Here is a 48,211-nt window from a genome sequence, read left to right as displayed (position 1 = left end):
GTGTTATTATTCATATATAACTCATGGTACTCCTTTGCTAATGTTTTTCTTTGGTTATTAAACATTTTACAATGGATTACCATGAGTTTTCTATATATTACGGCATTTTATTTTACAACTTCCCTTAATATAATTTATTTATTTTTAACAACTTTTCAGCAAGCTAATCCTCCAAAGTCTTCAAAGTCTCCAGATCCACATCCAGCTCCAGATCAAGATCCTCATCACTTGCCGCAGCATCTTTAATAATCTTAATATCATTTAATTTAAATGTAGCCAGATCTGCTTCATTGCCTTTATCTAATTTAACTTTCACTATCTCTTTCAAGATATTAGCCTCTATAACTACTCCCTGGCCTTCGGGGGTTTCAACTATTGCACCAATTTTAGGTGTTCTGGCTAATAATTCTTCATAGACTTCATGTTCATATTTAAGGCAGCACATTAATCTGCTGCATGCGCCGGATATTTTACAAGGGTTCAAAGACAAGCCCTGTTCTTTTGCCATTTTAATGGAAACAGGTTCAAATTCTCCAAGGAAAGATCTGCAGCAAAGAACACGGCCGCAAATTCCTATACCGCCCATCATTTTTGACTCATCTCTTACACCTATCTGCCTTAATTCAATCCTGGTCTTAAACACCGCCGCAAGATCCTTTACAAGTTCTCTGAAGTCAACTCTGCCATCAGCAGTGAAATAGAATAATATTTTATTATTATCAAAAGTATATTCAACTCCAATAAGCTTCATATCAAGATTATGATTCTTGATTTTTTCAAGGCATATATTAAAAGCTTCTTTCTCTTTCTGCTTATTTTCTTCATAGTGTTTTTTATCTTCCTCAGTAGCAATTCTTATAACTTTTTTCAAAGGAGCCACTATATCTTCATCCGGTACTTCCCTATTTGGGATAACCACCTTTCCAAATTCTATACCTCTTGCAGTTTCTACAATCACATTTTCATTTAAATCTATCTGAAGGTTGTCAGGATCAAAATAATATATTTTTCCTGCCTCTTTAAATCTAACTCCTACAACTGTCACCATAATTAGAATTCCTCCTGAAGCCTCATCAGCATAATTTCAATTGATAATTGAAAATTCACATTCTGCATAATTGAACTGCGGGCTTCCTCAATTATATCAATATTTTTCAACAACTTTTTGTTGGAACAATTCAGGGCATTTTTTAATATAATATCTTTTTTATCAGAATTAATCAATAATTTGTCATGTTCCATATTTTTCAATATTATCATATCTCTATAAAAAAAAGTCATAATATCAAGAATAATACCAATTCTATCTTTATTTTCTTCAAAAAATGGATACATTTCAAATACTTCAATTAACTTAGGCTTTGACAGCTTCTGGATTATATTAAAAACATTTTCTCTAAGAGACATTAATTCTCCTGACTGAGCCAGATCTTTTGCTGTACCTATAATTCCATTTGAATAGGATGCAATAAAATTTATTCCCTCAAGATCTTCAGTAAAATTATTTTTTAGGTATTCATAAACTTCATTTGCTGTATTTTTTATAAAGTCATATCTTGACACCCTGGATCGAACAGTATCAATCAGCGCATCAGCATTTGAAGTGGTCAATATTAGGACAGAATAATCCGGAGGCTCCTCCAAAGTCTTAAGAAGGGAATTCTGAGCCTGAATTGTCATTCTGTCTGCATCCGGAATAAGATATACTTTCTTATCAGAGTATACAGGCCTTATCACAATGCTGTTCAGCATATTTCTTATGTCTTCTACATAAATGCTTGTACCTTCTATTTCCAGTTCAATATAATCAGGATTTGATTTAGAAAAAAATAGTCTGCAGGATTTGCAATCCATGCAGCTTCCAACAACATGGGAATTCTCACATAATATCATCCCGGCAAAATCTCTGGCTACAGTTTTCTTTCCTATACCCTTAGGTCCAACAAAAAGGTAAGCATGCCCGACTCTATCATTTTTCAAAGAATTAACCAAAGTATTTATAACCTGCTTTTGTCCTATTATTCCATCAAAATTCATTTCCAGCACCTACATAATTATGTCAAGTATGAGTCCTCTTATATCATCAAGTCTTTTCAATACTCTAATGTTGTTCTTTTCTTTGCCGAGAACATCCTCGGCCAGCAGTTCAAGCTCTCTGTTGATTTTCTTAATTATAGCATAAACCCTATGCCGTCCCCTTCTGTCAAGAAAGCTCTGCTTTGAAAATTTGCAGGTACCATTAATAACTTCATATAAGAACTCTGAAACCAGCTTTTTATAATACTTCAATTCTTTAATATCAACCTTGTCTCCGACTTTTTTTCCCTGCTCAAATATCTTTTCTGCAAGCTCCTTAATTTTATCATCGCCACTTAAAGTTTGAGCATGCTTAAGGCTTACCTGGAAGCTCTTTTCATGAGTATCTGAAGTTCTTAATCCTTCCGGGACAATCTTTTTCTTTATATTTGCAGTATTTCCAATGGTACTTTCAACCTTCAAATGGTTAACACCTACACCTTCTCAAATCTTTCAATGTCTATAACGAATATAGTTGCTCCACCTACTACTACCTCCACAGGATATGGAATAAACATACCTCCCATTCCGCTGGGAGTCATGGAGGAATTTATAACCTGTTTTCTGCTTTTACATTTTTTCTTGATGATATTAATAACCTCATCAATCTTGTCATCCTCAACACCTGCCAAAAGCGTAGTATTGCCTGCCCTTAAGAATCCTCCTGTCGAACTGAGTTTGGTAACACTAAAACCTCCCTTGTTGAGTTCCTCCATAACCTTTGGGCCGTCTTCATCGTTAACAATTGCTAGAATCATCTTCATAACAGTTTTCCTCCTTTCATAATTTTAATAATTTTATAAGGATCCATTTATGATAATTTTATTAGTGCCCTTGCCTTTTTCGGTCTCCTTGCCTCTGTTATTTGCCTTCTTGGAACCTCTGTTTATTTATGGACAAACTTTATTTAGCCAGAATCTCACTTCCTCAGAAATTTCCTCTATACTCCTGTTAGCATTTATAATCTTTATTCTATGTGGAAATAATGCTGCCCTGTCTTTATACCCTTTATAAACCCGTTCGTGAAATTCTAATTTTTCTTTCTCTATTCTATCAGCTCCGGTAGCTGAAATCCGTCTTGCAAGAGCAAGTTTAGGCTCAATATCAAAGAAAAAAGTGATATCTGGCATAACATTGTCCAGAGCAGGTTCATTTACGTTTTCAATAAATTTTAGATCTATTCCTCTTCCATATCCCTGATAGGCATAGCTGGAATCAATGAATCTATCGCAAATAACCACCTTTCCCTGGTTCAGGGCAGGCTTTATAACTTCAAATACCAGCTGGGCTCTGGCTGATGCATAAAGCAGCATTTCGGTAACAGGAGACATTCCTGTATTTGATTCATCCAGAATGATATTTCTTATTTTTTCACTTATTTTTGTACCCCCAGGTTCTCTGGTCAAAACAGGTTCATAACCTTTCTGTTGAAAATATTCTTTAATTTTCTCAATCTGTGTGGTTTTACCAGAACCGTCCATTCCCTCTATAGTAATAAATAAGCCTTTTGCCATATATGTCTCCCTTGTCCAGTATATGTATTTTAATTATATTATATCACTGTTTATCATCTACAACCAATATATCTAGCTTTTCACTCACACCATTAACACGGCAGCCTTTTGAAATTAATTCATGTATATACTCAATAATCTCTCTCGTTATTAATTCTCCGGGACATAGCAAGGGAATACCGGGAGGATAGGGAGTTATAATCTCTTTTGATATCCTGCCCTCTGCCTTGTCAAGAATTTCTCTTGTACCTGCAGCATGAAGAATATTTTTCAGTTTCATAACCTGTGCAGGCATTTCTGGTCTCTTAATTAAAATTCCGGATAATTCTTTATTTTCTGCAACATCTTTTGCCTGATATTCAAGAAGCCCCAGCAGTCCTTCCCTGAGCCTGTCAAAACTTTCTTTTTTATCAGCAATGGTAGCAATAAAAACAACATTATTCAAATCGGACATTTCAGCAAAAATATTGTATTTTTCTCTTAAAATTCTATCAGCCTCATAGCCTGTTAAGCCAAGTTTTGCTACATTTATTACAATCCTTGTAGCATCTTTTTCTCCCCCGGATATATCCTTATTGGTAAGCCACCTGAAATTTTCATTTTCTGTTTGTTTCTGGATTGTTTCAATATACTCAAACAATTCTGATAAAAGAATTTTTCCATAGCAATCCAAAATATCCCTGGCTACATCAAGCATTGCCATAATAAGATATGATGGGCTTGAAGTTTGCAGCATACGCAGTATCATTTTTAGCTTATCAAGATCTATTCTTTTGTTTTTTACATGTAAATAGGATCCTTGTGTTAGTGCCGGAAGAGTTTTGTGAGCACTTTGAACACATATATCCGCTCCTGAATCCATAGCACAAAAGGGTAACCCGTCTCCAAATCTTAAATGAGCACCATGTGCTTCATCAACGGCCAATATCTTTCCATGGCGATGTACAATTTCAGCTATTTTTTTAATATCAGAGCATACACCATAGTAGTTAGGCCTTGTTATCAGTACTGCTGCAGCTTTTGGGTATTTTTCCAGCATTTTTTCTACTTCTTTAGGAGTAATTACTGTAGTTATACCAAACTCCTCATTAAACTCTGGTTTCAGATACACAGGTTCCGCACCTGCAAGCATCATACCTGAGATAACAGATTTATGACAGTCACGGGATACTATTAGTTGATCACCCGGTTTGCATATTGCCATAATCATGGCATGTATACCTGAAGTAGACCCGTTTACAAGGAAAAATGTATTGTCTGAGCCAAAAGCTTCTGAGGCTAGAACCTGGGCTTCCTTTATAATTCCAGTAGGATAGTGGAGATTATCTGTTCCAGGAATCTCTGTTATATCAATAAACGGCAAATCCCTGAGAATTTCCGCAGGAATACCTTTTCCCAGCTTATGTCCTGGTGTATGAAAAGGCAGCGGATTTAAGCTTATATATTTTTTTATAGTATTATATATAGGAGTATTCAAATTATACATTATCTAGACCTTTATTTCTTTCATATATAATTCTGAGACCTTCTAGTGTTAGAAACTCATTTACTATATCTATAGTTTCAGACTCTTCAGCAATCAGACCTGCCAACCCGCCAGTTGCAATTACCTTGATTTTATTTTCCCGATTTTCTTTCATCTCATCTTTAATACGTTTTACTATATAATCAACCATTCCGGTATAACCATATACAATACCTGATTGCATACTTGAAATGGTGTTCTTTCCTATAACTCCCTCCGGTTTTACCAGGTCAATTCTCGGTAGTTTTGCTGCTTTACTAAAAAGTGCTTCAGCTGAAATGTTGATACCCGGACAAATTACATTACCAAGATATTCTCCCTTTGACGATATGGCACAAAAAGTTATGGCTGTACTAAAGTCAACAATAATGGCAGGCCCTCCGTAAATCTCATAAACAGCAACCGCATTTACAATTCTATCGGAGCCCACTTCCTTGGGATTTTCTGTCTTAATGTTAATTCCTGTCTTTATGCCAGGTCCTACTATTATAGGTTCCACCTTCAAAAATTCTTTTATGGCATATTCCAAAGAATATGTAAAAGACGGAACAACCGAAGATATAATGGCACCATGAATATTTTTTACATCTATATTTTTATATTGAAAAATATTAATTAGAAATAATCCCAATTCATCAGATGATTTTTCTCTGTTTGTGGTTATGGTTAAATGTGCGTAAAGCTTTTTACCTTCATACACACCAAGCCCCGTGTTGGTATTACCCACATCTAAAACGAGAATCATTGCTTTTCACACCTACTTTCATAACCCCAGTCTCAAACTTTTTATTTCCTTCATCTCAAGTTCTATCTCTTTTTCTATTCTGTTGATATCTTCTATTATATCTTCTATGGTTTCTTCTACTTTCACTTTGCTGCCGTACCTTGTCTGGTTACCCTTATTAACATTGCCTTGCCTTCCATAGTCATCCTTTCGGGAAGTTTTATTAAATGTACTCTCTTTGGAACTTCCCTGTTCACGGTTATCCTGCTGGACCACTTTCTGACCTTGAATTTTCTTTTGTTCCTGTAAGCCTTTTGAGAGCGATTGATTCTTACTCTCTTTCTGAAGTCCCCTTAAAGAATTAGTTTTTCTCTGATATCCCTTCCTTGAAGTAGTCTTGTTAACTTCTGTGTCCACTCTTTCGCCTCCTTCACTTTTTAAATCTTAATTAATAGCTTTTCAGAGAAATCTCACCTGATAAAATTAATTGAGTAACACCATCAAAAGATCTGATCACAAGTTTACCCTCCTCTGTTAAATCTTCGGCAATACCTGTGAAATCTCCATCTCTGCTTGAAACAACGACTTCTTTTCCCAGAACAACTGAATATTTTTTCCAATTTTGTATTATTTCTTCTGTTCTTCCCTTTAAAATAAAATTATAATATTTCTCAATCTTAGTTAAAAGTTTCCCAACTATCATACTTCGCGTAAATTCAATATTTATATTATTCTGATAGATGTAGCTTTTAAGCGAAATAGCCTTATTTCTTAAATTCTCTGAAAAATCACGGTTATCCTGGCCAATATTTATTCCTATTCCAATTACAACAAAGTTAATTCTGTCCATTTCAGAACTCATCTCAACCAATATTCCGCACAGTTTTTTCCCATCAAGCAGTATATCATTAGGCCATTTTATTCCTGTAGCTATACCTGTGGTATCTTTTATTGCTTCAACAACTGCAACTGATGAGGCAAGAGTAATTAATTGAATAGCTTCAGGAGATATATCAGGCCTTAGTATAACAGACATCCAGATTCCATTTCCCTTATCTGACTCCCAGGTGCGTCCAAGCCTTCCTCGTCCTGAAGTTTGCCTTTCAGCAATTACAACGGTTCCATCTTTACACCCTTCGTAAGCAATCTTTTTTGCATAATTGTTTGTAGAATCTATCTCCTTAAAATAAAGTATTTCATGACCTAAAAATTCTGTATTCATGTTTTCGGATATATCAGAAGGCACAAGAACATCCGGCACAGATATTAATCTATAACCAACTTTAGGAAAGGATTCAATTACATATCCTTCACTTCTTAAATCTTTGATATGCTTCCATATTGCTGTCCTTGAAACATTCAATTCCTGGCTTAATGTCTCTCCTGAAACAAAATGAAACAAGTTTTGTTTTAATTTCTTTAAGATTAAATCCTTCACCAGCATCTCCTCAATAGTATGATAAATCAGGAACTTTGAATATGAAAGGTTTTCCTGAGAAATTATCAATAAATATGGTTGTTCTGTTATTTACATCTTCAAATTTCCTAAATTTTCCGCATTCCACCAGTTTCATGTGATAGTAATAAAGTGCGGTGTTACAAAAATCTTCTTCTGTTTCCTTATAATATTCTAAAATATTATTTATGTAAAGCTCTTCAGAATTATTAAAAAGTACAGGTGAGTCAATGTTTTTGTTAAGGATACTGATATTTCCACCAATAACAGTAGTTGTAACAAGACACTCAGGAAGTCTGTAGGAACCAAAAATATAATCCTTTACAGGAATTATCGACTCTCTGTATAAAATCATTATCTCAGGATCTCGAAGTCCGGTATTAAAGAGATATTTATCACCTACAAAACAATGTTCAGGCTCAACCTCCAGTTTAACACATACTAAATGTTCTGAATTATATTTTTCAATATCGTCCTTCGGATTTAGCAGGGCAGTAATGCATTTTTTGTATTGACCTTCAATAAGTTCTTCCCTGTCGAACCACTTTGATAATTTCAATCCACAGTCAACAACATATTCCACATCATTAATCGGTATATAATAGTACAGGTCTATCATTACAAAATATTCACCTCCGATTAGAAGCCCTGTCCTACAGACAATGTTGAACTGAATTCAAATGGTATTTTACACTATTATTATAAATTTATAAGGTTCATAAGTAAACTCAAATTTCAAAGAAAAAGGGGACACTCCTGCACTATCAGCATATTTTGGGGTAAGAGAGCCACTCAATAGTCAAGGCCTTATCAACACAAAAATTTTTTTGATAAAAAAACAGGAGTGTCCCCTTCCCTCGGAGTGTCCCCTTTCCTCAGATCATCGCAGCATATTCTTTGTTTGTCCCTGATTCCTTAGTTTCTTTATGAATTAAAGGTTTTTTGACTTTACTTTGTTTAAGTTTTTGTATTATTTCTACCGCAGGCTCAAATTTCTCATAAAACATAACAATTAAATCTCCAGGTTCAGCATTCATGATAGCTTTTTCCAGGGCTTCTGTTTCGGAATAAATTATTTCAATTCTGTTTTTATCAACACCCTTTATTATTAATGAATCATATAAAATATCCGCTACTTCTCCCGGGCATCTTCCTCTAAGGCATCTGTCCTCCTTAATGTAAAATTTGTGAAATGCCTTGCTGCATAATTCTCCCACTTCTCTGATATGCCTGTCCATTCTATCCCCTGGCATTCCCAGTATGCCAACATATCTATTGGCTTTTATCCTTTGTAAATACTGTATTACCGCTTTATAGCCCGCTGGATTATGCCCATAGTCAAGCATAATTTTAAATCCATCCATGTCAAACATATTTATCCTGCCAGGATTATTTTCAATATCAGACTTAAAGGACATTAAGCCCTCTCTTATTATTGAAATGGGAATATTTAACGCATATAGAGAAGATACCGCTGCAAGTGAATTCTCAACATTAAATTCTGCAATACCTCCCATGGTTATAGGAATTTCGCTAACAGCTACCACAGGTGTAATTTTTGTGTTGTCATATATGCTCATAAGACCATCTTTAACGGTCACTGCAACTCCTCCGGATCTTATATGCCTTACAATAAGAGGATTATTTTTATTTTTGCTGAAAAGAATAAGTTTACTTTTTACTCTTTTTAGAAAATAATGGCACATATCATTATCAGCATTTATTACTGCATAACCATCGGGTTTTACAGCTTCTACCACCAATGATTTTACAAAAGCCAGATCTTCCAAAGTGTTTATGTTATCCAGACCTAAATGATCCTCACTTATATTCACAATTACTCCGACATCGGCCAAATTATAACCAAGGCCTTTATTAATAATACCCCCCCGGGCGGTTTCAAGAACAGCTGCTTCAACCTCCTTGTTAGCCAGTACCAAACCCGCACTGATAGCTCCTGTGCAATCACCTCTAACTATACATTCATTGCCTATAAACACCCCGCTTGAGGAAGTCATCCCAACCTTAAGTCCCGACAAAGCAAGAGTATGGCTTACAAGCCTTGTGGTGGTGGTTTTTCCATTAGTACCTGTTATTGATACAATAGGTATGGAACAAGGGCTTCCTTCAGGAAACAACATATTTACTATATCTTCCGCAACATTTTTGGAATTTCCTTCGGAAGGATAGAGGTGCATTCTTAAGCCAGGTGCGGCATTTACCTCAAGGATGGCTCCATTATTCTCGTTGATTGGAACAGATATGTCAGGGGTTTTAATATCTATTCCTGCAATATCCAATCCCACTGCTTTTGCAGCCTTAATAGCCATTTCTTTGTTATCCGGATGTATTTCCTCTGTGCATTCCCTGGCTGTTCCTCCGGTGCTGAGATTTCCATTGCCCCGAAGAACTACATTCTCACCTGCAGCTGGAATATAATTTTCATCTATTCCCTGTACTGATAGTGTCTGAAGAACTACAGAATCAATCTTAATTCTTGTAAGGGGTTTTTCATGCCCTTCTCCCCTTGCCGGATTCCTATTTTCTATTTCAATAAGCTCTTTTATAGTATGCTTTCCATCCCCTGTTATGATAGGAGGCTTTCTTTCAGATACAGCTGCTATTTTATTTCCTATCACAAGCACTCTGTAGTCTGTCCCTTCCACAAATTTTTCAACTATAACTGCTCTGCAGTATTTTATTGCTTCTTTATATGCAATTCTAACCTGTTCTTCGTTAAATATATTCAAGGTTACACCTTTGCCCTGATTAACATCGCAAGGTTTTATTACGACCGGATAACCTATCTCTTTTGCTATTCTTATTGCAGCATCTTCTGAATAAGCTATATGGCCATAAGGTACAGGTATACCGTAACTGCTTAATATTTGTTTTGTAAGATGTTTATTTCCCACTATATCCACAGAAATGCAGCTGGGAACATCTGTAAGAGATGCAGAAACCAATCGGGAATATTTACCGTATCCCAGTCTCAGCATACTGTCATCACCAATTCTTGTTACAGGAATGCCTCTTTTTTCGGCTTCATCAAAAATAGATCTGGTACTGGGTCCAAGTTCAAACTCAACAGCCAGTATACTTAGGTCTGTTAATATTTTTTCCATATCGACTGCTTCATTCCTGAAAAGCTTATCTATAATTTCAACAGCTGCTTTTCCACTTTCAAGCCCTAACTTTTCATTCTTATATTCAAATACGATATTATATATTGAAGGTTCTTCCAGTACCCTTGTTCTCCCGAAAAATACATCATATCCATTCATGTTCTGAAGTTCCAGAGCAATATGTTCAATAACATGTCCTGCGTAGGTCCCTTCAGATAGTCTTTCTATAAATCCTCCTTCATATCCTGGAGAACAATAATGTTTCTTTAATCCTGGGAAAAAATCAATTAATTTTTCTTTTAATCCTTTTATATCTTTTGTTGTCACATTGTGAAATTCTTCTATATCTACTGTCATTTTTATTACAGGCCTGTGACAATAAATATTTCTGCCTGTAAGACTTTGTATATTGTTTATTTTCACTTTTTGCCCTCCGCTTTCTGGATTTCCCTTACTTCCCTGCTTCTTAAATCATATCCATAACCTTCGGGAAGCATATGAAGTGTTATATTGCTTATAGCCAGGATTTCATCTGGCTGAAGTTCAGATACATTTGAAGTTTTTATAGATTTGCCGTCTACCACTGTGACAGAATTTGATCCAATCACAATGAAATAACCATCAGGATATACTCTAATAGCAGTGTCTTCATCTATGCCAACTCCAAGCATATATGGATTCTCTGCTACTGAGCACAAGAGCCTCCCTATTCTTCCCCTTTGATGAAAATGCTGGTCAATAATTACTTCCTCCAGCAAACCAAGTCCCGGAGCCATTTTTAATGTGCATTTCCTGGCAGGGTCATTACTGTCACCTTCAATTATCATGGTGCTGCTCATGACTGAAGCTCCCGCGCTTGTTCCTGCTATAGTTACTCCTCTCTGATATGAATTATAAAGAGCATCATGTACTTTTGTACCACCCAAAATACTTGTTATTCTTAGTTGATCTCCTCCTGTAAAAAAAATACCTGTGGCATTATTAATTATTTCCACATAGTCATAATAGTTTGCATCATCTCTATGATGAATATTTAGTATCTGAATATCTTCCACATTCATATTCTTAAATATTTCAAAATACTCTTTTCCTGCAGTATCAGGGTTTTCATTTGCAGTGGTAAGTATTGCAAGACGTGCTTTTTCTTTTCCTGAGATTTCAACAAAATACTTAAGAATCCTGCATTCTCCTTCTCTATCCTCAGCTCCGCCGATAACTAACAGATTTCCCTTTACTTTTTCTTTCATCTAAAGCCTCCGCAAAACAGCCAGCACTATTTATATCCCTAAAAAATGCCTAGTATAGTTTAAAATTACACCGCTGTAAATAAGCCCTATAGCCATAAATATTATACTGGTTACTATTAAAGCAAGTCCCGTTCTGCTGCCACTTTTAGTTGACAGTATCCCGCATATAACACCTACCAGTCCGAAAATAAAAGGATATATAAAAAGAGACAGGATTGCGGAAATCCACCCTACAACAATAAGTAAAATAACTGAACCTTTTGATACTATTCTATTTTCATATGAATCACTTGTATTTGCCATATTTTATATCACCCCGTAATATTATTGTCATGTTTTATACTACATATTCAATGTACTTCCACATCTATCAATGTACTTATATATTTTCCTGTCAAATTGAAAATTATTAGGAAACCTTTATTATTGTGTTAAATTTTTACACTTATCTTAAATCAATTGAAAAACTGTATTAACTTTGATACACTATAATCTATCTAGTAATTATGTTAATTAAAAAACCGCAAAATTGGCTTAAATACTGGATTTGATCCATCTATTTATTGAAAGGAAGGATTTTATGTCTTTTAACTTTGACAGTCTAACATCAAAACAAAAAAAAGTTTACATGATTATTGAGTCTTATATCCGATCCAATGGTATTCCTCCTACTGTAAGAGAAATTGGCGAACTGATGGGAGAAAAAACTCCAGGAGCTGTTCAGGGAATTTTGAACAGGCTGGAATTAAAAGGAGCATTAAAGAGGCAGGTAGGTATTGCCCGCTCAATACAGCTGGTCCCCCGGGATGCATCTTTGTATAGTGAACCAGTATTTATCCCTGAAATAAAAAAAATTACAAAACGCAATATAGACAATCTATTTGATATTTATAATATACACCAGTATCTGCCTTTGCCTTCGGAAATTGTTGAGAATGATAACAATCATTTTATTATCAGATGTCCCAACGATGATCTGTTAAAAAGCAATATCTGTCCGGGAGATATTCTCATAATTAAAATGGAATATAAATTAAACGAAGGGGATATAGCTCTAATTTTTTACAATGACCGCATCATATTAAGAAAATATTATACAGTAAATGGCCAAGAAAAAAAAATAATACTAAAAGCAGATAATAGTATTATACGAAAAGAATCATTTTATTTAAGTGAAATTATTATTATTGGAAAAGTTGTAGGAAAAATATCAAAAATATAGACATAATTCTTGACTTAACTCCTGATAAAATTTTTGGTTTTAACTTTTGATATAATTTTCTGTATAAACTTTTTGTACTGTTTCTGTTATTAATACAGTTTACGATATAAACCTTTGATGTAACTTGCAATAACTTTTGATATAACTATTGATAGTAATACTTTATACTTTAACATTTTTTTAGTATTGTTCTAAGTTTACAATATATTCTTTATTTTCTATATCAATTTTCTTTTCGGTTAACTGCATTTTATTTTTGCACGTCTAAAAAATACATCTATATCAACCCTGGCATAAATTAAGGGAGTAACAATATTTTACCGATTTATTTTGATATTTAAGAATCTATTGGTTGATATAGCTTATGTAGATACAAAAGTATGCCAAAAACAAAGGGTATAAGAAGGCATCAATATTAGAAATTCTGCCAATTCAGAAACAGAAAATAGCCTTCGGATTCAAATATTTTATAAATTGCACTGTAGAAGAATAATGTTGAAGCAAACTTAAAAAATAAAGGTCGGGAAAATTTAAGAAAAATTTTAAAAAGGATTTGAAAATATATGGAGCTGACAAAAAACTATGCCAGCTCCTATTTTATTATAGCTCCGCAATAGAATTAGTATAGGGAAGATGTTAAATATTATTTCGATATTATTACGAAATTTCGATATTATTACGAAGCTATTTTTTACTATGTTATGCTCTCTAATTCTTCTACTATAAGATCTCCCATACTGTCTGTTCCCACTACTGTTTTCCCATCTGATGAAATGTCCCTGGTTCTATATCCTTTTTCAAGGACATTAAGGACTGCTTTTTCAATTGCTCTTCCTTCGGCATCAAGATTGAATGAATATTTCATCATCATAGCTACTGAAAGAATTGAAGCTATGGGATTTGCTACATTCTGTCCTGCAATATCCGGAGCAGAACCGTGAATCGGCTCGTATAAACCGAAGGTACCGCTACCCAGGCTGGCTGAAGGAAGCATTCCTATTGACCCGGTTATCATGGAAGCTTCATCAGACAATATGTCTCCAAACATATTTGAGGTTACTATAACATCAAACTGGTCAGGCCTTCTCACAAGCTGCATAGCCGCATTGTCTACATACATGTGGTTCAAGGTTACTTCAGGATACTCCTTTGAAACATTTTCCACAACCTCTCTCCACAGCCTGGAACTTTCAAGAACATTTGCCTTATCGACTGATGTCAGGAGTTTGCGGCGTTTCATTGCTGCCTCAAAAGCAACCCTCGCTATTCTCTCAATTTCAAAAACACTGTACTTCTCTGTATCGTATGCGCATTCGCCTTTATCTTCAGAAACATATCTTCCTCTTTCTCCGAAGTATATGCCTCCTGTCAGTTCACGGACAATCAGAATATCTATACCATCCTTTATAATGTCCGTTTTCAGAGGTGAAGCATCCCTCAACGGGGCATATATTAAAGCAGGTCTCAGATTAGAAAACAACCCAAGAGCTGACCTAATTCCCAAAAGTCCCGCTTCAGGACGAATATTTCCCGGAAGGTTATCCCACTTAGGCCCTCCTACGGCGCCAAGCAGAACCGCATGACTTGCTATGCAGCGTTCAAGCGTCTTTGCCGGTAGAGGCTCTCCATAAGCATCTATGGCGCATCCTCCCATTAATTCTTCATATATAACAAATTTATGACCATATTTCCTTCCTATTGCATTAATTACCTTTATTGCCTCCCGGATAATTTCAGGACCAATACCATCTCCCGGTAATACAGTAATTTCAAATTCTGCCACGCTTTAGGCCTCCTTTATCCATTATTTCCTTTCAATTCTTCCTTAATATAGCCGATTAATCCGTCAGCCTTTATAATTTTTTGCATAAAATCCGGAAAAGGAGTTCCAATGTATACCTTACCCTTTGTAATATTGGTTATTTCTCCTGTATCAAATTTAATGCTAATTTGGTCACCTTCTGAAATATCTTTTGCTGCTTCGGGGCACTCAATAATAGGAAGGCCGATATTTACAGAATTCCTGAAAAATATTCTTGCAAAAGTTTCAGCAATGACACAAGATATACCAGATGCTTTCAATGCTATGGGAGCATGCTCCCTGGAGGAACCGCACCCAAAATTTTTCCCTGCAACCAAAACGTCCCCTTTTTGAACTTTATTCACAAACTCCTTATCCAAATCTTCCATACAATGCATGGCAAGTTCTGATGGTTCTGAAGTATTTAAATATCTTGCAGGTATTATTACGTCTGTATCCACATTATCTCCGTATTTTAGTGCCTTTCCATTTGCTATCACTGTTCTCCCCCCTTGCCTGTACTGTTCAAAACTTCCTCAGGTGAAGCGATTTTACCCATAACTGCTGATGCAGCTGCTACTGCAGGGCTTGCAAGGTATACTTCACTCTCTGGATGACCCATTCTTCCTACAAAATTTCTGTTGGTTGTGGCTACTGCCCTTTCTCCTTTAGCCAGTATGCCCATATGGCCTCCAAGACATGGTCCACAGGTAGGAGTACTTACCACGGCACCAGCATCTACAAATATATCAAATAAACCTTCATTCATAGCCTGCTTCCAAATTTTCTGAGTGGCAGGAATTATAATACATCTGACTTCAGGATGAACCTTTTTACCTTTTAATATTTCCGCTGTGGTTCTTAAATCTTCAATCCTTCCGTTTGTGCAAGATCCAATTACCACCTGGTCAATCTTGATATCTCCCACCTCATCAATTGTTCTGGTATTTTCAGGCAGATGTGGGAAAGCAACTGTAGGTTTAATTTGTGACAGTTCAATCTCATAGATTTCACTATATACTGCATCCTCATCAGCTTTAAAAATTCTATATGGTTTAGTTGAATGCTCTTTCACATATTCAAGGGTTTTCTCATCAACTTCAAAAATTCCATTTTTAGCACCAGCTTCTATAGCCATGTTTGCCATTGCAAATCTATCATCCATTGACAGGTACTTTAAACCTTCCCCAACAAATTCCATGGACTTATAAAGTGCTCCATCCACACCTATTTTACCGATTATATGCAAAATAATATCCTTACCGCTCACCCATTTCCCGGGTTTGCCCTTTAAAATAAATTTTATTGCTTCCGGTACCTTAAACCAGGCTTCTCCTGTAGCCATTCCGGCTGCCATATCCGTGCTTCCTACACCGGTAGAAAAAGCTCCAAGCGCCCCATAGGTACAGGTATGGGAATCCGCTCCTATTACAACATCTCCGCACACAACAAGCCCCTTTTCAGGAAGCAGGGCATGCTCCACTCCCATCTGTCCAATTTCAAAGAAATTTACAATGCCCATTTCCCGGGCAAACTCTCTGATAAATTTAACCTGCTCAGCTGATTTTATATCTTTATTTGGTGTAAAGTGGTCAGGTACTATGGCTATCTTTTCAACATCAAAAACTTTATTTATTCCAATTTTTCTAAACTCCTTAATTGCTACAGGTGTTGTAATATCATTACCTAATACCATGTCAACTTTTGATTTTATTAACTGTCCTGGCAAGACTCTGTCAAGACCAGCATGGTCTGCAAGAATCTTCTGTGTCATCGTCATTCCCATAACAGTAACAGCACCTCCTTTGAATATCATCTAAATAATACTAAATTATGTTCCTTTTATATCCTAAATAGTTTAATTATTCCATATACAAATTTCATTATGCCCCTCTCGTAATTATTATGCAATATTAATTAGCGAATATAGCGAATACATTGCATATATGGCATATATAAAACAAATACAAATAAAACAAAAATAAAAAATATTAAATGATTAATTAATACATATTAATTTTCTGTAAGTGAAATTATAGAATATGAGTGGTTCAAGTTCTTCCCGATATTTACCGTGATATTATAACAAAATTAACGTTTATATGTTTTTCTATATTTAAGGGGAGTCATGCCGGTATGTTTTTTAAATAATTCGTTGAACCTCTGCTGATTAGAAAAACCTACACTAAGAGCAATTTCACCAACTTTCTCATCACTCTCTACCAGCAATTCCTTTGATCTTTCTATTCTTACCTTTAATAAGTAATTTATTGGGCTTGTTCCCATCTCTTCTTTAAATGCCCTCGTAAAATAACTGGGACTTAAAAACACATATTTTGCAATATCCCCAAGAGAAATATCCCTTTCAAAATTATTATTTATAAAGTTTACTGCAGCATGTATCAGCTCTTTTAATTTAGGACTTTTATTTTTTATGCTGTTTTCCCATTCCATCTTAAGGGCCCTGGAAATAAGGACAAAAAGCTCCAGAACCAGTAAATGGTTTAAGAATTCACTGCCGATATCATTACTCTGTCTTTCTACAAGTATTCTGTTTAGAATTGTAATAATCTCATTCTTCTGGCTTACTTTCATAGTAATATAAGCACCTGTTTCCCGGCTGCTTACAAAGTTAAGAAAATCTTCCAGGGAGATCTCAGAAACTCCTTCGTTTTGTTGATTCTCAAATGTGAAATTTAATACTATAAATTCACAGGCCATTTTGGACTTTACAATAAATTTATGATACTGCCTGGGCTTTATAATGATTATATCATTAGGTCCTAAAGGAACAGGTTCTCCGGCAATTTCAAAAACAGTACTGCCCTTTTTTATATACACCATTTCAAAGTTATCATGAATATTGGGCTCCATTGACCAGGTAGCATCATGTATCCTTTCTATGGTTTTAACAATTACAGGAAGATAGCTTGTAGATTTTAACAGACTCTCCCATGCTTTTGGCAGTATATTCTTATTCATAACAAAACTCCCAATCTAATATCTTTTAGATGGACTTATAAGATAAATTCAGATCTTTATCGCTTAACTCTGTTCCTTTGATATATGTCGTATATTTATATATATAAATTATCATGTGATATTTGAAATTTCAATAGTAGTCACTTCAGGATAAAAAAATAATGTCATGTTAAGCTTTGTATCTACAAGATGATATATTCTTCTACTAATGACATACCTGTTTTAAAACCTGTACATCGTTCGGTGGGGGATTACAAGTCCCCCACTGAACCCCCGAGCGAAGGGAGTTTGCCTTTCCTTTAAAAGAGGAGGATTTCTGCAAGATTCCTAAGTCAGCCTAACTTTCCAATTCCTCAGGATCGAATTTGTCCAGTATTTTTTTAAGTTCAATTGTCTCCTCTTTGTCTAAGGTAATTCCTTTTCCCATTTTTGTGTGGCTTTCATCCCAATCTCTAATATCAACTTTAGGATTGCGGTCATTCCATTTCACTATATTAATTTCCTTCTTCCATCCCTTAGTACCTTCACTAATTACTCCTATATTTTTTATAATCTCAAACTTTATATCTGCCATAATAAAGCCTCCTGATAGTATTTTTTGCAATTTATAAATTCCTCTGGCATAGTATTTTATTCAGGTATTACTGAAATTTCAAGTCTCCCGTTTCCCTTTGCATAAGCCAGAAAATCACACTGATCATCGCTTAATTCAAAGGATATATATCTTGGAAGAGCTGTCCCTTCAGTATCCTTTACCAGTCTTCCTTTTTCATCAATAATCGCAGCTACTCGTACATTTTTAAGCTTCTCTACGGATTTTTGCATACCCTTCGCTTCTGTGTTTCCTTTTTCATTAGGTACAAATATTATATCTACATATTGTCCTGCCTTCAACCACCAACCGTTAGCCTGATCTCCCTTAAATTCAACTGAAAAGAGCCTGTTGCTTCTGTCCATAATAACAATTTGATCCATTTCTTCTAAATCCGCTAGTTTCCCGTTAAGGAGCATTTCACCTTCTTCAATGTCTACTTTCGCTTTTTTGTATGCAGTTTCCTCAATATTTCTTACTGACTGCTTATGGGCATAACTAATACTAATTTTCTTTTTTATGAGCATATCAGGCGTAATAGGAGTACCTTCAGGAATCTTAACTCCTGCAAATACCACCTCTATCTCAGGTTCATATTCTGCAGCACTTCTTACAATTATTATCTCTACTATAAGTAGAACTATTACTAGTATGATGGTAAGCAAAATCACATTTATTTTTTTCATTGAACTAACCACTCCATCTAGTTATTAACCGGAACTTCCGAATCCACGTGGATTCTTAATTCAATGGAATTTTTGCCCATAAGGTTCAGAATGATTTGGCTGTATAGTGAAGGTTTCACCGGAACAGTAATAAGGCTGTGCACTCCAGGACGCCTGATATCAGTACCTAAGGGGCATTTTTCAGGGTTATCCCCGGTATAAATGATAATAGATTCTACTTTAACTTTCTCCTCTGCTACTGAATTATCTTCCGGGGAAAGATCTTCTTTTAAATTAAGGTTGCTTGATAATAGCTTGCTATAAATTTCCCATACTTCTGATTGATCATGGATTACCAAGTTCCTTCCCAAATATTCCGGGTCAATGGAAACATAGGTAGATATATTTGTAATATCAACTGCGTCTTTTATAATTTGTAATTTGATATTTATCAGATATCTTTCAATTACTGCTGAAATCATCGGAAAAAGTATGAAAACTATTATAGCCGCTACAATTATTACTTCCCCCACTGCCCCTCCCCTGTTGTTTGTTTTGAGTGGTAAACTTTTTATACCTAAGACATTAACTCTTTTAAACATAATTTTCCCTTAAATTGTCTTGTAGTATTAATGATTTTTTTGCTAATAAACTTTTTATTGAGTTTTCTCATTAATTAACTACCTTTCTTGACAGGCTTGTTCCTTTATATCTCATTCTCTGTACAACTTCGGTTCTCGTAAAAAGCGCTTCTATTCTGCTGTAGGTGTAGCCGGCTTCTACCGTTAAACTAATTTCATTGCCATAAGCTGCATTCTCAGTACCCTGTATCACAATATCCTTAAAGCCTGTTGCCGCAAGCTTCTGATAGAGCTCATCCTTAATGGCCGGGGACATTCCTCCATTTACCTCCATCTGTAAAAGGCACTTTCTGCAAAGCATATTCATATCCGCCCTGGCTGCCAGAGGTAAAAACAGTTCAACAGTGCTTATAGTAAAGGTTATGATTATAATTAACAATATTGAAAATATAATTGCTTTAGCCGACATTTATTACCACGCAGTAGTATTTTCCTGAAAAATTCTGGAAGCTATTTTGTCCCACCAGGTTTTAAGCCCGGTCATTACATCTTCACTAAATCCTCTCAGCCCCGGTATCACAACCAGCGCAGCAACTATCAATGCAGCCGCAATACCTAAAAATTCATTTAACCCAAAGCCTCCATTGCCTTTTATAAAATTCATGAATTTTAAACTATAATATCTTTTGATTTCTTTAAACCTTGACATAATGACCACCTTTCTTAAATTCCTTTTTATTTATTTTTGCTTTTTTTGATCCTCTCCACCTTATAGAAGTGAAGATTTTAGATAAATATCCTTCTTACAGCATCAGTAACATCCATTATCATAGGAATTAATATCATTATTACTATAACTGAGCAGAATAGCCCTACAGCCGCAGCACTTTTAAACCTGCAATTATCTGTTTCAGCCTGTATATAATAAAAATATTTGTTGAACATTATATCTTCCTGCCTTGCAAGAAGCTCCCTGTTATCTCCTGTAAGCACTCCCTGCTTCAATGCCACACACAAGGTCTCTGATTCTGGTGTGTCGTAGTTTGATTTAAATTCACCAAGAGCTTTATCAATATCAAGAGTAAGCTCATAGGTTGCAGCCAGCCTTATGAGAATATTTCTAAGTTTTTTATCCTCTATAACTTCATACACGGTCTTTACCGCATCTGTCACCCTTACACCGGAAGAGATCTGGTTATGAAGATATTTGTATATCTTGTATATATTTTTTTGAAGCTTTAAATTATGCGCTTTCTTCCTGGCCAATATAACCAGTTCCATAATAATAAATATTACGGTTGTGGCTGCTGCAGCTTTTATAATATCCGGATAATTAATAATAAAAAATGCAATGAATAGCAGGGGAAGAAGAACGAATTTTAGTGCAAAGTATATCATCGGTGCTTTTTCGTAACTATATCCTGATTTTTTCATTTTATTTACTATTTTTTTATAGAAACCATAATTTTTGCTCCTCCTTTCATACCTGCTTAATATATCCCTGAAAACCGATATATATATTACATGCAAGGCTTTCTTTTCATCCCTCCCTCCTAAAGCTTCATAAATATACCTGTTAAAATGAACTTGCATTTTCTTCATTATTAAACTTGATAACATGAAATTAAAAAATAGAATAATGATGACAAAATATCTGTGCATATTTGCAAACTGAAGCAGTACTTCCAACAGAATCACCTCTAATGTTTGAATTTGGCAATCCTGAAAGCCAGAAAAAATCCGCTTGCGAATAAAAGGCTAAAAAGTATCAGTAAATTTCTTCCCTCCGGTGTACCGAAATAAAACTCCTTTACCTTCGGATTAATATTAAGAAAATAATATCCGGTAATTAAAACACCAAACATGGTACAGTACACTAATATCCTGTCTTTATAAGTTGATATCTTTCTTCGGCTGTATTCTTCCTCAATCTTATAAAACTGGTTCTCCATATTGGTAAGAAGCACCCTTATATCTCCCCTATACCTGACATTTTGTTTGATGTTGATAATAAAATCCCTGAACTGGGCATTATCAACCTTCATACTTAATATTTCCAATGCAGTTAAAGGCTCTACTCCTCCGTTTATTTGAATAATCATATCCCTTATAAACGATTTCAACGGTTCCTGAAGTCCTGACCCGAGAGATCTCTCAAAAGCATAGAAAATGTCTTCCTTTACTGCACACCACCTGTTTAGTATAGAGATAAACTCAGCAAGTTTCCTGCGTACTTTCTCAGAATTATACCTGCCTAAAATGTCCAATACAAAAACCGGGATTAAGGAAAAAATTATACATATTATGCCTGCGGCAATTACAGATAATAAAGCCTTATACACTAACCGGAAAGTAATTATAAATATAATTAAGCAGCAAAATAGTAAAACATAGGAATTTACAAAAGGTATATACTTTCGTATATTGGACTTCTCTATTAAATAGAGTTCTATTTTTTCCATAAAACTTATTCTAACTTTCAAAGTCCCTACATAATTTTTTATTGTTCTTCTGATTCTTCTTTCATGATAATCTGAGCTGAGTTTTTCAATACCCATATGAACCAATCTGTTAATATCTATTGTCTGGATTATTAGAATAGAAAGAATTACGGTGGTTCCTGCAAGTGAAAGTGAATTAACCACAAGTGCCAGTACATTCATTTCCTTTACCTCTTGGAGTGAGTTTTCTTTTTAATCTTTCTCCCGGGTCATTACATTTTATAAAACTTCCTAAAATACAGCCATTTTTATCCCCGTACCTGTTATCAAGCAGAAATAACCTGTTAAAAACAAACCGGTCCTTTTCTTTCTGGTAACCCACTATCTCCAGTACATCTACCACTTTGAATTCACTCAGGTAAAAAATAACGTCTATACTTTTTGACATTATTTCTTTAATGGTTCTTTCACTTTCACCCAGAGCAGCTCCCTGGCAAAGCGTAAGAAGCCTTCCAAAAGCATCCTCCGCACTTTCAGAATGCAGCGTGGCTATCCCTCTGTGTCCTGTAAAAGAAGCTTTTACAAATTCCCAGGCTTCCTCTCCCACTATTTCTCCTATGCAATATGTATCCAGAGACATGGTAAGTCCGTCTCTTACCAGATCTTTTAACGTTACAGGGCGTCCACCCTCATTCTGCTTTTTTATTCTCTGCTGTATGCAGTAAGGTTTGTCAGGATATATTTCTGTATCTGACTCGGCAATGAGAACCCTTTCCATTTCGGGAAGTATGTTAACAAATGCCCTCAAAAGAGTTGTTTTTCCAGCCGCACCTTTCCCACAGAAAAGAATGGTTGCGTCAGAACAAGCAAGCTGTTTTATAAATTCCTCTAAAGAATCATCTATCATTCCCAACTTTTTTAAATCTTGAATAGTATAGCTGTTCTTCCTGTGCTTTCTTATACTTATTGAAGGCCCGTTTGCATTTCTTGGACTGATTGAAACGTTTATTCTAAGACGGTAGTTCTCATCAGTAACCCGGCAATGGCTGTCATTTTCGTTAAGAATGCCCCCATTTCTTATTGCGATAAGTTTGCAGTATGTATCAAATATTTTTTCACTGCCAAAATTCACATCTATTTTCTCACGAATGCCTTTTCTTTTTACGACAAATTCATTGTACCTGGTACCATCAATATCTGAAATATCCTGGTCTTCTATATACTGCTGGAGCTCCCCATACCCAAACATAAAGTCAAATACTTTTTTTATTAGCTCCTCCCTGTATAAACCTAAATGGTACCTATTCCTGTCAATGTTTTTTATTATCTCTTTTTCAAGGACATGTCTTTCCACATTGCCGTTTGCAACTTCCGCTACAAGACCGGGTGAATCCTTTAATATATCAAAAGTAATATTGGAAACTATAGCATTTATTTTTTTATTTACATTATCATATTCTAAAAACCTGTCATTTCCTATTAACCTATGATGTGAATATACTACAGGCATTTCTCTCCCCCTTCTTTTACAACTGAATTTGAAATCTCTTTTTAACAAAGCCCACCTTTAATATTTCTCTTAACCGCTCAAAGCCTGATTTTTTTGGTATTATAGAAAACTTACACAGAAGTTTTTTATAATCATCCATTACCTCCTTTTCCATTCTTCTTGCATAACATAATTTCAGATTCCTGTACTTTGCCCTCCTGACGCTATATCTTATACTTCCCAAGTAATTGTTTGAAGTTAATTCTTCTAAGGCGCTTCTGCTTAAATTCACTGCCGGATCATATTCAAAGGCTATTATTTTTGTTTTTTCCAACTCTATACGTTGCTTGTTTTTTAAGAATACAAGCTGGCTGTTTATTTCCCTGAGTTTGTCCACATCAGCTCTTGCCGGTACAAGGTTATAATCGGATTTTAATAAAGAGATAACTGTATAAGAATCGTAGATTGATCTGTTTACCAGCAATACAGTAATGTCAAAACTCTGATAGCATTTCTCTATCAGTCTTTCCAGACTGCTGTCGCTAAAATATTCATAGTTTTCAATATTATAGTTACCTGTCAAAATGTATAGATTTTTCAGTTCTCTTCTCTTTACTGAAATCTCTTTTATAAGGCTTCCATCAAGACAGTTTCTATCTATGAAATCCATTGCTATGCCAATACTGGAATCACTTACAAGCCCCTCTCTGGTTATTCCTTCTGAAATTTTTCCTACATTCAGGCAAAGATCAGCTTTTGGGGCAAGAAGGTCTAAATCAACCAGTATAATATTGTATACTGTCAACCTGGCAGCAAGATATGCAAACTCACAACCGAATTCTGCATTATCCCAAACTGTAAATACAAGCTTTCTGAATCCCGAAGAGCTTCTACCAAAATCCTTATTCTGCTTGTTCATTCCATTTTGCTGATAGTACAAGGAAAATTCCCTAATATTCTTAACTTTCATGAACTGTTCCAATAGTTCTTCCGCAGTAGCAAATCTTTCTTCCGGGTTATTCCTTACACATTTGGCTATTATAAATTCAATTTCTTCTGACAAGCTATTGTCATAAAAACGCACAGGTTTAAATTCAAATGGGGGTTCGGCAGGACTTTTCCCTGTAATAAGATGATGAAGGGTAGCCCCTAAATTATATATATCTGTCCTGGGATTAGTCTGTCCCTTTCCATATTGTTCCGGAGCTGCATAGCCTCTTGTACCAATGTAAACAGTATCTTTATCAGCATTTTCTTTATACTCTCTGGCTATTCCAAAATCAACAAGCTTAATGCTTCCGTCCTGGGTAAGTATAATATTTGATGGCTTCAGATCCCGGTAAATAATAGGATTGGGTTTTATTGAATGAAGATAAATTAGTACGTTACAAATCTGTATCCCCCATTCAATTACAGTATTTTCAGAAAATTTACCATCATCCTTCAGCTTATCTTCAAGGGATATTCCCTCAATATAGTCAAAAATTATGTAAATTTTGTTATCTTCCTCAAAAATGTCAAATATTCTTGGAAGAGCTGGGTGATTAAGCCTTTTCAATATATTTGCTTCAGCAAGAACATTTATGCCTTTTACTTTTTCCAATTGTATTTCTTTAATTGCCCATAAGGTGCCTAATCTTATATTTTCGGCAAGGTATACTTTACCCATTCCTCCCTGCCCTAGAATCCTGATTATCTTATACTTTCCTTGAAACATTTCCCCGCAATTCATATTACTGTCCCCGTATATCATAACTATGGCATTTATTAATTAGAAATTAATGTAAAAAATTACAATTATATATAATACGACATTATTTTACCATATTCTGCTAATAAATCAAGTATTTTTTTAAATAATATGTATAATTTTCAAAAAATTTACATTATCATGGATGAAAAGATATCTGGATATAGTGGATATATAATGAAAAGGCGGGGAAATTTGCAATTCGTTAAAATTGACTGGTTAAAGAATTACCTTAAAGCTAGCTATGAATTCTTTTTAGTGTTCCAAACTTTTCTTTTTGTTTATATACTTCAATAATCATTTTATTAATCCGGTGCCTGTCACCGGTATCTTTAGTATAAGAAATTGCTTTATTAAGGTATCCCAGTGCTTTATCATAATCTTCCGTAATTAAACTCATATATCCCATTTCTCTGTATGCATTTGAAACATTTTGACTTTGTTCAGGATTTGATGCATTAATAGCTATAAATTTTTCGAAATATTCTATAGCGCTGCTAAAGTTAAAATCATCTTTCTGTTTAACTGCATTTTTATAATAGTAATTAGCAGCTTTTTTATCCAGCCCTGCTCTATGGAAATGGAAAGCCGCAATTTCATAATAGTTTTCAATATCATCTGAAAATACTTTTTCAATATATTCTCCAACTTTTTTATGAAGTCTCTTTTTTTCTCTATTCAAAATACTTTCGTATATCACTTCCCGTTCCAGTTCATGTGTAAAAGCAAAGACCTTTTGAATAGTCTTGGCAGGTGTATAAGCAGTTTTTATTTCAATAATATTTTGCTGGAGGGGTAATCCTGTTATATCCTTTTCCATTACTTCATGATCCAAAAGATAACTTACTAAAGAAAGGTCAAATTCTTTACCTATTACTGAGGCAGCCTGCAGAATTATCCTCGTTTTATAGTCCAGATCAGATAATTTTGACAAAATAAGGCTATTAATACTGTCAAGATTGTTAATGCCATCAAGGAAAGACTTTAAATCCTCGACGTTGATTGAGGCTTTCCCATTAGTAATTTCTAATTTCATTGATTTTTTCATACTGGATATAAGCTCTTTAATATATAAAGGATTTCCGCCGGTAAGGTCAGCAATAATATTAAGCAGTTTTTTATCAATTTCTTTGCATTCCAGCAAAGCTCCTGCAAATTTCTTCATATTGGCAAGATCAAGTCCATTTAGGTTTATAGTATGAAAAATCCCTTTCCGGCTAAAGTTTTCCAGGCCATCAATTTTAAATCTTGAAGAAAGTATAAATATTATACCTGTACCTTTTAAATTCTCTATAAGCCCCTTTATTAGCCTTATTGAGTTGCTGTCGGCACATTGCAAATCATCAATAATAATCATTATTTTATTTTTTCTGAGTACTCCGTTAAAAAACAGCAGCAATTGCTTTAATGATTCCCTGTTTATACTCTCAAAACTCATGGTTTCCAGTAAATTTCTGAAATCCGCATCTTTTTCCAAACCCAATATCATCCCAAGAAAATTATAGCATCTTTCTATCTCTTCACTGCTAGAATCATAGAGGATATAATCCAGAAATGAAATAAGCCTGTGCTGCTTCATGCTGTTGGTATCGCTAATACTAATATTCATTATAGCTGCCAGTACATTTGCTATGGCATAATAAGCCCTGTTTTGATATAAATAATTACATTCAACCCATATTTTCTTAACACTATTATCTACCCTGGAAATAAACTCCTTTATGAGCCTTGTTTTTCCCGAGCCGGCTTCTCCTATCAGCATAATACACTGTACACTGCTGTTTAAAGCATCATTATATATTGTATTAAACTGGCCAAACTCCTCTTCCCTGCCTACAAACAAAGTATTTCTTTTACGCAGGTAATCTCTGTTAACAGCTAAGGGCTGATAACATCTTACGGGATTTTCCTTATTTTTTACTCTTACTTCTTTTACAGATGAATACTGAATCATATCCCTGGTCTCGGAATATACCGATTCAGAAACAAGTATTTCTCCCTTTCCGGCGCTGGATTGCAGTCTCTGGGCAGTATTCACTATATCTCCCATTACCGTATAATCTTTATCATAATAATTTCCTACTTCTCCTGTAACAACAAGGCCATAATTTATTCCAATGGTTAAATCCAGGAATAACCCCCTGGTAGAAAGGACACTTTCAGAGAATTCTTTAATAAGGTCCATCATCTTCATTGCACATAGGACTGCTCTTAATGGATCATCACTATGTGTGTATTTTGCCCCAAAAAGGATCATAACACAGTCACCGATATATTTATCTATGGTTCCTTCCATCTCATATACCGGTTTTGTTATGAAATTAAAGCAGTCATTAATGATCTCCCTTACTTCTTCAGGATCTAATTTTTCTGACAAAGCAGTAAATCCTGATATATCAGCGAAGATAACCGCCACATTCTTCCGGCTTTCATACAACAAAACAGATTCTCTGACCAATTCCTGTGTGTCGGATTTAATCAATTTTGCACTACAATTAAAACAATAGTTGGCCATCGCAGGATTTGGTGAATTACAAACCTGACATTTATGTACAAACTTTACTCCACATGCTTTACACTCTTTATCTTCGCCTTTATGAAGTTTAATACCACAGTTAAAACAAATCATAGATTCTTCCTAAAAATCTTTATCATTTAAACTTTAAGTTTAGCGTTAATTACGTTATACTTTATGTAGCCAGTTTATAAATTTTATGTAACCAGTTTTTTGGCAAAATTATTATACTACATAGCTCTAATATAGTAAAGTTTGGATAATAGTATAGTTTTATCTGAAATACTAGCTATATGGCATAGTAAGTGATATATTATTATGTTAAAGCTTATATTTAATCATATTTAAAAATTATAGTATTAATTGCCAATCATTACACTTATTAGTCTATACTAAATTATTAATGAAGGTGAGACATATGAAAGACGAAAATATGCTACTGCTAAATGAATTCTATAAAATAGGCCGTCTTCTCTCAACGGAGCAAGATACCATAAAATTGCTTGAAATAATATTAGACAGTAGCATTAAGCTAACATCTTCAGATGCCGGTACCATTTACCTTGTTATTGATAAAAAGGAAGGCCAGTACTCTTATGTCAAGAGAGGTTCTTCCAATAAAGGTAAGCTGTTAAAATTTGTCATATCAAAAAACATGAGTATGGATATCTCCTTGGAAAAATCTTTTTCTTCGTTAACTGAAAAAAGTATAGTAGGATACTCGGTAATAAACGGCAAATCAGTTAGAATAGATGATGCCTATAATATTCCGCCAGAACTGGGTTATGTGCATAACCATGAGTTTGACAGGAGTACCGGATACATAACAAAATCCATTCTTTCTGTACCTATGAAAGACAGGGATAATAATGTTACAGGTGTAATACAGCTTATAAATAAGAAAAAACAGTATGATCAAATTATAGATTACAAAGATAAAAACTATATTGATAATATTTTAACTTATAATCATATTGACGAACTGATCATGAACTCTCTTGCAGGCCAGGCTGCAGTTGCTTTGCAGAATAATATCCTTAGGAACGGATTGGAAAAACTCCTGCAGGAATACAAACAGCAGAACAAACAGCTGTTATTTTTGAGTAAAAAAATATTAGTGTCCCATGAAGAAGAAAGAAAACGTATTGCAAGAGATATACATGACGGTCCGGCCCAATCCATGGCAAATTTATCTCTCAGACTGGAATTATGCAAAAGGAATCTGCAGGAAAATAATACAGAGCATTTGCTTGAAGAATTAGACTCAATTAAACATTCCATAAAATCAACTTTAAAAGAAATCAGAGCTATCCTCTATGATCTGAAACCTTCTTTCCTTGAAGATGGAATTATAGAAGCTTTAAATAACTATGTATATGTTTTTAAGGAAAACACCGGAATCAATGTGGATTTAAAAATATCAGGAGATGATTCCAAACTTGAATACTATATGACCTCCACTATATATAGAATAGTTCAGGAATCCCTTACTAATATTTCAAAACATTCTCAGGCAAAAAATGCTTACATAGACTTCAGTATCGGTAACGAGAACATAGTTCTTGTTATAAAAGACGATGGAAAAGGTTTTGATATGTCAAAAAAGGAAAAAGAAAAATATATCTTAAGAGAAAAAGGCTTTGGGCTGGAAGGAATGAAAGAACGTGTCTCTTTGCTTAGAGGAAAGGTATCTATTACCTCCCATAGTGGAAAAGGTACTGAAGTGAAAGTTGAAATACCTATTCCCTGGGCTTTAAGATAATATACCTATCTTTTTTGATCGAAAAAATATGATGGAGATGCTGCTTGTACAGGTGCATTATAGGCTAAAGATGCTTTCTTAGCCTTATTTATTGTTTTTATCTCTTCCGAAAACTTATTCAGAAGGGACTGGGCGTTAATACTATTTATTTTTTCTATACTCTCAATTTTCTTTAATAACTCTGTTATCTGCTTTATTGATTGGCAAAGATTCTGTATTTCCTGATTCGAAACTTGCTGCAGCTTATTGAACCCCTCAATAACCTGTACTGGTTTAATATTTCCAAAACAGGTCCTGTATTCCTTGTCTAAAATATTAATCTGGTCTATTAATTCCTGTTTTTCACCAATATAGCTATTAATCTTTTCCACATCTTCATCTTCAATACCCTTGGATATCTTTTCTGTCAGGATTAAAATACCATAAAGCAATTCCTTTTTATTATCCAGAATCTCTCGAAGTTTAATAAAGCTATCTTGAGTTAAAAAGCTATCTAAAATTAAAGCTCCCATATTATTCTTTCATCCTTCTCGTACAATAAAACATATTATATTTATTTTGCATTTACTGATTTTAGTTGATTGTTTCCGGCAGACTGTTTTTTAGCCAATTTCATAGCCTGACTCCAGGTATCCCGAAGTTCCTTTGCGAAGTTTAGCACTTCTTCCAAAATAGCCGAATCTTTTTTTATATTGGCTTGCATAAGGCGTTCATTCATATAATCATACAGCATCGAAAGCCCTTTGGAAACATCATATTGCATGTCAAGAGTTGACTTAAATTCATCGATTATATCCTCTGCCCGTATTATGCTTTCATGCGCTTTTTCAAAATTTTTATCTTTTATTGCATCCTGAGCTTGCATAATAAATTTAATAAGCCCGTTATAAAGCATCAAGGTCAGTTCCTCGGGCGTAGCTGTATATACCGAGCTCTGTTTATACTGGTTATATTGGTTGTATTGGTTGTATGCGGATAAATTTACTGACATTTTTATTCCTCCTATATCTATATGACTGGGAGCAGGGAGACGGTTCTTCCGCTCTATTCTTTAACTTCCCCAATTAAACTGCATAGCCAGCCAATTGCTCTGGCTATTCATCTGGGCAATAGCTCTTTCCAAGGCTGTAAATTTCTTATAATAGTTATTTTCTTTTTCAATAAGCTTGATATTAAGTTCAGCTATCCTGTTTTCATAATCTCTTATTTCCTTATAAAGCAAGCTAGTGAACTCGGTGGTATCTCCTTCTATACCCGCTTTTTCCAGCAGCAGTCCTTTCTTGTTATTCTTATCCCTGAAAGTTCTGATATTGTCCTCTATAATATCAAACAGCCTGTATGCCAGCCCTTCTTCTTTATATCTTATGGCTCTTTCCTCTGAAGTAATATCTATATTGCTGTCAATGCTGGATTTCTTTGAGAACAGATTCATAACCGAATCAATATCATTTTTTATTGCTTCCTTTAATTTTGTCTCGTCAATCTTTAGTTTTCCTTTTTCAGTATATGACCCTGTGGTAATTCCGATGCTCGAAAGAGTAATACCCACACCTTCAACCTTCTCTGTCAGGGCTCTCCTCATACCATATAAAATATTCTGTAGAATGGGGTCATTTCTTAATAATCCGGTTTTTGCCTTTTCTTCCCACTTTTTGATTTCATCTTCTGACATAGCTTCCTTTTGGTCACTGGTCAAGGGCTGGTAGTTTCTGTCATATTTTTCTGATAGTTTTGCATTTATCTTATCTATAACCTCGTTATATTTCTCAATAAAGCTTTTAATTATATGAAAAACCCCGTCCACATCCTGTGTAACAGAAATTGTTTCTCCATCACTGTTTTCAGGATGTTCCTTATGAACTGTATAAGTTATGCCATTTATTGTAAAGGTATTGCTGCTTCTTGTTATAACCTGCCCATCTATTTCAATAATGGCATCTCTTCCCTGCTGTCCCCCGTTTGCTGTATCAACAGGATTGGCAGTATCGATTCCTGCAGCACCAGCTTTTCCATCCTGAGTAAAAAACGTACCTCCTGTTTGGTCTATGCGAATATTATCCCCGTCACCTGTCTGTTTTGCAACAATTATAAATTTGTCGCTAATCTCGTCATAAGAAATATTAACTCCGGCATCAGCATCCCTGTTAATAGTATTTAACATGGAGGACAGGGTAGTTGTTTTTGAAAAAGTAAAACTCTTTGAGTTTATGGAAAATACCAGGTTTCCTTCTTTATTAAAAGTTAGTTCTGAAGCAAAGTCCTTAGCCAAATCCTCCAGTGTTTTGCTAATATTGATCCGGTTTGAGGCACCTGACTCAAAGCCCATATCTTTCAGAGCATCATTCTTACTTCCTTTAAAAAGTGATATGGAACTTGCTCCTCCTGCTTCTCTAAAGGTTAATTTCCCTCCGGAATTTTCTACTATAATTTTCCCTTCTCCAAAACTTTTATTAATCAAATCTTGAAGACCGGTTCCAGATTTATTGATCATATCATCCAGGTCTTTATAATTATCCAGATATATTTCTCTTGTTACTCCGTCAAGCGAAATTTTTATACTCTTGCCGCTAAGATTATATTTTGAAGGATCTCCTGAAAGAGCTTTTGTTACCTTGCCGCTGCTTACGGCTGTATCTGCGGTAGCAAGCTTTTTCACCACTACCTTATGGCTTCCGGCAGAAGCCTGATAATTAGCGGTGGCAGTTACATAGGAACTGTCACTGCTGGTTGCAGTAAACTTTTTATAGTTTGCCTCTGAGAACATATAGTTGTCAAACTTTACTATATTAAAATATTCATCTTTCAAACCTCTCAGGAGATTTATAATATTTCTGTATTCATCCCTTATCCATTCTGTTTTTTCTTTTTTCTGAAGCATTCTGTCTAAAGGAATTCTCTCAGCCTGCATAAGCTGCTTTATAATCTGGTCGGTGTCAAGGCCTGTAGCCAGGCCACCTATGCGGAATTGAGGAGAATAAAAGTTTAGGCCGCCTATCATGACAGCATCACCTTCTTTCGTCTACAATGAGTCCAGCCAGTTCCAACAACCTCGATACAAGGTCAAGAATTTTTTCCGGTGGTATTTCCCGTACCACCTCATCTGTTTCAGAGTCAATAACTTTGACTATAATATCTTTGGTCTTTTCATGCACAGATCTCTCAAAATATCTTGTTGAGCCGGTTAAAGCTTTGTTCGCTTTTTCAATTGCGCTGATAAGGACCTTTTCTCCTATGGGAAGATTCTGCTTATCAAACTCTGTCATTTGTGATATTTTCTTATTCTGCAACATGGTATCTTCTATTTGTTTTCTTTCATTCGCAGTTCCAGAATTATTTACGAGTCTGTCTAAATTCATACTTAAAGCATCCGTGCTTTCGACTCTCATATATAATCCCTCCGTGATTGTCTTCTTGTGGATTATATCGGAAAATACTAATTAAAAATTTAGACAAATCGTAAAAAGCCGGAAGATTTTTTCTTCCGGCTTTTTACTGTCTCCCTGCATTCTACATCTGAGGATAAGTCATTGTTTGATTGTAATAATAGGATAATAATATTAGGGTTGTTTTTATAAGTTTTCTAATTTTATATTACCTCAACAGTTGGAGAACTCCCTGAGGCTGCTGGTTAGCCTGAGCAAGCATAGCCTGAGCTGCCTGGCTGAGGATGTTCATCTTGGTGAATTCCATCATTTCACTTGCCATATCAACATCACGGATACGTGATTCAGCAGCTGTCAGGTTTTCAGCGGATGTTCCCAGATTGTTAATAGTGTGTTCAAGACGGTTCTGGTAAGCACCCAGCTTGGAGCGTTCTGCTGATACTTTAGCCAGAGCTGCATCAAGAACTTCAACTGCTTTTGATGCATCATCAGCCGTTTCAACACTTAATGCAGATTCAACGGCAACATTATTTGTTCCGTTGGTTACTCCTTTATCTGAAGTCCATGCTACCTCGTACTCAACGCCATCAATAGTAACAGTATTGGAAGTACCAGCAAGACTGCTAATTCCAAGAGCATATGCACGCATATCAGCAATTTCAATGCTCATGCTTTGTCCTTTATTAGCACCAATCTGGAAATCAGCGGTGTATTTATTCTGCTGTCCGGCAGGCCCGGTTACAGATAATACAATATCATTTCCTGCTGTACCTATAGTTGCAGAATCTGCAGTGATAGTTAATACATTAGTGCTGGTTTTGCTGAGGACTACATTATCAACCTGAGCATTCTCAGCTACTATAGCATCAATTAAAGCTTCTGTGCTATCAATATTTGCCAAATCGATTCCAGTGACATTTGCTTGACTAGGCGCTACCTGGCCTTTGCTGCTGTCATATAAAAAGAATGTTTCATCACTAATTACAATTTGTGTGCCGGCAGATAATAAGTTATCGGTAAATGCAATAAATCCGGATGCTTTTTGTTCTTGAACTTCATCTTTACCTAGTGTAGTTTGGTCTGAACTTACAGTTTGTAAAGCTGATGTTCCTGTAACATTAGATAACAGTCCATTTCCATTTTCACCGTCTTTAGTTCCTCCGGCAACAGCAGTTATAGTAATACCATTTTTACCGGCATTTTGAGCGACAGTCCAGTCACCACCTATTCCTGCAGCAGTTAATGCATTTCCAACAGCTGTAGCTAATGCTGTAGTTTGTTCATCCAGACTGGCACCTACAGCAAATGTAGTACCAGCTGTAGCAGCCCCTGCTGTCACCGTGATATCTTTCCCGTCTAAAGTAAAACTAATTTTCTCATCAGCAGCAAAAGAACCACTTAAAGTAATTTCATAAACAGCTTGTACTGCGCTATCAGGATCTATTCCACCTTCAAGAGTAGCACCGCTTACATCAGCTCTGCCAACTGCTCCGCCGTTAAGCAATTTCTGAGTGTTGAATTCAGTAGTATTACCGATTCTATTAATTTCAGATGTTAACTGGTTGATTTCTTTTTGAATCTCACTGCGGTCAGCAGCTGTGTTAGTATCGTTGCCAGCCTGTACAGCAAGTTCTCTCATTCTCTGGAGAATGCTGTGGGTTTCGTTTAATGCACCTTCTGCTGTTTGAATGAGGGAAATTCCATCCTGTGCATTCCTGCTTGCCTGATTAAGACCTCTTATTTGTGCTCTCATCTTTTCACTGATAGCAAGACCTGCTGCGTCGTCACCTGCACGGTTGATACGCAAACCGGATGAAAGTTTTTCTATTGATTTCTGAGTACTGGTGTTGTTAACGCTTAATTGACGATAAGTGTTAAGAGCTGCAATATTATGATTGATTCTCATATGAATACCTCCATGTTTTTTTATTACAGGGCATCCTTGCCCCTTTTTTATTTGAGTTATCCCGGCCGGGGTTTCTCTCACTTTATTTATCGTTAGTTACATATAAAAACTTTAGATGTATTTATGTTTTTTTATGAAAATCAAGGTTTTTTTAAAAGTTTTTGAATTGATTCAGGTTTTATTTGAACGGCTTTCCTGTTCTCCTCCTGAATTTCAAAGAAAATTTCTTTTCTATGCACCGATATATCCTTGGGAGCATTAATTCCTATCCGAACCTGGTCGCCCTGGATATCGATAATTGTTATTTCTATATTTTCACCTATTATTATGGACTGATCTTTCTTTCTGGTTAAGACAAGCATTACTTATTGCCTCCTGTCCAGGACGTCTAAAAGTCCGAGGTTTTTTACGCCTTTCGTTTCCTATTGTTTCTGACATTGGAGTAGTTCTAAAATATAGTGTCGCACACTGTAATCCTCTCTGTCAAGGATGACCTGCATACCCTTATTATTCTTTTGATTAATAATAATAGGCGCTCTGAGATTTACACTTATTCTTGAGACATCTTCAGGAACAACTACTATTGTATAGACTTTTACATCTTCCGGTTTTTCAATTTCAAGAGCTTGAATAGCAGACTCCTCAAGGTCAAATTCATAGTCTTTTTTGATATAAAACGGATTTATAATCACAAAAGCCAGATCAGGTTTTTCAACGCTCTGAAGCCACTTGAAAACCGTTTCATCCTGATCCTCTCCCAATAAAACATACTTTTTATAATCTTCAAAGCCCGGAATACCTTCATTAAAATTCAGGATACTTTTTTCCTCTATATCCACTACACCATAATATTTGGTTTCCAGCTTCATATCAATACTCTCCTATCTGAGGAAATCCACCAATGTAGGCATAATAATTCTGGCTCCTCCTGCCAGAGATGCCTGGTAGACATTCTCCTCACTTCTTAAATTTATTAAAACTTCTACCAGATCAATATCTTCATTTTCGCTCATCAGCTTAATAAAGTTTAAATTATCATTTTCCAACCTGGCAGCAGTAAGTTCCAGCCGGTTTTGCCTGGCTCCCACATCAGCCCTCACTCTTAAAACATTGTTCATTCCTTCATCAAGCCGTTCAAGACAATTATCTATAGCTGCCTGATCCCTGCTTTCAAGGGCTGCAATCAAATCATCGAATGTCCTGATAAGTTCTCCGGTTTCGGCAGACGGATTTGCCACCGCATTTTTACCGGCATTAAATAAATCTCCTCCCGTGACATTTATATTTATGTCATCACCAATACCTATTTCATACTTTATCATCTCACTGTTGTTTACATCTATGGCAAATTTTCCGGTTTCCTCATCTATAAGTTTCTTATCGGTTTTGAATCCTGAAAAAATATATCTTCCGGCATAGGTTGTATTACCCAAATGTATTAATTGGGTACGCAGCTGTTTTATTTCTGCAGTTATCTTACGGGCATCTTCTTCTTCCTGGATGCCGTTTGCTCCCTGTACCGTCAATTCCCTTGCCCTGTGAAGGACTTCACCTATACTGGCAAGGGTATTCTCGGTAATATCCAGCCAGGATTGGGCGTCCTTGACATTTCTTTTATACTGTTCAATTTCAGCCACATCTGTCCGAAGTTTCAAGGCTCTGGCAGCCGCTACCGGGTCATCGGAAGGCATTGATATTTTTTTTCCAGTTGCCATTTGTCTCTGAAGCTTTTCCATTCTTCCCAGGTTGCTGTTTATGTAATTTATCATATTATTTATCAGCATATTATTAGTAATTCTCATCTAATAATCACACTCCCAGCATGTTTATAAGGGTATCGTACAGTTCAGCAATTGTTGTTATCATTCTGGCTGAAGCATTATACGTATGTTGGAACCTTACCATATTGGCCATTTCTTCATCTATGGAAACACCAGACACAGAGGAACGCTGGCTGGTAATCTGATTCAACACAGCATTCATATTTTCTGTATATCTGACTGCCTGCTGGGAATCCACTCCCAGGGCAGTTATCAGAGATTTCATAAAATCTTCAGGAGCTCCTTCAGTAAACATACGCACATTGTGCCTCATGGAAATTAAGGTGTTAAGAACTACAATATTGCCCGTCTCCCCTTCTTTATCTGATGCAGCAATTGCATTGTAATCTTCCAGTATTTCCTTGCTTATACTAAAATTCTTAGCTGTAATATTGCTGTATATCTCATCAATATCATTTCCCAGAGCCAGAAAATCTCCGCTGCTTAAATATTCACCTTCAGCATTCATCATTGTAAAAAATCTTATTCCTGTTGCAGAGGTAAGGGGACCTTCTTCATCAGGATCAAGGCCATAGCCATCTGCATGTCCCGTTAATTTTTCTCCGGCAATTATTCCTTCATTGAAAGCTTTAGCAAATATTCTTACAAAGTTGCTTAACTGTTCCTGATAGTAGGGTATCCCTTTATAAGAAGGAGTTTTTGTCACTCCATCCAAACCAGGTTTACCTGCATTTCCATCCCTTACATCAAGAAGTCCTCTAAGTTCCCCTGATTTAATATCCAGGCTGTTTCCATTCTCCCACATTATGTCATACAGGCTGTCAATGTCTTCTTTATTAAGCTTTGCATCTCCATCTCTTTGAACAAGGGCAAGCTTTTCAAAATTATAATGGTCAACAATAGCCCTGCCGCCTATAGTCAGTACAAACCTTCTGTCTTCAACACCGTTAGCCAGCTTTCCTACAACTACTTCATTGGCCTCAACGTTGATTATTTTGGCCATCTTATCTACAAGCAAAGTCCTCTGGTCCCTTAAATCATTTGCTTTGCTCCCATCCAACTCGGCTGTATAAATCTGTTTATTAAGCTGGCATATTTGACTGGCTAAGGAATTAATCTCCTCCACCTTGGCTCTGATTCTATAGTTAATATCAGCCTGAAGTTTCTCAAAATTACTAGCAGTACTATTAAAGTATTTTGCCAGAGTTATGGCCTTCTGCTTTACCATTGCCCTTACCGATGGACTTCCAGGGTCTTTGGCAAGTTCCTGAAGAGAATTGTAGAAATCATTAAAAACCGTGGTAAATCCACTATCGGAAGGTTCATTAAAAGTTGCTTCCATTTCTGACAAAAGAGTTTTCTTAGTTTCCCATTCTCCGTAGGAAACAATTTCACTCCAATACTTATAATCAAGGTATTCATCTCTCATTCTGTCTATAGAAACCACTTCTGAACCTGTGCCAAGCATTCCTTTTCCATTATAGCCAGGTAGCGGGCAGGAAGCCTGCTGTATCCCAACCTGTCTGGAATATCCTGGTGTATTCACATTATTTAAATTATGGTTTATGATATTTAGATTTCTCTGAGAGGAATACAATCCCCTCAATGCTACGTTAAGACCAAAAAATGCTCCTCCCATAGTCTATCACCTGCCTGCCATACCCATACGGGTTATAATAGTGTCTATCATCTGATCTATCACATTAATGACTTTAGAAGCCGCATTATAGCCGTACTTATACTTCAGCATATTTGCCATTTCCTCATCAAGGGATACTCCTGCAACAGACTGCCTGTCATCATCTGCTGACTGGACAAGTGTGTACTGGTTCTTTACAGTTCTTTCAGTCTCTGCGCCATACATACCTATCTTAAGTATAATTGACTGATAATATTCACTGATGCTTAGAGTACCTGTTAAGTCCTCTATTAAAGGTTTATCTTTCAATTTGGCAATTTCAAGGGCAATAGTGTTGTCTCCCCTTTCTCCGTCAAAGGAAGCAGCAATATTATTTAAGTCAACAAGATTATCATTCAGCTTGATATTACCCATTTCCAGAGGATAATCAGGGTTAATTGCCACAAAGAAATCCTGCCCGTCGAGAGGAGGTACGTTCATGGTTTTTCCTTTTTTATGGAGACTGTTAATCTCCCTTGCCATTATATTTATAATAGCATTCAGCTGTTTTTTCAGTTCAGGTATTATACTATTTGTATTTTCAATTAAGCCTATCTTTTTATTTACATCAGTCTTTATGTCTGTCCCGATAATTCCTTCTGCCACATCCTGGGGATATATACTTCCATCTGAATCATGCACCAGGTCTTCCCATCCTGTTCCCGAGCTTGTGACTATATTAATTTTTATTCCAGTATTATCAATAATACTGCCATATGAGTCTGATTGGGCAGAATCAATACTGCTGTTGGTAAATACTACGGCATATTTATTTTCACTATCTCTGAAATTAATATTATTAAGCTCTCCGAATACAGCTGCAAAATTTTCAGTTGCTCCATCTGCTTGTACGGTAACCAGGCCAAGGTCCTGGATAAAACCGTCATATTCGCCTTTCCCATAGGTTTTTCTGGATAATACTGCATTTCCACTGGTAGTGATAAGAGTAACATTTACGTCAAGACCGGCCATATTTAATTCTTGAATATCTTTGATAATCTTTTCCTTTGCTTCCTCAAGGTCAACGCCTCCTGAATCTGATACATCAATTATGTAAGTAACATGGGTCATTACATTTGGCGTTCCGTTTTCAATACTTCCTCTCTTTCCTGACACTTCTCCCCTGGATTCCAGAAGCCCCTTAATTATGCCTCCGGAAACAGGAAGTTGCACATTTTTTCCTTCAAGAACAAGATTGTGGAAAATGCCTCCTGAACCGTCAAGCTGTGCAAGAATCCTGGTGCTGGTTCCCATTTGCACAAGGTAATATCCTCCTGTGGTAATATCAACCTGGCCATCCTGAGTTTCCACAACATTAACATTTATTAGTTTTGAAAGCCTGTCTATAAGGCTATTTCTCATATCCCGGTAGTCGTTAGCTTTATCACCGGCATTTTCGTACTTTGCTATTTTAATGTTTAATTCAGCAATTTGTCTGGTTATATTATTTATTTCATCAACCCGTAAAACTATCTCTGTATTTATATTGTTCTGGAGTCTGTCTAACTGCTCCCCCGTATGATTTATCAGATGAACAAGATTCTCAGCCTTTTGTACTAATAGGGCTCTTACAGTCAGGCTCTCTGGTTCCTTTGAAAGTTCATGCCAGGCATTAAAAAATTCGTTCATAGCATTCTGAAGCCCTTCATCTATAGGCTCTCCAAGAATTGCCTGTATATCGGACAATGTCTTATTTCTGGACTCCCAATATCCAAGTTCCATGATTTCCCGCCTGTATATATTATCCAGAAAAGCATGGCGAATTTGCCTGATTTCCTGGATATCCGCGCCCAGTCCTAATCTATATATTCCTCCGTTTCTTCCATATACAGCAGGTCCTATTTTTTCAGTCATCACGGCCTGCTGCCGCACATAACCCGGAGTATTGACATTAGAAATATTATGCCCTGTCACATATAGAGCCCGCTCATTGGCAATAAGCCCGGACCTGGCTATCTCATAACTGCCAAAACCAGATGCCATCGTTTTTCCCCCAAATTTTTATTTGTTAATCAGAGTTTTATATCAAGAAAATTCCTTTTGCCTGAAGGATTTACATGACCTGTGCTTCCATAACTGTTAATGCCTGTATCCAGTCTTGAAAGAATATTTATCGAAAAATCAATATACTCCAAAGAATTCTTAATGAGTTTTGAATTCAGATCATTCACGTTCATTAATTCATTTAACGTACCTTCTATTCCTTTCTTACAAATTCTTAACCTTTCTGCCTGCTCCTCATCAACATGAACTATTATATCACTTATTTTTAAATCCTGAGGAGGTATATTCAGGTATGATGAAATTTCCGATATAAGGTTTTCTCTGAGTTCTTCCAGTTTTCCCAATTGAACAATCAAAGATTGTTCGCTGCTGACTATTCTCTCCAAGTCGGATACTCTTCCCTCAATAATAACATTGGTTTTTTCCTTGGACATTTTAAGGATATCCTGGTAGATGGCTCTTTCCTGCTCAAGTATATCCGCTAGTTTTGAAATAAACCCGGTATACATATATCCTCCTTTCAGATCTTCTTGTCAATGAAAGATTTAAGCATTTTATCTGCAACATCCCTTCCATCTACCCTATAACCTGCAGAATTATACTTTCTTGCTAACTGTTCGATTTTTTCATGTCTTATATCAGGAACATTCTCCAGTGCTTTCTTAATAATCTGATAGTCTTTTGCCTGACCAGATATGGATACTACATCCTTCTTGGCAGATGTCGGAGTAGTACTCTCAACTTTGTTAATACTTTTTTGTTTGTCATATATCCCCAATATTCGGGGTACACCTTCCCATATTTTCATAAAACCACCACTCAAATATATTTATTTCTTAATGACACTATATATTTAACTTTATTTTATTAGTAACACTGTACACTTAATTCATTATTTTTTATTTATTAACAATTTTAAAACGTTAATATTAGCTATTATATTTATTTCCTAAAATAACACGGTATATTTTTTAACTACATAAAATATCATATTTAAACCATCATGTTTATTTCTTGATAATACTATCGGTATTTCCGAAGAAATTCTTAACAGTTACTTTTTTCTTTCATCTTTATATAAATATTTAATATTATGATTCTCTTTAGGATCAGCCTTATTGGTAATTGAGCCACTGATTTCACGTGATACCTTCTTTAGTTCTGTGGTTAAGTCAGATAAACAGTCTTTACAGAATCTACCCGACTTTATAGGCGCACCACAGTTTTCGCACTCTAACAAGAAGCTGTCGCTATTTCCTGCTATCTCCAGTCTCCCTTCCCTTAAGTATCTCTTTATTCTTTCTATACTAATGTCTAATTCCAGGGAAACCTGGGATAAAGTGGCGCCAGGATTGTTAAACAAATATTCTTTTAATCTCTTAAAATCTTCCTCTTCAATTTTTCTACACTCCTGGCAAAGAGGAGGATCTCCTACCAAATTAAATAATTTACCGCATCTGCGGCAATTTCTTATATTTAACATTATAAACACACCCCCACTTTCTTACTTTTTCGTCCCCTGGTTATATTACATTGCCGTTAAACAACTATAAAGTAAATAGTATGTATATATAAAATTATCGGTACTATTAGCCTGCAATTACAGCCCCAATTACTTTTGCCGCTCCAGCTTTCTTTAAAGCCCCCGCACATTCTTCAAGTGTAAAACCCGTTGTACATATATCATCGATCAATAATACTGTTTTATTAATTATTTGCTCAGAATTATTTACTAAAAAAGCATCTTTAACATTTAGATATCTTTCATTCCGATTTTTCAATAAACTTTGGCTACGGGTATTTTTTGTTCTTTCCAACAGCCGGGACATTTCTGCAATTCCAAGCTCCTTTGCCAATCGCCTGGATATAAGGAGTGATTGGTTATATCCCCTTTCGTTTTTCTTTCTTTTATGGAGAGGTACACTTATAATTATATCAATATTATTTAAATCCGTCATATTCTGAATTCTTTCAGCAAGCAGCCTGGCAAAAGTCCTGTAGTAGCCAGGTTTATTATAGAATTTAAACCTGATTAGTGAAGATTTTATAATACCTGAGTATTTGCATAGACATATTATTCGATCGATGCTATTCTTTGCAAATGCCATTAGTTTTTGTTCACAATACTGTTCACTGACAAAGGGAATACTGTTATAACACAAACTGCATATTTCCAACCTGGTTTTTATATCTAAAGGCTTTCCGCAAAATATGCATCTGGGTGGAAAAATAATTCTTATAAAATATTCTGCCACATCTTTAAACAAACCTGTTTCAGCCCTTTCTAAACGCAGCTGTCAAAGCTGGAAAGTTTAAACCCAAGATGTGAATATCTCAGGGTTTCTCTTTCATTTTTTATCATTTCATTCAAGGCTTCTTCTCCCCCTACAATTACCACTAGTTCTTTTGCCCTGGTAATTGCAGTATATAAAAGGTTTCTGGTCATAAGTACCTTGGGTCCCGGAAATACAGGAATTATAACTACAGGGAATTCGCTTCCCTGGCTTTTGTGGACAGTTATCGAAAAGGCTGGTTCTATTTCATCCAGCATAGTGTAATCATATTTTACAATACGCTCGTCGTCAAAAACAACAATTATGGTTTGTTCTTCTTCATCAATTTCACCAATTACTCCCCCGTCTCCGTTAAATACACCTGCGCCTTCCAATGAATCTCCAGAACCGGAAGTTGATATTTTTTCCCATTTAAGAGAATAATTATTTCTTATTTGCATTACCTTATCGCCTTCCCGGAATACAAATTTCCCGAAAGCCTTTTCCTTTTTATTTCTGTGACCGGGATTAAGTACTTCCTGGAGTATCTTGTTAAGGGATATACTGCCCAGAGGGCCCTTTCTCATCGGAGTTAATACTTGGATATGTGTCATTGGGTCATAACCGTATTTTTGAGGAAGCCTATATTTACATAAATCAATTATTGTATTTACTATGTCATCTCCATTGTTTCTATTTATAAAGAAAAAATCTTTTTCCCTTACATTAAGATAGGGTTGCAATCCTTTATTGATTCTGTGAGCATTTACAGTAATCATGCTCTCTTCTGCTTGTCTGAATATTTCGTTTAATCTAACGGTTTTTACAGCTCCGCTGGAGATAATATCTTTTAGTACATTACCAGGCCCTACCGAAGGAAGCTGGTCCACATCTCCGCACATAATGAGCCTTGCTCCTGCAGCAATAGCTCTCAATAGATAATCCATTATAAGGATATCAACCATGGACATTTCATCCACTATTATTACATCTGCCTCAATAGGATTATATTCATTTCTTGTAAAAGTAAGCTCACTTTCATTTTCTGCATAACCAACTTCCAGAAGCCTGTGAATGGTTTTGGCTTCATAACCCGAAGCTTCTGCCATCCTTTTTGCCGCTCTGCCTGTAGGTGCTGCCAGAGCTACTTTATATCCCATTTTATTAAATATTTTTATTATGCATTTAATAATTGTTGTCTTTCCTGTGCCGGGACCTCCCGTAATTACAAGAGCCCCTCTTGAAAGAGCTTCCTTTATAGCCACTTTCTGCATTTCAGCAAAAAATATATTTTCTTCTCTCTGGATTTCTTCAATGGTATCTTCCAATACTTTTGTTTCCATATTGAAAGATGTTGATGCCAGCTCTAAAATCCTTTTACATACTCCCAATTCAGCCAGGTATAAGTTGCTCAGATATATTCTCTGGCGGTCTTCATCTTTTTCAATATACACTTCTTTATCAAGTACAAGCGATATTAAGCCATTGTCGATTTCCGATTTGCCGTTTCTCTGAAGAGAATTTTCTGAATTTTCCATACCAATTCCAAGAAGTCTGATTACATTTTCTTCAAGGATATCCCTTGGAAGATAAGTATGTCCATCATATGCAGCCTGAGCCAATACATATTTTATGCAGCTTGTTATTCTGTTTTTAGATAAAGGATCTATTCCCAAACTCATCGCAATTTTATCGGCAACCTTAAAGTTAATTGCAAAATCCCGATTGACAAGTATATATGGGTTTGATTTAATTTTTTCTATTGTATTGTCTCCTAATACCCTGTATATCTTGGCAGAACAAGCGGCATTTATTCCATAATTCTGAAGGAACATCACTATGTTGGTTAAGGCTCTTTGTTCTTCAAAGGCTTGTCCAATACTTTCGGCCTTTTCGAGACTTATTCCTTTTATTTCGGCAAGTAAGGAAGGTCTGAATCTAATAACGTCAAGAGTTTCTTCTTTGAATCTATTTACAATTTTTTCCGCAGTTGCAGGGCCAACTCCTTTTATAATTCCGGAGGCTAGATATCTTTTTATATCTTCAACAGTCTGAGGGTAAATTTTCTCGTAATACTCAACCTTAAGCTGCTTGCCGTAATCAGGATGCATAACCCATTTTCCTGTTATTCTAAGTGTTTCTCCTACATTTACAAAAGGCAGATAACCAACTGCAGTTATTATATCTTTACCGCAAGCTATATCACAGACAGTATAACCGTTTACTTCATTTGTATAAACAATATCTTCGATAATTCCCTCTACTGTGGCCAAGACTTTCCCCTTAATTCCATATATTTTCAAAATTCTTGTGCTTTAAATTGCTATATTTCACAAAAATCTTTTTTCGTGTCCTTTTTAGTATATATGAAAAGAAAATCTATGAAAAGATATTGAAAATTTTTTCCCTTTCTTTTCCATCTATAATGTCAAGGCTCCCATACTCATATCTTAACTTGTGCAATATTTCTAAAGTCCTGTCGCCAGATCCCATATCTATAATTGTTAATATACCGTCTGTTATTGTTTTTCCCAAATAATCATCAATTATAATGTCTCTTACCGTTCCTTCGATGACGTCTTCAGCATTTTTAACAATTAAAGCCATTCTGACACCGGGATGCCTTTTCCTCTTGCGAAATTGCAACGAGCTGATTAGTATGTTTACTAGGGTTGCAGCTCCAAGAACAACTACAAAAATTGCTATAAGATATGTAAAAGCATCAAAAATAGTCCTAAGCATAAAAAAACCTCCTCCTATGCTTCTTCTATAATTCTATGAAGGGACATAGGAAGAAGTTCTTAACAATTTTTTTAAATCTTTTCGGCTTCTTTCCTCAGTATCTCGGCCTTATCAGTCTTTTCCCAGGTAAAATCTTCATCGTTTCTTCCAAAATGGCCGTATGTGGCGGTTTTTTTGTATATTGGCCTTCTTAGATTCAGCATTTCAATTATACCGGCAGGCCTTAAATCAAAGTTTGCCCTAATTAATTCTACTATTTTTTCATCAGATATTATGCCTGTCCCAAAGGTATCAACCATAACAGATATTGGCTTAGCAACTCCGATGGCATATGATATCTGTATTTCACATTTTTTTGCCAAACCTGCTGCTATAATATTTTTAGCAACATATCTTGCGGCATAGGAGGCAGAACGGTCAACCTTGGTGGGATCTTTTCCTGAAAAAGCCCCTCCTCCATGACGTGCATACCCTCCGTAAGTATCTACAATAATTTTCCTGCCTGTCAGACCTGAATCTCCCTGAGGACCTCCGATGATAAACCTTCCAGTTGGGTTTACCAGAATTCTGGTTTTATTATCAATTAACTCCTGAGGTATTACTTGCTTTATCACAGTTTCAATAATATCATCTTTTATTCTGGCACATTCCACGTCATTACTATGCTGGGTAGAAATAACTATGGTATCAACTCGAACTGGCTTTTGTCCATCATATTCCACAGTAACCTGGGATTTACCGTCAGGCCTCAGATAATCAAGAATTCCACTTTTTCGTACAACACTCAGCCTTTTTGTCAACTTGTGGGCAAGGGAAATAGGCATTGGCATTAATTCGGGAGTTTCATCACAGGCAAATCCAAACATCATTCCCTGGTCTCCTGCTCCAATGGCATTTATCTGATCATTGGTCAATTCTCCCTCTCTTGCTTCAAGTGCTTTATCAACTCCCATAGCTATATCTGGCGACTGTTCATCAATAGAAGTAAGTACTGCACAGGTATCACTGTCAAATCCGTATTTTGCCCTGTTATATCCTATTTCTCTGATTGTATTCCTTGCTATTTTAGGTATATCTACATAGCAGCAAGTGGTTATTTCGCCCATAACCAGCACAAGACCTGTAGTTACTGCTGTTTCACAAGCTACTCTTGCTTTTGGGTCTTCTGCAAGAATAGCATCAAGTACAGCATCGGATATTTGATCACAAATTTTATCAGGATGTCCTTCAGTAACTGACTCTGATGTAAATAGTTTTCTATTCATTTTCTTTTTATAACTCCTTATATCATATTTTTGATAAAATAAAGCAATTTCTTAAATATGTTTTCTAAATGTACCAAATAAATGTTTGGTTATAATTTTAATAAAAAACCCCTTCTGCATTAAGAAGAGGCTTACTTGCATCTCCTTATCTATCAGAATAATTCTATCCTGCAGGAATTGGCACCGTGCAATGTAAGCCGGTTGCCGGGTTTCATTGGGCTCAGTCCCTCCACCTCTCTTGATAAGGCACGTTTACTATTAAATTTTCTGCTTCAAACAACTTATATTGCAAATTTTATAACTTATACTGCAAATTACTGCAAATATCAATTATTAGCAATAATTAATCTCTTAATTTTTAATCCATTAATTATTTTTTTAAATATTTTAATATTTTATCATTAATAATCAAGCATTATCAATTTAACATATGCTTGTACAATAATCAAGAGTTTTTAGGATTTTTGACATCTCATTTTTGATTTATCCTCGATATGAAGCATATATCTAAAACATTCGTCAATCTTCTTCACCGAATTCTTCATCATATATCTCTTCATAATCCTCTTCTTCGTAATCTTCATAATCTTCAAAGTACTCATCAAGATCATCGGTATTTCCACCCAGGTCCAATATGGCATGGCGGAGTAAATCATATTCCTCTGATGATATCTCATCCAGATTTTTCTCAATATAGCCTCTAATAGCAGGAATAGCCCTGCCATCGCCATAGGTGGCTAATGCTTTTGCTTCTATAACTCTAAATTCGCTATTTCTAAATTGTTTTTTTAAAAAATTATATATATCCTCTGATTTATTATCATGACCAATCTTTGCAACTACATCAATCAGAAAAGGATAAAGTTTATCGTTCTGACCACTATTCTCTATCATATTAATAATAGAATTTAGTGCAGGCATACCTATATCAACCAGACTTCTTGTCAACACTGCATATGTATCTTCGTCAGTTTTTTCACTATCAAGTTGAGTAAAAATATTTAATATTGGGTTCAAATACTTGGGCAGAGCTGATATTCCCGCAATCTTAATAGCCGCCAGCTGTTGATTGTTAAGGCATTTGCTTTCATCTACCTGCATGTTTTCTAAAATTCTAAATAATTCGTCTGATATTGAATCCTTCAGTTCTATTATTTTGTTAACTAAAGATGGAACAAGAATTATATCTATATCAGTAGTAATAAAAGATATTATTTCAATAATCTCATTTACTGATTCCAAACTGCTAAAATATTCTTTGGGAGTAATTCCCTGGAGTTCAGCAATACCTTCATTCTCCCAGGTTCTAATAGTACCGGCTATCATTATATATGCCTCTGAGATTGCAGATATAGCTACATCGTAAAAAAGATAATAGGGATCATCTTCGTAATTCTTTAGCATTTGTTTTAATTGCTTTCTGGTGGATTTTACATGTCGATCTAGATTATACTTAATTTTTGAATTAAGATTCTCAGCAACAATTTTTGTTTTTTCGGTATTAGTCATATGTTTACTCCTATTATTTATAGCTTTCTTATTATTTTGTATATTATATAGTAATTATATTGAAAAGATAATGGTCCAGTCAAGTCCAAATTAGTGTGTAAATTACCTCGGTTGTTAAACGGTAGTTAATCAGCTAATAACCATAAGCTTTTATGCCGCGAAAGCTGTTGATAATGAGTACAGGGCATGTTAGGCTGGATTGC

General features: G+C 35.5%; 47 protein-coding genes and 1 riboswitch. Of the genes, 2 read left to right on the top strand and 45 right to left on the bottom strand.

What is annotated here, in order from left to right; genetic code table 11:
- Positions 1 to 163 precede the first annotated feature (163 nt).
- The 13 genes from GXX20_10350 to GXX20_10290 form a co-directional block, all read right to left on the bottom strand.
- Positions 164 to 1,048, bottom strand: a complete 885-nt coding sequence (locus GXX20_10350; protein HHW32054.1) for a stage 0 sporulation family protein — start codon at positions 1,046 to 1,048, stop codon at positions 164 to 166.
- Positions 1,049 to 1,050: 2 nt separating this feature from the next.
- A complete protein-coding gene (locus tag GXX20_10345; GenBank protein ID HHW32053.1) occupies positions 1,051 to 2,037 on the bottom strand; it encodes an AAA family ATPase in 987 nt (328 codons plus the stop codon).
- Positions 2,038 to 2,046: 9 nt separating this feature from the next.
- Positions 2,047 to 2,499: a YaaR family protein gene (locus tag GXX20_10340; protein HHW32052.1), complete on the bottom strand. Its 453-nt coding sequence runs from the start codon at positions 2,497 to 2,499 to the stop codon at positions 2,047 to 2,049.
- Positions 2,500 to 2,510: 11 nt separating this feature from the next.
- A complete protein-coding gene (locus GXX20_10335) occupies positions 2,511 to 2,840 on the bottom strand; it encodes a hypothetical protein (GenBank protein HHW32051.1) in 330 nt (109 codons plus the stop codon).
- A gap of 126 nt (positions 2,841 to 2,966) precedes the next feature.
- A complete protein-coding gene (locus GXX20_10330; GenBank protein HHW32050.1) occupies positions 2,967 to 3,590 on the bottom strand; it encodes a dTMP kinase in 624 nt (207 codons plus the stop codon).
- A gap of 43 nt (positions 3,591 to 3,633) precedes the next feature.
- Positions 3,634 to 5,067: an aminotransferase class V-fold PLP-dependent enzyme gene (locus GXX20_10325; protein ID HHW32049.1), complete on the bottom strand. Its 1,434-nt coding sequence runs from the start codon at positions 5,065 to 5,067 to the stop codon at positions 3,634 to 3,636.
- A 1-nt stretch (position 5,068) separates the two neighbouring features.
- Positions 5,069 to 5,860 carry a type III pantothenate kinase gene (locus GXX20_10320; GenBank protein ID HHW32048.1) on the bottom strand — a complete coding sequence of 264 codons (792 nt, stop codon included), beginning with the start codon at positions 5,858 to 5,860 and terminating at the stop codon, positions 5,069 to 5,071.
- Between the two features lie 18 nt (positions 5,861 to 5,878).
- Positions 5,879 to 6,256, bottom strand: a complete 378-nt coding sequence (locus GXX20_10315) for a hypothetical protein (protein HHW32047.1) — start codon at positions 6,254 to 6,256, stop codon at positions 5,879 to 5,881.
- Between the two features lie 31 nt (positions 6,257 to 6,287).
- Positions 6,288 to 7,277 (bottom strand): biotin--[acetyl-CoA-carboxylase] ligase, encoded by a 990-nt coding sequence (locus tag GXX20_10310; GenBank protein ID HHW32046.1) that lies wholly within the window; start codon positions 7,275 to 7,277, stop codon positions 6,288 to 6,290.
- A gap of 10 nt (positions 7,278 to 7,287) precedes the next feature.
- Positions 7,288 to 7,914 carry a hypothetical protein gene (locus GXX20_10305; protein HHW32045.1) on the bottom strand — a complete coding sequence of 209 codons (627 nt, stop codon included), beginning with the start codon at positions 7,912 to 7,914 and terminating at the stop codon, positions 7,288 to 7,290.
- A gap of 256 nt (positions 7,915 to 8,170) precedes the next feature.
- Positions 8,171 to 10,843 (bottom strand): cyanophycin synthetase, encoded by a 2,673-nt coding sequence (gene cphA / locus GXX20_10300; GenBank protein ID HHW32044.1) that lies wholly within the window; start codon positions 10,841 to 10,843, stop codon positions 8,171 to 8,173.
- On the bottom strand, positions 10,840 to 11,667 hold the full coding sequence (locus tag GXX20_10295; protein HHW32043.1) for a cyanophycinase: 828 nt from the start codon (positions 11,665 to 11,667) through the stop codon (positions 10,840 to 10,842). The genes cphA and GXX20_10295 overlap by 4 nt, the downstream gene beginning before the upstream one ends.
- A 30-nt stretch (positions 11,668 to 11,697) precedes the next feature.
- Positions 11,698 to 11,970, bottom strand: coding sequence for a hypothetical protein (locus GXX20_10290; protein HHW32042.1), 273 nt, complete (start codon positions 11,968 to 11,970; stop codon positions 11,698 to 11,700).
- A 277-nt stretch (positions 11,971 to 12,247) separates the two neighbouring features.
- Here GXX20_10290 and GXX20_10285 point away from each other — a divergent pair, with 277 nt between their 5' ends.
- Positions 12,248 to 12,889 carry a LexA family transcriptional regulator gene (locus GXX20_10285; GenBank protein ID HHW32041.1) on the top strand — a complete coding sequence of 214 codons (642 nt, stop codon included), beginning with the start codon at positions 12,248 to 12,250 and terminating at the stop codon, positions 12,887 to 12,889.
- A 694-nt stretch (positions 12,890 to 13,583) separates the two neighbouring features.
- On the opposite strand, the gene leuB is transcribed toward GXX20_10285, so the two are convergent.
- From leuB to GXX20_10215, 14 genes are all read right to left on the bottom strand, one after another.
- Positions 13,584 to 14,672: a 3-isopropylmalate dehydrogenase gene (gene leuB / locus GXX20_10280; GenBank protein HHW32040.1), complete on the bottom strand. Its 1,089-nt coding sequence runs from the start codon at positions 14,670 to 14,672 to the stop codon at positions 13,584 to 13,586.
- Between the two features lie 14 nt (positions 14,673 to 14,686).
- Positions 14,687 to 15,187, bottom strand: a complete 501-nt coding sequence (gene leuD / locus GXX20_10275; protein HHW32039.1) for a 3-isopropylmalate dehydratase small subunit — start codon at positions 15,185 to 15,187, stop codon at positions 14,687 to 14,689.
- Positions 15,187 to 16,476 carry a 3-isopropylmalate dehydratase large subunit gene (leuC, locus tag GXX20_10270; protein HHW32038.1) on the bottom strand — a complete coding sequence of 430 codons (1,290 nt, stop codon included), beginning with the start codon at positions 16,474 to 16,476 and terminating at the stop codon, positions 15,187 to 15,189. Before leuC ends, leuD begins: the two co-directional genes overlap by 1 nt.
- A 305-nt stretch (positions 16,477 to 16,781) precedes the next feature.
- Positions 16,782 to 17,672: an AraC family transcriptional regulator gene (locus tag GXX20_10265; GenBank protein ID HHW32037.1), complete on the bottom strand. Its 891-nt coding sequence runs from the start codon at positions 17,670 to 17,672 to the stop codon at positions 16,782 to 16,784.
- Positions 17,673 to 18,009: 337 nt separating this feature from the next.
- A complete protein-coding gene (locus tag GXX20_10260) occupies positions 18,010 to 18,246 on the bottom strand; it encodes a hypothetical protein (protein HHW32036.1) in 237 nt (78 codons plus the stop codon).
- A gap of 56 nt (positions 18,247 to 18,302) precedes the next feature.
- Complete coding sequence (locus tag GXX20_10255; protein ID HHW32035.1) at positions 18,303 to 18,950, bottom strand: hypothetical protein; 648 nt, start codon at positions 18,948 to 18,950, stop codon at positions 18,303 to 18,305.
- Between the two features lie 17 nt (positions 18,951 to 18,967).
- Positions 18,968 to 19,462, bottom strand: coding sequence for a hypothetical protein (locus GXX20_10250; GenBank protein ID HHW32034.1), 495 nt, complete (start codon positions 19,460 to 19,462; stop codon positions 18,968 to 18,970).
- A gap of 139 nt (positions 19,463 to 19,601) precedes the next feature.
- On the bottom strand, positions 19,602 to 19,979 hold the full coding sequence (locus GXX20_10245) for a hypothetical protein (protein HHW32033.1): 378 nt from the start codon (positions 19,977 to 19,979) through the stop codon (positions 19,602 to 19,604).
- A 3-nt stretch (positions 19,980 to 19,982) separates the two neighbouring features.
- Complete coding sequence (locus tag GXX20_10240) at positions 19,983 to 20,219, bottom strand: hypothetical protein (protein HHW32032.1); 237 nt, start codon at positions 20,217 to 20,219, stop codon at positions 19,983 to 19,985.
- Between the two features lie 77 nt (positions 20,220 to 20,296).
- Positions 20,297 to 21,199 carry a hypothetical protein gene (locus GXX20_10235; GenBank protein HHW32031.1) on the bottom strand — a complete coding sequence of 301 codons (903 nt, stop codon included), beginning with the start codon at positions 21,197 to 21,199 and terminating at the stop codon, positions 20,297 to 20,299.
- 11 nt (positions 21,200 to 21,210) lie between these two features.
- Positions 21,211 to 22,173, bottom strand: coding sequence for a hypothetical protein (locus GXX20_10230; GenBank protein ID HHW32030.1), 963 nt, complete (start codon positions 22,171 to 22,173; stop codon positions 21,211 to 21,213).
- Positions 22,148 to 23,461 carry a CpaF family protein gene (locus GXX20_10225; protein ID HHW32029.1) on the bottom strand — a complete coding sequence of 438 codons (1,314 nt, stop codon included), beginning with the start codon at positions 23,459 to 23,461 and terminating at the stop codon, positions 22,148 to 22,150. The genes GXX20_10230 and GXX20_10225 overlap by 26 nt, the downstream gene beginning before the upstream one ends.
- A gap of 16 nt (positions 23,462 to 23,477) precedes the next feature.
- A complete protein-coding gene (locus GXX20_10220; GenBank protein HHW32028.1) occupies positions 23,478 to 25,172 on the bottom strand; it encodes a protein kinase in 1,695 nt (564 codons plus the stop codon).
- Between the two features lie 256 nt (positions 25,173 to 25,428).
- The gene (locus GXX20_10215) at positions 25,429 to 27,819 is read right to left on the bottom strand and encodes an AAA family ATPase (protein ID HHW32027.1); all 2,391 of its coding nucleotides are present in this window, start codon (positions 27,817 to 27,819) and stop codon (positions 25,429 to 25,431) included.
- A 304-nt stretch (positions 27,820 to 28,123) separates the two neighbouring features.
- On the opposite strand from GXX20_10215, the gene GXX20_10210 reads away from it, so the two are divergent.
- Positions 28,124 to 29,467: a GAF domain-containing sensor histidine kinase gene (locus GXX20_10210; GenBank protein ID HHW32026.1), complete on the top strand. Its 1,344-nt coding sequence runs from the start codon at positions 28,124 to 28,126 to the stop codon at positions 29,465 to 29,467.
- 5 nt (positions 29,468 to 29,472) lie between these two features.
- On the opposite strand, the gene GXX20_10205 is transcribed toward GXX20_10210, so the two are convergent.
- The 18 genes from GXX20_10205 to GXX20_10120 all read right to left on the bottom strand — a co-directional run bounded on the left by GXX20_10205 (position 29,473) and on the right by GXX20_10120 (position 48,008).
- Positions 29,473 to 29,979: a flagellar protein FlgN gene (locus GXX20_10205; GenBank protein ID HHW32025.1), complete on the bottom strand. Its 507-nt coding sequence runs from the start codon at positions 29,977 to 29,979 to the stop codon at positions 29,473 to 29,475.
- Between the two features lie 41 nt (positions 29,980 to 30,020).
- On the bottom strand, positions 30,021 to 30,458 hold the full coding sequence (gene fliS, locus GXX20_10200; protein ID HHW32024.1) for a flagellar export chaperone FliS: 438 nt from the start codon (positions 30,456 to 30,458) through the stop codon (positions 30,021 to 30,023).
- A gap of 60 nt (positions 30,459 to 30,518) precedes the next feature.
- The gene (fliD, locus tag GXX20_10195) at positions 30,519 to 32,465 is read right to left on the bottom strand and encodes a flagellar filament capping protein FliD (protein ID HHW32023.1); all 1,947 of its coding nucleotides are present in this window, start codon (positions 32,463 to 32,465) and stop codon (positions 30,519 to 30,521) included.
- A gap of 7 nt (positions 32,466 to 32,472) precedes the next feature.
- Positions 32,473 to 32,853 (bottom strand): flagellar protein FlaG, encoded by a 381-nt coding sequence (locus GXX20_10190; protein ID HHW32022.1) that lies wholly within the window; start codon positions 32,851 to 32,853, stop codon positions 32,473 to 32,475.
- 205 nt (positions 32,854 to 33,058) lie between these two features.
- On the bottom strand, positions 33,059 to 34,756 hold the full coding sequence (locus GXX20_10185; GenBank protein HHW32021.1) for a flagellin protein: 1,698 nt from the start codon (positions 34,754 to 34,756) through the stop codon (positions 33,059 to 33,061).
- A 140-nt stretch (positions 34,757 to 34,896) separates the two neighbouring features.
- Positions 34,897 to 35,118 carry a carbon storage regulator CsrA gene (gene csrA / locus GXX20_10180; protein HHW32020.1) on the bottom strand — a complete coding sequence of 74 codons (222 nt, stop codon included), beginning with the start codon at positions 35,116 to 35,118 and terminating at the stop codon, positions 34,897 to 34,899.
- A gap of 60 nt (positions 35,119 to 35,178) precedes the next feature.
- The gene (locus tag GXX20_10175) at positions 35,179 to 35,625 is read right to left on the bottom strand and encodes a flagellar assembly protein FliW (GenBank protein HHW32019.1); all 447 of its coding nucleotides are present in this window, start codon (positions 35,623 to 35,625) and stop codon (positions 35,179 to 35,181) included.
- Positions 35,626 to 35,637: 12 nt separating this feature from the next.
- A complete protein-coding gene (gene flgL / locus GXX20_10170) occupies positions 35,638 to 36,558 on the bottom strand; it encodes a flagellar hook-associated protein FlgL (protein ID HHW32018.1) in 921 nt (306 codons plus the stop codon).
- Between the two features lie 7 nt (positions 36,559 to 36,565).
- Positions 36,566 to 38,176 carry a flagellar hook-associated protein FlgK gene (gene flgK, locus GXX20_10165; GenBank protein HHW32017.1) on the bottom strand — a complete coding sequence of 537 codons (1,611 nt, stop codon included), beginning with the start codon at positions 38,174 to 38,176 and terminating at the stop codon, positions 36,566 to 36,568.
- 6 nt (positions 38,177 to 38,182) lie between these two features.
- The gene (flgK, locus tag GXX20_10160) at positions 38,183 to 40,198 is read right to left on the bottom strand and encodes a flagellar hook-associated protein FlgK (protein HHW32016.1); all 2,016 of its coding nucleotides are present in this window, start codon (positions 40,196 to 40,198) and stop codon (positions 38,183 to 38,185) included.
- A 29-nt stretch (positions 40,199 to 40,227) separates the two neighbouring features.
- Complete coding sequence (locus GXX20_10155; protein HHW32015.1) at positions 40,228 to 40,728, bottom strand: flagellar protein FlgN; 501 nt, start codon at positions 40,726 to 40,728, stop codon at positions 40,228 to 40,230.
- 11 nt (positions 40,729 to 40,739) lie between these two features.
- A complete protein-coding gene (locus GXX20_10150) occupies positions 40,740 to 41,027 on the bottom strand; it encodes a flagellar biosynthesis anti-sigma factor FlgM (protein HHW32014.1) in 288 nt (95 codons plus the stop codon).
- A 246-nt stretch (positions 41,028 to 41,273) separates the two neighbouring features.
- On the bottom strand, positions 41,274 to 41,702 hold the full coding sequence (locus tag GXX20_10145) for a MerR family transcriptional regulator (protein HHW32013.1): 429 nt from the start codon (positions 41,700 to 41,702) through the stop codon (positions 41,274 to 41,276).
- A 106-nt stretch (positions 41,703 to 41,808) separates the two neighbouring features.
- Entirely contained in the window at positions 41,809 to 42,474 is a 666-nt protein-coding gene (locus tag GXX20_10140) for a ComF family protein (GenBank protein ID HHW32012.1), read from the bottom strand.
- Positions 42,475 to 42,503: 29 nt separating this feature from the next.
- Entirely contained in the window at positions 42,504 to 44,765 is a 2,262-nt protein-coding gene (locus GXX20_10135; GenBank protein ID HHW32011.1) for an ATP-dependent RecD-like DNA helicase, read from the bottom strand.
- Between the two features lie 106 nt (positions 44,766 to 44,871).
- Positions 44,872 to 45,234: a hypothetical protein gene (locus tag GXX20_10130; GenBank protein HHW32010.1), complete on the bottom strand. Its 363-nt coding sequence runs from the start codon at positions 45,232 to 45,234 to the stop codon at positions 44,872 to 44,874.
- Positions 45,235 to 45,305: 71 nt separating this feature from the next.
- Positions 45,306 to 46,499, bottom strand: a complete 1,194-nt coding sequence (locus tag GXX20_10125; GenBank protein ID HHW32009.1) for a methionine adenosyltransferase — start codon at positions 46,497 to 46,499, stop codon at positions 45,306 to 45,308.
- Between the two features lie 142 nt (positions 46,500 to 46,641).
- A riboswitch (SAM riboswitch) is annotated at positions 46,642 to 46,747 on the bottom strand.
- Positions 46,748 to 47,018: 271 nt separating this feature from the next.
- Positions 47,019 to 48,008 (bottom strand): hypothetical protein, encoded by a 990-nt coding sequence (locus GXX20_10120; protein ID HHW32008.1) that lies wholly within the window; start codon positions 48,006 to 48,008, stop codon positions 47,019 to 47,021.
- Positions 48,009 to 48,211 lie beyond the last annotated feature (203 nt).

The sequence above is a fragment of the Clostridiaceae bacterium genome (assembly GCA_012840395.1).
GTDB lineage: Bacteria > Bacillota > Clostridia > Acetivibrionales > DULL01 > DULL01.
The sequence above is the reverse complement of the archived record's forward strand: the minus strand, read 5'-3'. Positions and strand labels throughout refer to the sequence as shown.

Coding starts and splice junctions, on each gene's coding strand:
- flgK (HHW32017.1), bottom strand. CDS start 38,176: ATGGGAGGAGCATTTTTTGGTCTTAACGTAGCATTGAGGGGATTGTAT.
- GXX20_10330 (HHW32050.1), bottom strand. CDS start 3,590: ATGGCAAAAGGCTTATTTATTACTATAGAGGGAATGGACGGTTCTGGT.
- GXX20_10245 (HHW32033.1), bottom strand. CDS start 19,979: ATGTCGGCTAAAGCAATTATATTTTCAATATTGTTAATTATAATCATA.
- GXX20_10345 (HHW32053.1), bottom strand. CDS start 2,037: ATGAATTTTGATGGAATAATAGGACAAAAGCAGGTTATAAATACTTTG.
- GXX20_10145 (HHW32013.1), bottom strand. CDS start 41,702: ATGTTAAATATAAGAAATTGCCGCAGATGCGGTAAATTATTTAATTTG.
- flgL (HHW32018.1), bottom strand. CDS start 36,558: ATGAGAATTACTAATAATATGCTGATAAATAATATGATAAATTACATA.
- GXX20_10155 (HHW32015.1), bottom strand. CDS start 40,728: ATGTATACCGGGTTTATTTCAAAACTAGCGGATATACTTGAGCAGGAA.
- GXX20_10255 (HHW32035.1), bottom strand. CDS start 18,950: ATGAAAAAAATAAATGTGATTTTGCTTACCATCATACTAGTAATAGTT.
- GXX20_10210 (HHW32026.1), top strand. CDS start 28,124: ATGAAAGACGAAAATATGCTACTGCTAAATGAATTCTATAAAATAGGC.
- GXX20_10130 (HHW32010.1), bottom strand. CDS start 45,234: ATGCTTAGGACTATTTTTGATGCTTTTACATATCTTATAGCAATTTTT.
- GXX20_10120 (HHW32008.1), bottom strand. CDS start 48,008: ATGACTAATACCGAAAAAACAAAAATTGTTGCTGAGAATCTTAATTCA.
- fliD (HHW32023.1), bottom strand. CDS start 32,465: ATGATAGGCGGCCTAAACTTTTATTCTCCTCAATTCCGCATAGGTGGC.
- GXX20_10350 (HHW32054.1), bottom strand. CDS start 1,048: ATGGTGACAGTTGTAGGAGTTAGATTTAAAGAGGCAGGAAAAATATAT.
- GXX20_10230 (HHW32030.1), bottom strand. CDS start 22,173: ATGAATGTACTGGCACTTGTGGTTAATTCACTTTCACTTGCAGGAACC.
- GXX20_10260 (HHW32036.1), bottom strand. CDS start 18,246: ATGGCAGATATAAAGTTTGAGATTATAAAAAATATAGGAGTAATTAGT.
- GXX20_10265 (HHW32037.1), bottom strand. CDS start 17,672: ATGAATAAGAATATACTGCCAAAAGCATGGGAGAGTCTGTTAAAATCT.
- GXX20_10305 (HHW32045.1), bottom strand. CDS start 7,914: ATGATAGACCTGTACTATTATATACCGATTAATGATGTGGAATATGTT.
- fliS (HHW32024.1), bottom strand. CDS start 30,458: ATGTCAGTAAATTTATCCGCATACAACCAATACAACCAATATAACCAG.
- GXX20_10215 (HHW32027.1), bottom strand. CDS start 27,819: ATGATTTGTTTTAACTGTGGTATTAAACTTCATAAAGGCGAAGATAAA.
- GXX20_10220 (HHW32028.1), bottom strand. CDS start 25,172: ATGAATTGCGGGGAAATGTTTCAAGGAAAGTATAAGATAATCAGGATT.
- GXX20_10285 (HHW32041.1), top strand. CDS start 12,248: ATGTCTTTTAACTTTGACAGTCTAACATCAAAACAAAAAAAAGTTTAC.
- GXX20_10190 (HHW32022.1), bottom strand. CDS start 32,853: ATGAGAGTCGAAAGCACGGATGCTTTAAGTATGAATTTAGACAGACTC.
- GXX20_10175 (HHW32019.1), bottom strand. CDS start 35,625: ATGAAGCTGGAAACCAAATATTATGGTGTAGTGGATATAGAGGAAAAA.
- GXX20_10290 (HHW32042.1), bottom strand. CDS start 11,970: ATGGCAAATACAAGTGATTCATATGAAAATAGAATAGTATCAAAAGGT.
- GXX20_10225 (HHW32029.1), bottom strand. CDS start 23,461: ATGCCTGTAGTATATTCACATCATAGGTTAATAGGAAATGACAGGTTT.
- GXX20_10320 (HHW32048.1), bottom strand. CDS start 5,860: ATGATTCTCGTTTTAGATGTGGGTAATACCAACACGGGGCTTGGTGTG.
- GXX20_10205 (HHW32025.1), bottom strand. CDS start 29,979: ATGGGAGCTTTAATTTTAGATAGCTTTTTAACTCAAGATAGCTTTATT.
- GXX20_10295 (HHW32043.1), bottom strand. CDS start 11,667: ATGAAAGAAAAAGTAAAGGGAAATCTGTTAGTTATCGGCGGAGCTGAG.
- GXX20_10185 (HHW32021.1), bottom strand. CDS start 34,756: ATGAGAATCAATCATAATATTGCAGCTCTTAACACTTATCGTCAATTA.
- GXX20_10125 (HHW32009.1), bottom strand. CDS start 46,499: ATGAATAGAAAACTATTTACATCAGAGTCAGTTACTGAAGGACATCCT.
- GXX20_10150 (HHW32014.1), bottom strand. CDS start 41,027: ATGAAAATATGGGAAGGTGTACCCCGAATATTGGGGATATATGACAAA.
- flgK (HHW32016.1), bottom strand. CDS start 40,198: ATGGCATCTGGTTTTGGCAGTTATGAGATAGCCAGGTCCGGGCTTATT.
- GXX20_10240 (HHW32032.1), bottom strand. CDS start 20,219: ATGTCAAGGTTTAAAGAAATCAAAAGATATTATAGTTTAAAATTCATG.
- GXX20_10335 (HHW32051.1), bottom strand. CDS start 2,840: ATGAAGATGATTCTAGCAATTGTTAACGATGAAGACGGCCCAAAGGTT.
- leuC (HHW32038.1), bottom strand. CDS start 16,476: ATGGGAATGACGATGACACAGAAGATTCTTGCAGACCATGCTGGTCTT.
- csrA (HHW32020.1), bottom strand. CDS start 35,118: ATGCTTGTCTTAACCAGAAAGAAAGATCAGTCCATAATAATAGGTGAA.